The organism is Streptomyces sp. DT190, assembly GCF_049846985.1.
In the GTDB taxonomy this organism is placed as follows: Bacteria; Actinomycetota; Actinomycetes; order Streptomycetales; family Streptomycetaceae; genus Streptomyces.
In genome coordinates, this window is record NZ_JBNCNM010000017.1 from 65588 (window position 1) to 120863 (window position 55276).

General features: G+C 70.1%; 58 protein-coding genes (2 of these 58 cut by a window edge). 23 read left to right on the forward strand and 35 right to left on the reverse strand.

Annotated elements, in window-relative coordinates; genetic code table 11:
- Nucleotides 1-1084, reverse strand: partial view of a BTAD domain-containing putative transcriptional regulator gene (locus ACPXCS_RS26765; protein ID WP_425950017.1) — the 5' portion only. 1916 nt of this gene lie to the left of the window's left edge; only the first 1084 of its 3000 coding nucleotides appear in the window; it begins with the start codon at nt 1082-1084; its stop codon lies beyond the left edge, outside the window.
- A 168-nt stretch (nt 1085-1252) separates the two neighbouring features.
- On the opposite strand from ACPXCS_RS26765, the gene ACPXCS_RS26770 reads away from it, so the two are divergent.
- Nucleotides 1253-1579 (forward strand): hypothetical protein, encoded by a 327-nt coding sequence (locus ACPXCS_RS26770; protein ID WP_425950018.1) that lies wholly within the window; start codon nt 1253-1255, stop codon nt 1577-1579.
- 85 nt (nt 1580-1664) lie between these two features.
- Here the strand turns inward: ACPXCS_RS26770 and ACPXCS_RS26775 are convergent, their stop codons facing one another.
- From ACPXCS_RS26775 to ACPXCS_RS26820, 10 genes are all read right to left on the reverse strand, one after another.
- Nucleotides 1665-1892: a hypothetical protein gene (locus ACPXCS_RS26775; protein WP_425950020.1), complete on the reverse strand. Its 228-nt coding sequence runs from the start codon at nt 1890-1892 to the stop codon at nt 1665-1667.
- Nucleotides 1893-2191: 299 nt separating this feature from the next.
- The gene (locus tag ACPXCS_RS26780; RefSeq protein WP_425950022.1) at nt 2192-2662 is read right to left on the reverse strand and encodes a pilus assembly protein TadG-related protein; all 471 of its coding nucleotides are present in this window, start codon (nt 2660-2662) and stop codon (nt 2192-2194) included.
- Nucleotides 2659-3126 carry a TadE/TadG family type IV pilus assembly protein gene (locus ACPXCS_RS26785; RefSeq protein ID WP_425950023.1) on the reverse strand — a complete coding sequence of 156 codons (468 nt, stop codon included), beginning with the start codon at nt 3124-3126 and terminating at the stop codon, nt 2659-2661. Before ACPXCS_RS26785 ends, ACPXCS_RS26780 begins: the two co-directional genes overlap by 4 nt.
- A complete protein-coding gene (locus tag ACPXCS_RS26790) occupies nt 3126-3587 on the reverse strand; it encodes a TadE family protein (RefSeq protein ID WP_425971033.1) in 462 nt (153 codons plus the stop codon). The genes ACPXCS_RS26785 and ACPXCS_RS26790 overlap by 1 nt, the downstream gene beginning before the upstream one ends.
- A 29-nt stretch (nt 3588-3616) precedes the next feature.
- Nucleotides 3617-3868: a hypothetical protein gene (locus ACPXCS_RS26795; RefSeq protein WP_031107180.1), complete on the reverse strand. Its 252-nt coding sequence runs from the start codon at nt 3866-3868 to the stop codon at nt 3617-3619.
- A 56-nt stretch (nt 3869-3924) separates the two neighbouring features.
- Nucleotides 3925-4848, reverse strand: a complete 924-nt coding sequence (locus ACPXCS_RS26800) for a type II secretion system F family protein (protein WP_425950025.1) — start codon at nt 4846-4848, stop codon at nt 3925-3927.
- Nucleotides 4845-5795, reverse strand: a complete 951-nt coding sequence (locus ACPXCS_RS26805) for a type II secretion system F family protein (protein ID WP_425950207.1) — start codon at nt 5793-5795, stop codon at nt 4845-4847. The genes ACPXCS_RS26800 and ACPXCS_RS26805 overlap by 4 nt, the downstream gene beginning before the upstream one ends.
- A gap of 49 nt (nt 5796-5844) precedes the next feature.
- Nucleotides 5845-7152, reverse strand: coding sequence for a CpaF family protein (locus tag ACPXCS_RS26810; RefSeq protein ID WP_425950027.1), 1308 nt, complete (start codon nt 7150-7152; stop codon nt 5845-5847).
- Entirely contained in the window at nt 7149-8081 is a 933-nt protein-coding gene (locus tag ACPXCS_RS26815) for a hypothetical protein (protein ID WP_425950029.1), read from the reverse strand. The genes ACPXCS_RS26810 and ACPXCS_RS26815 overlap by 4 nt, the downstream gene beginning before the upstream one ends.
- A 17-nt stretch (nt 8082-8098) precedes the next feature.
- Nucleotides 8099-8824 carry a hypothetical protein gene (locus ACPXCS_RS26820; protein WP_425950031.1) on the reverse strand — a complete coding sequence of 242 codons (726 nt, stop codon included), beginning with the start codon at nt 8822-8824 and terminating at the stop codon, nt 8099-8101.
- A 463-nt stretch (nt 8825-9287) separates the two neighbouring features.
- On the opposite strand from ACPXCS_RS26820, the gene ACPXCS_RS26825 reads away from it, so the two are divergent.
- The 12 genes from ACPXCS_RS26825 to ACPXCS_RS26880 all read left to right on the forward strand — a co-directional run bounded on the left by ACPXCS_RS26825 (nt 9288) and on the right by ACPXCS_RS26880 (nt 20889).
- Nucleotides 9288-11342 carry a hypothetical protein gene (locus ACPXCS_RS26825; protein WP_425971036.1) on the forward strand — a complete coding sequence of 685 codons (2055 nt, stop codon included), beginning with the start codon at nt 9288-9290 and terminating at the stop codon, nt 11340-11342.
- Nucleotides 11332-12660: a hypothetical protein gene (locus ACPXCS_RS26830; protein ID WP_425950034.1), complete on the forward strand. Its 1329-nt coding sequence runs from the start codon at nt 11332-11334 to the stop codon at nt 12658-12660. Before ACPXCS_RS26825 ends, ACPXCS_RS26830 begins: the two co-directional genes overlap by 11 nt.
- 533 nt (nt 12661-13193) lie before the next feature.
- Nucleotides 13194-13850: a hypothetical protein gene (locus tag ACPXCS_RS26835; protein WP_425950036.1), complete on the forward strand. Its 657-nt coding sequence runs from the start codon at nt 13194-13196 to the stop codon at nt 13848-13850.
- Nucleotides 13838-14869, forward strand: a complete 1032-nt coding sequence (locus ACPXCS_RS26840; RefSeq protein WP_425950037.1) for a hypothetical protein — start codon at nt 13838-13840, stop codon at nt 14867-14869. Before ACPXCS_RS26835 ends, ACPXCS_RS26840 begins: the two co-directional genes overlap by 13 nt.
- Nucleotides 14870-14909: 40 nt before the next feature.
- Complete coding sequence (locus ACPXCS_RS26845) at nt 14910-15209, forward strand: hypothetical protein (protein WP_425950039.1); 300 nt, start codon at nt 14910-14912, stop codon at nt 15207-15209.
- Nucleotides 15206-16561 (forward strand): hypothetical protein, encoded by a 1356-nt coding sequence (locus ACPXCS_RS26850; protein WP_425950040.1) that lies wholly within the window; start codon nt 15206-15208, stop codon nt 16559-16561. The genes ACPXCS_RS26845 and ACPXCS_RS26850 overlap by 4 nt, the downstream gene beginning before the upstream one ends.
- A gap of 2 nt (nt 16562-16563) precedes the next feature.
- Nucleotides 16564-16983: a hypothetical protein gene (locus ACPXCS_RS26855; protein WP_425950042.1), complete on the forward strand. Its 420-nt coding sequence runs from the start codon at nt 16564-16566 to the stop codon at nt 16981-16983.
- On the forward strand, nt 16970-17602 hold the full coding sequence (locus ACPXCS_RS26860) for a hypothetical protein (RefSeq protein ID WP_425950044.1): 633 nt from the start codon (nt 16970-16972) through the stop codon (nt 17600-17602). The genes ACPXCS_RS26855 and ACPXCS_RS26860 overlap by 14 nt, the downstream gene beginning before the upstream one ends.
- A gap of 43 nt (nt 17603-17645) precedes the next feature.
- Nucleotides 17646-18287: a hypothetical protein gene (locus ACPXCS_RS26865; RefSeq protein ID WP_425950046.1), complete on the forward strand. Its 642-nt coding sequence runs from the start codon at nt 17646-17648 to the stop codon at nt 18285-18287.
- 158 nt (nt 18288-18445) lie between these two features.
- Nucleotides 18446-19117 (forward strand): hypothetical protein, encoded by a 672-nt coding sequence (locus ACPXCS_RS26870; protein WP_425950047.1) that lies wholly within the window; start codon nt 18446-18448, stop codon nt 19115-19117.
- Between the two features lie 255 nt (nt 19118-19372).
- On the forward strand, nt 19373-20224 hold the full coding sequence (locus tag ACPXCS_RS26875) for a hypothetical protein (RefSeq protein WP_425950048.1): 852 nt from the start codon (nt 19373-19375) through the stop codon (nt 20222-20224).
- Nucleotides 20221-20889 (forward strand): hypothetical protein, encoded by a 669-nt coding sequence (locus tag ACPXCS_RS26880; protein WP_425950050.1) that lies wholly within the window; start codon nt 20221-20223, stop codon nt 20887-20889. Before ACPXCS_RS26875 ends, ACPXCS_RS26880 begins: the two co-directional genes overlap by 4 nt.
- Before the next feature lie 19 nt (nt 20890-20908).
- On the opposite strand, the gene ACPXCS_RS26885 is transcribed toward ACPXCS_RS26880, so the two are convergent.
- The 7 genes from ACPXCS_RS26885 to ACPXCS_RS26915 all read right to left on the reverse strand — a co-directional run bounded on the left by ACPXCS_RS26885 (nt 20909) and on the right by ACPXCS_RS26915 (nt 26594).
- Entirely contained in the window at nt 20909-21709 is an 801-nt protein-coding gene (locus tag ACPXCS_RS26885) for a hypothetical protein (RefSeq protein WP_425950052.1), read from the reverse strand.
- Between the two features lie 36 nt (nt 21710-21745).
- Nucleotides 21746-22339, reverse strand: coding sequence for a hypothetical protein (locus ACPXCS_RS26890; RefSeq protein WP_425950054.1), 594 nt, complete (start codon nt 22337-22339; stop codon nt 21746-21748).
- The gene (locus tag ACPXCS_RS26895; protein ID WP_425950055.1) at nt 22332-22976 is read right to left on the reverse strand and encodes a hypothetical protein; all 645 of its coding nucleotides are present in this window, start codon (nt 22974-22976) and stop codon (nt 22332-22334) included. Before ACPXCS_RS26895 ends, ACPXCS_RS26890 begins: the two co-directional genes overlap by 8 nt.
- The gene (locus tag ACPXCS_RS26900; RefSeq protein ID WP_425950056.1) at nt 22973-24004 is read right to left on the reverse strand and encodes a hypothetical protein; all 1032 of its coding nucleotides are present in this window, start codon (nt 24002-24004) and stop codon (nt 22973-22975) included. Before ACPXCS_RS26900 ends, ACPXCS_RS26895 begins: the two co-directional genes overlap by 4 nt.
- A 360-nt stretch (nt 24005-24364) precedes the next feature.
- Complete coding sequence (locus tag ACPXCS_RS26905) at nt 24365-25855, reverse strand: putative T7SS-secreted protein (protein WP_425950058.1); 1491 nt, start codon at nt 25853-25855, stop codon at nt 24365-24367.
- Between the two features lie 26 nt (nt 25856-25881).
- Nucleotides 25882-26205: a hypothetical protein gene (locus ACPXCS_RS26910; RefSeq protein ID WP_425950060.1), complete on the reverse strand. Its 324-nt coding sequence runs from the start codon at nt 26203-26205 to the stop codon at nt 25882-25884.
- An 89-nt stretch (nt 26206-26294) separates the two neighbouring features.
- Complete coding sequence (locus ACPXCS_RS26915; RefSeq protein WP_208637025.1) at nt 26295-26594, reverse strand: WXG100 family type VII secretion target; 300 nt, start codon at nt 26592-26594, stop codon at nt 26295-26297.
- Between the two features lie 361 nt (nt 26595-26955).
- On the opposite strand from ACPXCS_RS26915, the gene ACPXCS_RS26920 reads away from it, so the two are divergent.
- Nucleotides 26956-31590 carry an FtsK/SpoIIIE domain-containing protein gene (locus tag ACPXCS_RS26920; RefSeq protein ID WP_425950061.1) on the forward strand — a complete coding sequence of 1545 codons (4635 nt, stop codon included), beginning with the start codon at nt 26956-26958 and terminating at the stop codon, nt 31588-31590.
- Between the two features lie 88 nt (nt 31591-31678).
- Here the strand turns inward: ACPXCS_RS26920 and ACPXCS_RS26925 are convergent, their stop codons facing one another.
- The gene (locus tag ACPXCS_RS26925; protein WP_425950063.1) at nt 31679-33571 is read right to left on the reverse strand and encodes a serine/threonine-protein kinase; all 1893 of its coding nucleotides are present in this window, start codon (nt 33569-33571) and stop codon (nt 31679-31681) included.
- Between the two features lie 94 nt (nt 33572-33665).
- Nucleotides 33666-34514 (reverse strand): menaquinone biosynthetic enzyme MqnA/MqnD family protein, encoded by an 849-nt coding sequence (locus ACPXCS_RS26930; protein WP_425950064.1) that lies wholly within the window; start codon nt 34512-34514, stop codon nt 33666-33668.
- A gap of 319 nt (nt 34515-34833) precedes the next feature.
- On the opposite strand from ACPXCS_RS26930, the gene ACPXCS_RS26935 reads away from it, so the two are divergent.
- Nucleotides 34834-35037 (forward strand): cold-shock protein, encoded by a 204-nt coding sequence (locus ACPXCS_RS26935; RefSeq protein ID WP_003974443.1) that lies wholly within the window; start codon nt 34834-34836, stop codon nt 35035-35037.
- 277 nt (nt 35038-35314) lie between these two features.
- Nucleotides 35315-35959, forward strand: coding sequence for a class I SAM-dependent methyltransferase (locus ACPXCS_RS26940; protein ID WP_425950065.1), 645 nt, complete (start codon nt 35315-35317; stop codon nt 35957-35959).
- A 69-nt stretch (nt 35960-36028) separates the two neighbouring features.
- Here ACPXCS_RS26940 and ACPXCS_RS26945 read toward each other — a convergent pair whose 3' ends face one another.
- The 3 genes from ACPXCS_RS26945 to ACPXCS_RS26955 all read right to left on the reverse strand — a co-directional run bounded on the left by ACPXCS_RS26945 (nt 36029) and on the right by ACPXCS_RS26955 (nt 40697).
- The gene (locus ACPXCS_RS26945) at nt 36029-37123 is read right to left on the reverse strand and encodes a sugar ABC transporter substrate-binding protein (RefSeq protein ID WP_425950067.1); all 1095 of its coding nucleotides are present in this window, start codon (nt 37121-37123) and stop codon (nt 36029-36031) included.
- Nucleotides 37124-37258: 135 nt separating this feature from the next.
- On the reverse strand, nt 37259-39178 hold the full coding sequence (locus ACPXCS_RS26950) for an AMP-dependent synthetase/ligase (protein ID WP_425950069.1): 1920 nt from the start codon (nt 39176-39178) through the stop codon (nt 37259-37261).
- Nucleotides 39179-39407: 229 nt separating this feature from the next.
- Entirely contained in the window at nt 39408-40697 is a 1290-nt protein-coding gene (locus ACPXCS_RS26955) for an acetyl-CoA C-acetyltransferase (protein ID WP_425950071.1), read from the reverse strand.
- A gap of 103 nt (nt 40698-40800) precedes the next feature.
- Here ACPXCS_RS26955 and ACPXCS_RS26960 point away from each other — a divergent pair, with 103 nt between their 5' ends.
- Nucleotides 40801-42108: a 3-oxoacyl-ACP reductase gene (locus ACPXCS_RS26960; protein WP_425950072.1), complete on the forward strand. Its 1308-nt coding sequence runs from the start codon at nt 40801-40803 to the stop codon at nt 42106-42108.
- Nucleotides 42108-43085 carry a MaoC family dehydratase gene (locus ACPXCS_RS26965; protein ID WP_425971038.1) on the forward strand — a complete coding sequence of 326 codons (978 nt, stop codon included), beginning with the start codon at nt 42108-42110 and terminating at the stop codon, nt 43083-43085. The genes ACPXCS_RS26960 and ACPXCS_RS26965 overlap by 1 nt, the downstream gene beginning before the upstream one ends.
- A gap of 20 nt (nt 43086-43105) precedes the next feature.
- Here the strand turns inward: ACPXCS_RS26965 and ACPXCS_RS26970 are convergent, their stop codons facing one another.
- The 8 genes from ACPXCS_RS26970 to ACPXCS_RS27005 all read right to left on the reverse strand — a co-directional run bounded on the left by ACPXCS_RS26970 (nt 43106) and on the right by ACPXCS_RS27005 (nt 48936).
- Nucleotides 43106-43771 carry a TetR/AcrR family transcriptional regulator gene (locus ACPXCS_RS26970; RefSeq protein WP_425950074.1) on the reverse strand — a complete coding sequence of 222 codons (666 nt, stop codon included), beginning with the start codon at nt 43769-43771 and terminating at the stop codon, nt 43106-43108.
- Nucleotides 43772-43862: 91 nt separating this feature from the next.
- Nucleotides 43863-45173 (reverse strand): dicarboxylate/amino acid:cation symporter, encoded by a 1311-nt coding sequence (locus ACPXCS_RS26975; RefSeq protein WP_425950076.1) that lies wholly within the window; start codon nt 45171-45173, stop codon nt 43863-43865.
- 72 nt (nt 45174-45245) lie between these two features.
- Nucleotides 45246-45347 (reverse strand): putative leader peptide, encoded by a 102-nt coding sequence (locus tag ACPXCS_RS26980; protein ID WP_425950077.1) that lies wholly within the window; start codon nt 45345-45347, stop codon nt 45246-45248.
- Nucleotides 45348-45489: 142 nt separating this feature from the next.
- Nucleotides 45490-45789, reverse strand: a complete 300-nt coding sequence (locus tag ACPXCS_RS26985) for a DUF4229 domain-containing protein (protein ID WP_425950079.1) — start codon at nt 45787-45789, stop codon at nt 45490-45492.
- 91 nt (nt 45790-45880) lie between these two features.
- Entirely contained in the window at nt 45881-46405 is a 525-nt protein-coding gene (locus tag ACPXCS_RS26990; protein WP_425950081.1) for a GNAT family N-acetyltransferase, read from the reverse strand.
- 131 nt (nt 46406-46536) lie between these two features.
- Nucleotides 46537-47700, reverse strand: coding sequence for an aminofutalosine synthase MqnE (mqnE, locus tag ACPXCS_RS26995; RefSeq protein WP_425950082.1), 1164 nt, complete (start codon nt 47698-47700; stop codon nt 46537-46539).
- 38 nt (nt 47701-47738) lie between these two features.
- Nucleotides 47739-48194 carry an Lrp/AsnC family transcriptional regulator gene (locus tag ACPXCS_RS27000; protein ID WP_094056892.1) on the reverse strand — a complete coding sequence of 152 codons (456 nt, stop codon included), beginning with the start codon at nt 48192-48194 and terminating at the stop codon, nt 47739-47741.
- Nucleotides 48195-48249: 55 nt separating this feature from the next.
- Nucleotides 48250-48936, reverse strand: a complete 687-nt coding sequence (locus ACPXCS_RS27005; RefSeq protein WP_425950085.1) for a UbiX family flavin prenyltransferase — start codon at nt 48934-48936, stop codon at nt 48250-48252.
- A gap of 91 nt (nt 48937-49027) precedes the next feature.
- Between ACPXCS_RS27005 and ACPXCS_RS27010 the strand changes: the two genes are divergently transcribed.
- Nucleotides 49028-49645: a rhomboid family intramembrane serine protease gene (locus ACPXCS_RS27010; RefSeq protein WP_425950087.1), complete on the forward strand. Its 618-nt coding sequence runs from the start codon at nt 49028-49030 to the stop codon at nt 49643-49645.
- A 363-nt stretch (nt 49646-50008) separates the two neighbouring features.
- Here ACPXCS_RS27010 and mqnP read toward each other — a convergent pair whose 3' ends face one another.
- Nucleotides 50009-50911 carry a menaquinone biosynthesis prenyltransferase MqnP gene (gene mqnP / locus ACPXCS_RS27015; RefSeq protein ID WP_425950089.1) on the reverse strand — a complete coding sequence of 301 codons (903 nt, stop codon included), beginning with the start codon at nt 50909-50911 and terminating at the stop codon, nt 50009-50011.
- Complete coding sequence (locus ACPXCS_RS27020) at nt 50908-52359, reverse strand: menaquinone biosynthesis decarboxylase (RefSeq protein WP_425950090.1); 1452 nt, start codon at nt 52357-52359, stop codon at nt 50908-50910. The genes mqnP and ACPXCS_RS27020 overlap by 4 nt, the downstream gene beginning before the upstream one ends.
- A gap of 68 nt (nt 52360-52427) precedes the next feature.
- On the opposite strand from ACPXCS_RS27020, the gene ACPXCS_RS27025 reads away from it, so the two are divergent.
- The 3 genes from ACPXCS_RS27025 (at nt 52428) to ACPXCS_RS27035 (ending at nt 53803) form a co-directional block, all read left to right on the forward strand.
- Nucleotides 52428-52751 carry a PLD nuclease N-terminal domain-containing protein gene (locus ACPXCS_RS27025; RefSeq protein WP_425950092.1) on the forward strand — a complete coding sequence of 108 codons (324 nt, stop codon included), beginning with the start codon at nt 52428-52430 and terminating at the stop codon, nt 52749-52751.
- A gap of 105 nt (nt 52752-52856) precedes the next feature.
- A complete protein-coding gene (locus ACPXCS_RS27030; RefSeq protein ID WP_425950094.1) occupies nt 52857-53462 on the forward strand; it encodes a DUF6232 family protein in 606 nt (201 codons plus the stop codon).
- Nucleotides 53459-53803: a hypothetical protein gene (locus ACPXCS_RS27035; RefSeq protein ID WP_425950096.1), complete on the forward strand. Its 345-nt coding sequence runs from the start codon at nt 53459-53461 to the stop codon at nt 53801-53803. Before ACPXCS_RS27030 ends, ACPXCS_RS27035 begins: the two co-directional genes overlap by 4 nt.
- A gap of 1 nt (nt 53804) precedes the next feature.
- Here the strand turns inward: ACPXCS_RS27035 and ACPXCS_RS27040 are convergent, their stop codons facing one another.
- Both ACPXCS_RS27040 and ACPXCS_RS27045 read right to left on the reverse strand, forming a co-directional pair.
- On the reverse strand, nt 53805-53918 hold the full coding sequence (locus tag ACPXCS_RS27040) for a DUF397 domain-containing protein (protein ID WP_311688065.1): 114 nt from the start codon (nt 53916-53918) through the stop codon (nt 53805-53807).
- Nucleotides 53866-54768 carry a helix-turn-helix domain-containing protein gene (locus ACPXCS_RS27045; RefSeq protein WP_425950098.1) on the reverse strand — a complete coding sequence of 301 codons (903 nt, stop codon included), beginning with the start codon at nt 54766-54768 and terminating at the stop codon, nt 53866-53868. Before ACPXCS_RS27045 ends, ACPXCS_RS27040 begins: the two co-directional genes overlap by 53 nt.
- Nucleotides 54769-54921: 153 nt before the next feature.
- On the opposite strand from ACPXCS_RS27045, the gene ACPXCS_RS27050 reads away from it, so the two are divergent.
- Nucleotides 54922-55276, forward strand: partial view of a hypothetical protein gene (locus ACPXCS_RS27050; protein ID WP_425950100.1) — the 5' portion only. 254 nt of this gene lie beyond the right edge of the window; the window shows 355 of its 609 coding nt (coding positions 1-355); the start codon lies at nt 54922-54924; its stop codon lies off the right edge, out of view.

The following is a 55276-nucleotide window of genomic DNA, read 5'->3' on the forward strand; positions in this document are numbered from 1 at the left end:
GCTGCCGGTCGCCGTCGGGGGCGGGCCGCTGCTCGGGCACGGAGACCTGGGCGGCGCCGCCGCCGGGATGCTCGTGCCCGCCGCCCTGGGCGCCGGATGCCCCGCCGTCCCGGGCGCCGGATCCGCCGCCGCCCTGGGCGTGGTCGCCGGTCCGGGCGTAGTCGGCGATCTGCTGCTGCACGTCGGGCGAGACGTTCGGCGCCTCGTCGGGCATCTCGACGAGTTCGCCGCCGCGGGCGTCGCCCGGCATCTCCATGATCCAGCCGGGCCGGATGAGACTGGCCTCGGAGAGTCTGGAGCCGTCCGGCTGCACGCGGTCCTTGTTGAGCTCGAAGATCTCCTTGTAGCGGCGCCCGTCGCCGAGGTGGCGTTCGGCTATCTCCCACAGCGAGTCGTGGTGGCGTCCCTCCGGCGGCTGGATGCGGTAGTACTTCGTGTCGTCCTGCCGGGTGGTGCTGCCGCCGGCCTCGGCGTGGGCGGCGGCGTGCGAGGCCTGCTCGGCGAGGGCGGCCGCGGCGCCGGAGGCCTGTTCCTGCTGCTGGGCGAAGAGGCCCGGCGTGGCCTGGGCGGCGGCCACGGTGGGCTGCTGCGGGGCGTCGTACCCCTGCCCGAGCTGCGACAGCCCCGGCGTGAGGCTGGCGGCGGTGGCGCCGACGAGCAGCAGCGCGGCGACGAGCTGGCGCGCGAGCAGCTGGCTGGGTCCGGCGCCCGGCACCCGTCCCGGGACGCCGACGCCGGACAGCGCGGCCTTCATCTCCACGAGCACGCAGGCGGTGAACTGCGCCCACGCCAGCCACACGATGACGGTGAGGATGTTGAGGAACGTGTGGACGGTGATCTCTTGCTGAAGCCAGTCGAGGCTCGGCACGCCGTTCGGCAGCGGCCATCCGATCTGCGTGGCGAGCGCGAGGGGCACGCCGACGAGGAGCACGGCCAGTGCGACGAACGCGAGGAAGGCCTTGACGAAGTCCCCGACCGTCCGCCGCCGGATGCGCACCGGCTGCGGCGTCCTGTTCCTCGGGGCCGTCGTTCCCGTCGGGTCTCCCGTCGGGCTTGACGAGCTTGAGGTGCGGCGTCGCGGCATGGCGGGTGTCCTGGGGTCGTGAGGGGACGTACGTGGACTGCGTGAGGCCGAGCTGTGGGGTGTGGGTGTGCTGAGCCTACAGAGATCTTATGGACTTGCCGTTGGGGAGCACATCAGGGCCGGGATACGGTGCTGGGACGATCAGAGTGCTGGACGTGGGGGGACCGTATGGGACAGGGCAAGAGTGATCTCGCGCTCCCGCTGACCGAGTTGGAGGGATTCGGTCGGCGACTGCGTTCCCTCAGGACCCGGTTGAACCACACCAAGAAGCTTTTCGAGTCCTACCAGGACGACATCGGCGACGGCAGCGTCAATGACGCGCTCGGGGATTTCGAATCCAACTGGGAGGACGGGCGCGAGGACATCACGCAGCAGCTGGACGCGCTGGCGAGTATGTCCGACGCCGTCGTGCGCGAGTTCAAGAAGCTCGACGACGAACTCACCAAGAAGGTCGACGACGCCATGAGGACCGAGGACAAGCGGAAGAAGAAGTAGCCGCTGTCCGCCCCCGGCCGGGGCATACGGAAAAGGCCCCGGTCGCGGACGACCGGGGCCTTCTTCGTGCGTCGCGCCGCCTGCGTCAGGAAGCGACCGCGGCGTTGAGGTGCAGGTCCGCCGCGATGCCCTGCGGGGAGACGGTGAGGCCCACGCCGCCACCGACGCCGGCGGTGAGGCCGGCGGCCGTGGTCTCGACGTAGAGACCGGCAGCGGCGCCGGCGCCCGCGGCGACACCCGCCTGGCCGCCGGCGATGCCGTCCAGCTCGGCGTCGGACATCGGGGCGGTCTCGATCTGCGGGGTGAAGGCCATGGAAGGCGGTTCCCTTCGTTTCAAAAATTCGAGGTGCTCAAGCGCCACCGATCAAAGCACGCGGGAAGAACGGACGGCCAGCCTGCGGTAATTCGGGTGGGGTGGAACGACGGGTCCGTATTCATGTGTGTGGTCGTTCGGTCACCGGCCGGCCCGTTCTCTTCACATCATCCGCCGCGTCGCCGTACACGCGGGTGACGTACGGCGGGGGAAATGCGCCGGGACCGGTTCGCGCCGGGTGATTCCGCGACCTCGCGGTGAACGGTGTGCAGATCCCTGGAAGGTTCCGGCCCGGGTCGTCAGCCGACCTGGTTCTCCGCCACCGCCTGGCCGTGGACGGTCACGTCGCCGCCGTAGAACATCCCCGTGAAGACCGGGGAGTACGTGAGCTGCACCTCGACCTCGACCGCGTCGGCGTCCGCCGCGACGCAGTGGGTCGCGGCGATGTCCGCGCCCGTCATGTCCATCTCGCGGGCGAAGGCCTTCACACGGGCGTCGCAGTTCTCGAAGTTGATGGGGGCCGGGCCGCCCTCGTTCTCGTAGAGGGCCTCGCGGTCGATGTCCTGCGCGGCGTAGCGGGCGGCCTGTTCGGCGATGTCGGCGGCGCGTTCACGCTTGGAGATGGACAGGCCGCCGTCGATGACGAACGCGGAGAGGGAGAGGAAGACCAGCGCGAAGACGATGACCGCGCCGGCGCCCGAGCCGCGGTCGTCCAGGTGCGTCCGGCGCGCGGCCCACCAGGTGCGCCCGGCCCGCAGAACCTCTCTCACGCCGACCTCCGGAAGGGATCCAGCGGGGAGCTGAAGCTGGCCGTCAGCCGTGTCGGGACGTCCAGGCCGAGCATGGCCAGGCCCCGCACCTGGCAGCTCACCTCGACGGTGAAGATGGTGTCCGGCTCGAAGCCCTGGCTGGTCTGGACGACCGAGACCGGGCCGGAGCAGACGTCCGCCAGGTTGGCCTCGGCGGCCTTCCTCGCCTCGGCCATGGCCAGGGCGTGGTTCTTCTGGATGGAGCCCGCGCGGGCCGCGTCCCGGGCGGCGCCGTCGAGGGCTCCGCGGCCGTCCACGAGCTGGCCGAAGGCCACCAGGACGAGGATGAACAGGATCATCACCGGTGCGAGGATCACGACCTCGACGGTGGACAGACCGCTGTCGTCGCCCCTCCGGCGGCCGCGACGGACCCCACGGCCACCGCGGCCACCGTGGCTTCCCGGAAGGGAAGAAGAGCCGGGCATCAGTTCCCCTCCTCCTGGACGAACCGCTCCACCGGCCCCACCGACTGCGCGTGCACCGTCAGGTCCAGCCCGGGGAAGACCGTGGGGACGCGTGCCTCGATCTCCACGCCCACCGTGTTCTGCTCCGGCTGCAGCATCGTCACGTCCGGCGAGAGGACCAGCTGCGGGCCCAGCTGGCGGATGTAGCTGTCGACCACGTCCCGCGCCTCGCCCCGCCAGCCCCCCGGCTGTTCGTCGGCCGTGGCGCGCGCCTTGCGCGCGCCCGCCTGGGCCGCCGCCTGGGCCACGTGGTCCGCGAAGAAGTACAGGGCGAACTGCACGGTCGCGAAGATCATGAAGAACAGGACCGGGGTGAGCAGCACGAACTCGATCGCGGTCATGCCCGAGTCGCCGCCGGCGGCCGCCCGTCTCCGTGCGGCCTCCACCCTGCGGCGTATCCGTCTGCCCAGCGCTGCCGGCATCCCAGTGAACCCCGTTGTCCCTGAGCAGGTCAGCAGGTCTTGCCCGCGTCCGCGCCCTTGATGCAGTCGCCGACCTTGTTGGCGCCCTCGCTCAGCGCGGCGTTGATGATGGCGGCCACGACGCCGACGATCGCCACGACGACCGCGGAGATGATGACCCACTCGACCGCGGAGGCACCGCGGTCCAGCTCGCCGGAGCGGGCCCGCTCGGTGCGGGCCTGGAGGAAGGTGACGAGGAAGTCCACGGCGGGGATGCCGGTGTGGAAGGTGCGTCCGTTCATGACGTCTTGTCCTTTCGAGATCGGTTCGGGGAGGTTCTTCGGTCGGGAAGGCCGGCTCACTGCACCTGGAACACCCGCATCGCCGCCGGAAAGATCAGAAACACCAGGAACCCGGCGCACAGCAGCAGCTGCGCCACCAGCATCGACTGCGACTTCTCGCCCGCGCTGCCCTCGATCTCGGCGAGTTCGCGGTGCCGCATGGTCTCGGCCCGGGAGGCGAGGGACTCGCGCACCTTCGCGCCGTCGTCCGCCACCAGCGCCAGGGAGGCGGAGAGGTCCTTGAGCTCCTCCACGCCGATCTCCTCGCCGAGCTGGCCGAGCGCCTGCCACTGGCTGACGCCGGTGATGCGGGCGTCGGACAGGGCGTTCCTGATGCGCTGGTTGGCCCAGCCGTCGGAGACCTCGGCCGCCGCCATCAGGGCCTCGGGCAGGCCGCGCCCGCCGGCCAGGCTCATCGACACCAGGTCGAGGTAGGCGCCGATCACCCGCCGCAGGTCGCGCCGTTTCTCGGCGGCGTCGCGCCGTACCTCCAGGTCGGGCAGGAAGAAGAAGACCACCGCGCACAGCAGGGCCAGCCACACCGGGATGATCGGGCTGCTGCCGAACCCGAGGGTCCAGACGACGGCGAAGAGGAACGGGCCGAAGAACAGGCCCGCCACCGCCAGCAGCACCTTCGTCGCCAGGAACTTCTCCCAGCTGCGCTGGAGGACCGCGAGGTCGGCGCGCAGCGAGCGCTGCTCCCAGCCCTGCTGCAGGTAGAACTCGCCGACCCGCAGGCCGACTTCGGCGCGCAGCGCGCCCAGGCGGCCCGTCTCGCGCTCGACGCGCGCCGACTCGTACGCCGCGCCGCGCGCCCGCATCGCGTCGATCCGCGCGACCTGCGAGATCGCGCTGCGCTTGCCGGGCATGAGGGCGCGGACGAGGGCGTAGAGGCCGAGGCCGATGACGGCGCCGACGACGAGCGGCATGGTGAGGTTCACCGGCGTGCCCCCTCTTCCTGCGGCAGCGTCTGCTGCGACTGCTGCGACGGCGTCCTGGGACGGACGAACTGGACGCCCGCCTGGTCGCGGACCAGGAAGCGCTCGGGCGTCTCGATGGTGGACAGCTTGCGCAGCCACCAGAAGCCGAGCGCGAACAGGCCGCAGACGCAGGCGAGGACCAGCTGGCCGACCGCCGTGCCGTACGGCTCCACGAAGTCGCGGTTGAAGATGGACAGGCCGAGGACGAAGGCGATGGAGACGGCGACGACGATCTGCACCGAGCGGCGGGTCGAGGCGCGCTGGGCCATGACGCGCTGGCGCATGTCGACCTCCTCGCGGGCCGACTTGGCCAGCGCGCCCAGCACCTGGCGCAGACCGGGGCCGCGCAGCCGGGCGTTGAGGATCAGGGCCGCGACGATGATGTCGGCGGAGGCGTCGTCGATCTCGTCGGCGAGCTGCTGGAGCGCCTCGGGCAGCGGGGTGCGGGCGCGCAGCCGGTCGACGAGGGCGTCGAGGTGGGGCCGCAGGACGGGGGCCGCGGCGCGGGCGGAGGCCGGGATGGCCTGCTCCAGGCCGACGGCGCCGGCGATGGTGTCGCGCAGGGACTCCGTCCAGGAGGCCAGGGCCTCCACGCGGCGCATGGCGGCCCGCTCCTCGCCGGCGCCGCCGAAGAGGCGGTCCCAGAAGAAGACGAGGACACCGGCCGCGATGCCGGCGACCGCCCAGCGGGTCAGCAGCAGCACGACCAGGCCGACGATCGCGGCGAGGGAGCCGCGCTGCCCGGCGAAGCGGAGCAGTTCGCTCGCCCGCTGGGCGGCCTTCTGCTTCTCGTGGTCGGGTTTGGCGGGCAGCCCGCGTACGGCGACGAGCAGCAGGGCGAGTCCGCCGCCGACGGCGACACCGCTGACGGTCGAGTACAGGATCTGGGTGGAGAACAGGCCGCCCATGGAGCCGAGCGAGCCGAGTGCGGCGAGCGTCGTGGTGTTCACCCCCGGCTCACCCCCAGGTCCCGGTCGGCCGGTAGCCGTGTGCCATCAGTTCCTCCAGGCAGGCAAGGGGGGCGTGCGGCACGACCCGGCCGTCGGGAGCCTGCGCGAACACCTCGCTGGACAGGACGCGCCCGTCGACGCCGTTGACCTCGCGGACGGAGGTGACCATGCGCTGCAGGCGGCCGCCGTTGACGAAGTCGTTGCGCCGCTGGATGAAGACGACGAAGTTCACGGCGCCGGCGATCAGCATCTGGCTGGCCTCGATGGGCAGCCGCTCGGAGGCCTGCAACGCGTACGTGGAGATACGGTTGAACACCTCGCTGGAGCTGTTGGCGTGGATCGTGGACAACGAGCCGTCGTTGCCCTGGGACATCGCGTTGAGCATGGTGACGATCTCGTCGCCGAGGACCTCACCGACGATGACGCGCGAGGGGTTCATACGCAGTGACCGGCGCACCAGCTCCGCCATCGAGATGGCGCCCTGCCCCTCGGAGTTGGGCAGGCGCTCCTCGAAGGCGACGACGTTGGGGTGCAGGTCGGGGAAGGTGTCGAGGCCGAGCTCCAGGGCCCGCTCGACGGTGATGAGGCGCTCGTGCGGCGGGATTTCGTTGGCGAGGGCGCGCAGCAGGGTGGTCTTGCCGGCGTTGGTGGCGCCGGCGATCATGATGTTCTTGCGGGCGCGGACCGCGCAGGCCAGGAAGTGGGCGACCTCGGGGGTCAGTGTGCCGTTGCCGACGAGGTCGGAGATGAACACCTTGCCCATGCGCGCGCGGCGGATGGACAGCGCCGGGCGCCGGGCCACGTCCATGACGGCCGACAGGCGCGACCCGTCGGGCAGCCGCAGGTCCAGCTGCGGGTTGGCCGAGTCGAACGGCCGGGACGACAGGCCCGAGTAGGCGCCGAGCACCTGGATGAGCTCGATGAGCTCCTCGTCGGTCTCGGCGACCGGGTCGCCCTTCACCTCGCGCCCGTCGGCGTATCCGACGAAGACCTGGTCGCAGCCGTTGATGTCGATGTTCTCGACCTCGGGGTCGTCCAGCAGCGGCTGGAGCCGGCCGACGCCGAACAGGGCCGCGTGCACGGCGGCCGCGTACTGCTCCTCGGTCTCGGCGTCCAGCGGCGTACGGCCCGCGTTGATCTCGGCGCGGGCGTACTCCTCCAGGATCTGGGCGATGACGGCGCGGGCGTACTGCCGTTCGTCCTCCGTGGACATCGGAGTGACGTTGTTGAGCTGGTCCTGCCGGCGTTGTTCGGCGATGCGGTCGCCGGCGTCCTGACGGAACCGCTTGACCAACTGGTGGTCGACAGCGGTCATGTGCCGGCCCCCGCGTGGCCCTGCGTCCGGCCGTGGTGCTGGGCGTGCTGAGCCTGCTGGGTGTGCTGAGTCTGCTGGGTGTGCTGAGCCTGCTGGGCGTGGTGGGCCTGGTTCGCCTGGGCGGAGGCGGCCCAGGCGGCGCCGTACTGCTGGTGGATGTCGGCGGCGACCTTGCGGGCCGAGCGGATCAGCAGCGACTTGTCGAGACGGCCGCGCCTGCGGCCGGCCAGCTGCTCGGCGCCGGCCGGGTCGTCGGCGATGGTGCCGAGCACGCGGGCGCCGGTCTGGGCGTGCACCAGCATGTCGTTGACCTGCGAGGCGAGCTTGCCCGCCGTGCCGGTGTCGGCGATCAGGACGACGCCGATGACCGGGTTGGCGAGGCTCGCGGCGCCGCGCGGACCGCCGTGCAGCTTGCCCGCCAGCGCGGCGGCCCGGTCGCGCACCCGCGCCAGGGACTCCGGTTCGGTGCGGGAGAGCAGCAGCACGAGCGAGGCGTGCGGGAACAGCTCGACGGCCGGGGTGTCGCCGCTGATGCGTCCGCAGTCGGCGATGACGTCGGCGGCGGCGTGCGGGGAGTCGGACAGGGACGCGAAGGCGTGCCCGAGGGTGGGCCACAACCCGGCGAGCCCGGCGGCCTGTTCGGCGATGCCGAGCCCGACGAGCACCTCCAGCCCGCCGCTGAGCGGCTGGACGTGGTCCCACAGCTGGTCCGGCACGAGGCCGCGGCGCGCGGTCGCGGCGATGGAGAGCATGCCGGTGTTGGGGTTGAGCGGTCCGCCGTGCGCGGCCGCACTGCGGTAGACGAGGTCACCGCCCGCCGGGTCCGTCTCGGCGAGCAGGACGCGCCGCGGCCAGACCGCCGCGAGGGCGACGGCCGCGGTGGTGACGCCGGGGGAACCCTTGTCGGCGGCGAGAGCGATGAGCGCCATGGGGTGGGTGCCGCCTTCTAGTTGCCGGGGACGTGCACGATGGCGACCTCGCCCGCGGCCGCCGCGGTGGCGAGCGCGGCCGCGTCGGCCTGGTCGACGAGGAGGGTGAGCGAGAGGTTGCCCGTGCTCACGGTGGCGTCGTCGTCCTCGGCGACGGTGTTGACGCGCGCGTCGTCGACGAGGGCGCCGCCGGAGGAAGAGGTGCCGCCCGTACCGGAGTTGCCCTCGGAGTTGTTCGAGCCGGAGCCCCCCGTCGCGCCGACGCGGTAGGCGGAGACGATGTCGCCGGCCTTGATGTCGGCCGGGTAGTGGCCTTCCTTCAGCGCGAGACCGACGGAGGCCTTGCCGGCGGGGAGGGTGGCCGCCTTGGCGAACATCTGGCCCATCACGACCGTGTCCGGGTAGATCGTGGACTTGGCCTTGAGCGTCTTGAGGGTGCCCAGCTGCTCCCACTTGACGTAGTTGATGCTCTCGTCGGCGGCGACCATGACGGAGGTCACGTTGTCGCCGACGGACTCACCGGCCTGGATCTCCTTCGTCACCTTGACGACCTCGATCCGGTCGCCGGCCTGCAGCACGAGCATCGTCGCGCCGAGCGCGCCCACGAGGATCAGCAGGACGGCCAGGGCGGCCAGAGCGGGTTTGCGCTCGCGAGGCGGTGTGGGAAGGCGGTCGCCGACCGAGGGCTGAGCCGGAACGGCGGAACGGCCTGCGCCCGCCCCCGTACGCTCTTGGATCTTCACGCAACCGCTCCCCGTACACCCAAGAAGTTCTCTACAAAATGGGACACTTCGCACTTCTCGGCCCGCTGACGTAGCGCCTGAGCTGGCCGAATAGCCAGCGCCGAAGTGAGTGTCAAGCCAGGGCACCGTATCAGCCGCACATAAGCCCCTCAAGGCGCGTCCGGCCCCACCAGCCCCAGGTTGCGGCCCGTTGTCCCTCTGCAACGCCCACGGCCCCACGACCCGCCCGGCCCCGGCCGGACGGCACTCCGGCGTCTGTGCGCCAGCGAATCCGCCACCTTCCCAACAAGCTGCGACAGACGGCCTGTTGGTTACGCGGCGGCCATGATGCCTGCACGATTCACTCACGAATCCGGGACCTCGTCGTGATGGTTCCCCCTCGCCCACCGTCGATCTGTAGCACTCGCGAAGCCCTTAGTAGAGTGCCGCGCGGACAGCGATCGGACAGCGGGGGAGCTCACCGGTGAGAGCAGTCACGACGAACAGCGCGCACGCTGGGCGTATTCGAGTGGAAGGCAGCGGGCGCGGCGGAGTCCTGCGGCTGCTCCTGGCCCTTTGCACGCTGACGGCCGTCTTCGCAACCGCCACACCGGCCCGGGCCGACTCCCCGGTCGCCCCCACCCAGGCGGCGTATCTCGCCGACCGCCTCCGGGAGAACCCCGTCCACGTCACGGACCAACTCCCCCGGGAGGTGCCCCGGTCGACGGCGCCCGAGTTCGCCAGGCTCGCGAAGAAGACCGGCGTCCCCACCTACGTCCTGGTCCTGCCGACGCAGAGCAGCACGGACGCCGAGCAGTTGCTCGGCGCGGTCCACGACCGGCTCCGGCGCGACGGGCTGTACGTCCTGTACGAGGGGACGGACCTCGCGGAGGCCACGGCCTACGGCGTCCGCGCACCCGCCGACGCCGCCGCCACCGTCGCGCTGTACGAGCTCCCCTACGACGCCGGCCCGTTGCGCAGCTTCGAGCGTTTCGTCGAGGTCGTCGCACAGGGCGAGGAGAAGGCCGCCGCACGCGCCGAGGCCGCTCGCGAGACATACGCGGACGCCGAGCCCGCCGAGCTGTACATCGGCCCGTCCGACCGCTCCGACCAGTCCTTCCTCACGGGGATCCTGCTGACCGGCGTACCGCTGATGATCCTGCTCGGCGCCGGGCTCGTGCGGCGCCGGCGCCGGCGTGCCGGGGCGGAGCGCCGCCTCCCCCGGTGGGTCGTGCCCGGCGCGGCCACCCTCGCCGCCGCGGTGATCGCCCTCACTGCTCCGGCCGTCTTCGACCAGACCAGGTCGAGCGCGGCCGAGCCGCCGACGCCCGCCGACCTGTCCGCCCGCGTGGAACGCGTCGCGGCGGGTCTGCGGCAGAACCCCGTGTACGCCGACCCGGAGAGCCCCCGCGTGCTCGACGACCGCGGGCTGGATCGGCTGCACGACCGCATCCGGGACTTCCGGCGCTCCGCGGGCGGCGGCCCGGTGTACGTCGCGCTCGTGCCGCAGACGCCCGAGAGCGAGGCCGCGGGCGACTCGTGGCTCTTCGCCGCCGCCGTGCACGACCGGACGGGCCGGGACGGGGTGTACGTCGTCGCCGACCCGGACGACGGCTCGATCGACCTCTACAACTACGGCCTGCGCATCGACTCCAGCCGTATCTCCTTCGACCTGCCGGACTCCGTCACCCTCGGCGACAGCAGAGCCGACGAAGCGGACGACCACCTCCTCGGCGAGCGCCTCGACAGGCTCATGACCTTCCTCGACGAGGCCCCCCGCACGGACCGCCCGCAGCTCGAGACGGATCCGGCCCCCGCCCCGAGCGCCGCCGGCGAGAACACCCTGCCGCCCCTGTTCGCCACCGACTTCTGGCCCGGCCTGTTCGTCGGCGCCTGCCTCGCTCTGCTGCTGTTCTGTGTGGCGACCGGACTGATGTGGGCGTTCGACGGTCTGCGCCGGTGGCGCTCCCCCGTCCCCGAGCCGACCCACCACCTGCCCCTCACGGCACCGACCGAGCCGTCGGAGTCCTACCTCCGGCGCACCGCCCGCGCCGAACTGACGGCACTCGTCCAGGAGTTCACCGACCGGGACGAAGCCGGTCAGGCCTGGGACCTCCTCGACGCGGCACTGCTCCTCGTCGACGGCGACCCCGGCCGCCTCGGAGAGCCGGCCGTCGACCCCGCGACCCTGGTCACCGTCATCGTGCTCGCCCGAGCGGGCCGCGCCGCGCTGTCGGGCGACCCGACGGACCTGTGCTGCGGTGTGAACCCCCTCCACGGACCCGGCGTGAGCCGCCACCACGTCCGTGTCTCCCCGCAGGGCCCCGCCCGCCGCCTGCTCCCCGTCTGTGATTTCTGCCGCGACGCTGCCATCGCAGACCCGACCGGCGTCCCGGGCCGTCTGCTGAGGCTGCCCGGCCCGTCCTCGGGCCAGGACCGCCTGCCGTACTACGACGTGACCGACGGCCCGCTGACCGCTCTGCCCCACGGCCTGGCCCGGCTCGTCGCCAAGGTGAGGGAGACCGCCGGTGTCCACTGACGTCAGGCGCCTTGCCGCCGCCGTTCTCACGGCACTGCTGCCGGCGGCGCTCTCCCTGGTCGCGTTCACCACGGCCACCGCCCGGGCCGCCGACGGCGACGCCGACAGCGGTGGCGGCCCGAGCGCGGGACAGCGCATCGCGCAGGCGCTGCGCACCTCCCCGGTCTATGTGGACGACGCCTACGCCGAAGCCGTACCGCCCTCCCGGCAGCGGCAGTTGGCTGAGCAGGTGCGCCGCACCGGACTGCCCATCAAGGTCGTTCTCACGCCGCTCACCAAGGGCGACGCGTTCGACGGCGACTCCGATGTGCTGGCGGGAGTCGTCCGTGACCGGTTCCCGGACCGGCGCGAACTCATCGTCATCACGACGGACAGCGACTTCCCCGATTCCCTGGAGGGCTACGAGTGGCCCGCGGACACTCACCAGGCGCATGACGCCGTGGCCGCCACCGGCCTCCTGGCGGAGACCCGGAACGCGGGCCTGGCGGACCTGACCGCACGAGCCGTGGACCTGGTGGCGGAGGGCAAGGGCCGCCAGCGGTACGAGGAGGCGCTGGAGAAGCTGGACGGCTCGGCGCCCCCCGGTGCGCGGGCCTCGGAGCCACCGGCGTCCGGACCGTCCTCCAACGGCGCCGGGCGCTGGTGGCTCTGGCCGCTCGTCGCCGTCCCGGTGCTGGCCCTCACCGCCTTCGCCGCCCGCGCGCTGGCCCGTGCCCGCAGGACCTCCCCGGCCGTCCCCCAGCTGGTGTTCGCGACGGCCCGGGCCGCCGACGAGTCGCGGCTGCGGAGCCGGGCGGAGGCGGAGGTGCTGGCACTCGGCGAGGCGACCCGGGCCGCCGACGCCTCCACCACCCCCGGCCTGCAGAACGCCCTCGACGCGTACGCCGCCGCGGGGAAGGTCCTCGACGAGGCGCGCGGCCTGCCGGACCTGGCGGGCGTCCTGGCCCTGACCCACGAGGGCCACGCAGCCCTCACCGGCTCCCCCGGCCTCCCCCTCTGCTTCTTCGACCCGCGGCACGGCCGCGCCGCCCTCCGCACCCACTGGCGCCGGCTGGGCCGCCGCGACGGGCTCGACGTGGCGGTGTGCCAGGAGTGCGCGGACACCCTGCGGGACCGCCGCGCCCCGAGCGTCCTCACCGACAGGGACGCGTCGGGCCGCACGGTCCCCTACTTCGAGGTCCCGCCCGGACGGAGTCCGTGGGCGGTGAGCGGGTACGGGTCGCTGCTGCCGGTGACGGCGGGGTTGCGCCGGTGCGCGACCGGAAGTCTCGCGGGGGAGCGACGGCGCACGGTCCTGCGGCGACGTACGAACCGATGAGCGCGAAACGCGCGCGGCGAGCCGAGGCAGCTTGCTTCGCATCAGGCATCACCGCGGCTGCCGTCGCCGTTGCAATTGGCACGAGGCTGCATGTGTTGGTCATGGCGACGGTGGCCTGTTCGGCGTGGCAGCGATCCCGCTCCGCGCGTGCTGATGACCTTGGCGGAGCAGCGCCCCGGCAGGACCGACGAGGCGAAGACTTTCGCCCGCACCACGACGGCCCCGCTCACGCTCTGTCTGTACCTGTCTCAACCGGGCCGGCTGCTGCCTGCTTGGGCAGTGGCCGTGAGCGGCGTGCCGGTGCCCTTCGTCCTGTTCGCAATGTCAGGGTGTTCCGCGCGGCTGAGGGGATCGGTCCGGTACCACCGGATCGAACTAGCGATAGCGTCCCTCTCCTGAGCCGATCCTCCCGGGGGAAGCCCCATACCTACCGGCTTGCCCCGTTCACTAGGAAGTTCGCACTGGTGAAACCGAAATCCACACCGGTACCGTCAGTGCCCGTACTGCACTTCTGTCTTTCACGGGGAGCCACTGTGAAGCGCCGCACATTGCCCGTCGCCGCCGCACTGACAGCGACGGCGGTACTGCTGTTGACGGCCTGCGGGAGCGGGGACGACAACTCGAAGAGCAGCGACGAGATCGCGGGCGCCGATGCAGGCGGCGCGACCACGTCGGCTTCACCGAGTGCCACCACGTCCGGTCCCGCCGACAGGCCTGACATCAGGTTTCCCAAGGGTGTGGAAAACCGGTTCGAGGGCTGGAAATCAGGTGACCAGGCCGAGGACGCAGTGCTGTCCGACGTGGCGCAGACGGTGAACGCGGTGGACGATGCGATTCTCCGCGGTGACACGAACTCGGCGACACTCGCCTACTACCGGCAGGGCAAAGCGCTCGTGAGCGCTCAGAAGTGGGTCCAGGCCTGGCTGGACGAGGACCTCACCTGGACGGGTGTCACGCGCTACTTCAAACCGAACGTCAAGGTCGCGGACAGCGACACGGCCGCCGTCGTCTACTGCGCCGACGAGAGCAAGGCCTACAACAAAAACCGCAAGACCGGGAAGGTGGACAAGACACCCCCCGACGAGAGCCCGTACGTCACGTACAGCGCTCAGCTCAAGAAGAACAGCGACGGGGTCTGGCAGACCACGGAGGTGCTGTCCAAGCGAGGGGACCAGACATGCGCGTCCTGACTCGCGGCATCGCCATGGCCGGCGTTCTCCTCGTGACTTCCGCGTTGACCGCAGGATCCGCACAGGCAAAAGGCCCCGGCGCGTCCGAGGCCGAAGTGGGTGTCAGCGGCAAGAGATCCGGAACCGAGCTCGTCTCCATGATCAGGTACACGAGCAGCACCCCGGGCGCCGGTAAGGGCGGGGGCAACGTCACGCCCACGCGCAACTGGACTCCGCCCGCGTGTTGGTACGAGCCCCGCTCGGCGGAGGAGTTCTCCAAGTACGTCGAGGACATGTACGACGAGACGGTCAACACACCAGGCCAGCACAGCTATGCCAAGGCTTCTGTCGGAATGTTCCGCGACGAGTACAAGGACGGCAAGTACGAGAACTACAACCTCGACAAGAAGGACGAGGGCAGTTGGTGGGTGGCCGTCCGCGACGAAGACCGCTGGACTGAACCCGAGGCCCAGCTCTGCGACAGGCAGCCCTTCTGGGTCGAGAACGGTGACGCCCCGCCCGTGGACAACGCGGTCACCCCGCAAGTCCTCGCCGAACTTGCCTACAACCGCATCCAACTGCCGACCACCGAAGTCACCCTCGCACCCGAGGCGGCGACGAAGGTCAACCTTCCCACCTGGGCCTGGCTGGACAAGGCCAGGTTCAAGGAGGTCTCCGTCACCGCCGCGCTCGATGTGGGCGGCCTCAACATCCAGGCCACCACCACCGCCAAGCCGGTGGCCCTCAAACTGGACCCGGGCACCGAGGACGCCGAGACGTACCCCGCCTCCGGCGAGTGCGTCATCAACGCCGACGGCTCCATCGGCGAGCCCTACGCCAAGGGCAAGGCCGACGAGACCCCGCCCTGCGGCCTCAAGTACCTGCGCTCCTCCGGCAACGGCACGTACAAGCTCCAGGCCACCATCACCTGGGACATCGCCTGGACAGGCACCGGCGGCACGGGCGGCGACCTGCCGGACGGAACGTTCGGCAGCGAACAGGCCGTCACGGTCCAGGAGATCCAGTCCGTCAACCGGTAGCCCGACAGCAGCGCGTACACACACGGGGGGATGGTCATCCATGAGCGATTCGGACCTGACGGTCGACTACGAGTTCCTCGCGGATTGCGAGCGCAAGCTCGGGCAGCTCAAGAAGACCTTCGAGGACATCGAGAACCGTCGCGACGACATGGACAAGCACTGGGGCTCCAGTGAGATAGCCGACGTGATGCAGGACTTCGTCGACAACTGGGACGACTACCGCACCAAGCTCGTGGAGTCGCTCGAATCGGTAGGCAAACTCGTGGCCGGAACCAAGAAGGCCTTCGACGATCTGGACAAGCAGTTGGCCAAGCCGGGCGAGAAGAAGCAGAAGAAGTGACACCGACATCCAAGCGCCGTCCGGTCGACTGGCAGCCGCTCTGCGAATCCGACCCCGTTCCCGGTGACCCGGAGGAGATCCGCGCCGAGGTCAAGCACATGGTCTCGGTCGCCGAAAAACTCCGCGAACAGGCCAAGAACCTTAAGGCGATCAGCGACGAGGACACTCTCAAGGGCAAGTACGTCAAGCGCCTGCGCGAGGAATCCGGCACGCTGGAGAAGCACATGCGGGAGGTGGCCAGCCGGTACGAACGTGTGCACGGCCATCTGACCAAGTGGTCCAACGAACTGGAAGACTTCCAGAGCGACGCCGACAAACTCCTGCGCGAGACCAAGGAGAAGCAGGAGGAGGTCGAGGCCGACAAGGCCAAGAAGGCCGCTTCAGAGGACAAGGGCGTCCCCAGCCCGTCTACGAGCGGCGCCAGTCCCGCCGACGACCCCCTCCAGCCATACCGCGACCGCCTGAATACCCTGACCGGCGACCGGAGCACACGGGCCAATCACTACGCCGACAAGATCCGCGACGAGATCGAAGACGTGATCGAGGACTCGACGTGGGACGACCTCAAGGGCTGGGTCCATGACAACGCCGACCTGATCAAAGCTTTCATCGACGTCCTCGGCTGGATCGCGACGATTGCGGGCTTTGTGGCCCTCGCCATTCCCGGCTTGAACATGCTCGTACTCGGCATTGCAGGCCTCACCATCCTGCTCAGACTGGCGTTGGTGGCATCCGGTGACGCCACCTGGACGGATGTCATCTTCGACGTCGTGGGCGGGCTGCTCGTCGTGGGCGGCCTCGGGGCCGCCGCGAAGCTCGCCAGCGGCGCCAAGGCCACCGTGGGGGCCGCTCAGGCGGCCCGGACCACCGGCCTGAGCAAAGGACTCAGGGGCGTCAAGAGCATCATGGACGACACCGGCCGGTTGATGACCAAAGTGCCGCCGGGACCGGGGCAGCAGGCACTCGGAGCGGCTCGTAACGCGATGCGCAAGTCCATCTCACAGAACGTCGGCCTGGTCGCCAAAAGTCCGCTGAGGGTCAGCCCGCTGTCGACTCTAATGCACCTCGGTGACAAAGAGATGGCCGGCATGGCGAAGATGCTGCAGGCGAACAAGGCTGTCTTCCCGGAAGCCGCTGGGGCCGCCGCGGACAAGGCGTACAAGGCGTACCAAGCAGGCCTCGGCGTCGCCTGGACCGGCATGGGGATGGACGTCATGGACAAGGCGCTGGGGAAGAGCGACCTGACAAGCCTGACCAACGAGAAGTTCGGAAGCGGCGAGAAGCCGTACAACGCGGCGTACTCGGACTGGAAGGACAACACGTTGAAGCCCGCCCCTGATACCCACTGGTAGGGATGGCCATGGACCTGTATTCGGCACAACGCATCGTCGAGGCCGAAGCCGCTCGCACGGGCATCGGCACCGGCCCCAACCGGCGGCTCCGGCTGACGTTGTTCATCGGAATGCCGCTGTTCCTCCCGGTTCTGGGAATCATGATCCTGGTGCCGAAGCCCTTGATGAATGACGTGCTCTACGTCTATGAGGCCGGGATCGTCGGCTGTCTCCTGCACTACGTCTGGGTATTCGCGAAGTACCCCCGCCATGCGAGCCGTCCCCCCTACCTCACCAGGGATCTGGCCATGGGCGGCGGATTTTTCCTGCCTTCTCTGTTCTTTGGTTTCTGGCCGGGCATGATCGCTGCCCCGGCGTGGGCTCTCTTCGTAGGCATCGCCTACGCCGTGGAATTGACGCGGGGGCGCGATGACCACCGTTGAGCACCGCCAGGCTCCGAGCGGCTTCAACCTGGTGCCGCCGCCCGGCTGGGACGTGATTCCGCTGCACTCGGGTACCCGGGAAGCGATGGACCGCATCGTCCGCAAGGCCGTGGCGCAACTGCCCGTCGGCTTTCCCAAGGACGACATTCCGAAGGCCCGGCTGAAGCTCACCCAGGAGCTGAAGAAGGTCGTCCGCCGGGCCAGCGCCAAGGGGGGGATGACCCTCTACCTCCCCACCGAACGTCTCCACGGCATCACACTGCCCGTCTCGATCGTGGCCTCCGAGCCGATCGAGATCCCGCGGGTCAGACCCGAAAGTGGTCCGGAAGCGGTCCTGGCCGCGTTGGCCAGTGAGACACCGGGAGCCGAGATCCGCGAACTCGACGACACCGCGGCCCTGCGATCGGAGCGAGAGGTACCCGCCGACCCGGAACAGGGCGTCGAGGTCGCTCACCGGCGGGTCGAGTACCTCGTGCCGATTCCGGACAGCAAGCCTGACAAGTACCTCACCTTCTCCTACAGCGCGCTGATCGCGCCCGGCTCGGATCCCGCCTTCTACGACACGCTCGTGGAACTGTTCGATGCCGTCATGAGCACGTTCCGCTGGAGCTACTCCTGAGGATCCGCCCTCACTGCCTCCGCCTCGACGAAAGAGACCCCCTATGTCAGACGGCACCCTCTGGAGCGCCGACCTCGGCGCCCCGCTCCACATCGACACAGATGCCGACCCGCGCCTGTGGGGCTATCTCCATCTCCAGATCGACAGACGAACCTTCAAGGAATGGCTGGACCAGCACCTGATCGGCCTGGCCACATTTCACGACGTCGAACTCACCCGAAAGCTCCGCCGCTTCCACAAGAACTTCTACGAGCAGACGATCGTCACCCTGCGGGACAAGCTCCAAGCCGACGAGGCATTCATCTACCACCCCGTTCCTCTCACCTACATGCCTCTGGTGGTGCACGCCACCCGCATTCACTGCGAGACCTCCGACGCGGCCTCCTGTGAAGGGCTCAGCGCGCCGACCGTGCCTCACCAGGACATCCCCGAGTGGCAGCAACGCACCGGCAGCACTCCTTTCGCCTCGCCGCATCTGGGCGAGGACGGCATCCGGGTCACCCGTTCCTATCCGGCGGACAGCACGATCATGATGACCTCGGTCACCTACCACTGGCACACCCCGCCCGGCCTCCCCGACGTGTGCCTCCGCGGACACCACGACGACCCCGAAGTGATGGCTGCGGCAATGGAGGCCCTGGACGACTTCGCGCGGACGCTCCGACTTCCCGCTACGGCCCATTGACCGGCGCCGCCCGCGCGTGTCCCGCTTGCGCGTGTCGCACCTCGGCCGGCTCACGCCCAACGAAGCGGCAGCCCCGTACTCCGCACTGATGCATTCGAAACCTCACCACTACCGTCCGTGCCCTCAATGCACTTTTTGTCTTTCACGGAGCCACTGTTGTGAAGCGCCCCACCTTGCCCGTTCTCGCCGCCCTGTCAGCGACGGCGGCGGTGCTGCTGACGGCTTGCAGCAGCGAGGACCGCAAGTCCAACGACATCGACAGCAGCGCCGTTGCCGAACACGGCGCGACGAAGGCGCGTGAGTCCGCGGGCCCGTCGACGGCACCCGCCGGGGACAAGCCGGACGGTGTGGACGTGTCCCTGCCGAAGAACATTGATCTGGTCTTCGACTGGAAGAAGCCGAAGAAACCGAACGAGGCGGCTGCGATGGAAGACGCAGCGAACTTCTTCCGAGCCCTATACCGGGGCGTGGACAAGCGCACCACCAAGGACGCGGCGGTCACGACGTACGCCACGGGCGACGGGCTGCACTACGCCGACACGCAGATCAACGCTTGGATCGACGGTGGCTGGACCGCACTCGGAACTTTGCGCCACTACGACGTGACCACACGGTCCGCCCCGAACGGCAAGTCGGTGGAGGTGGCGTTCTGCGCGGACTCGGGAAAGTTCTTCGGCCAGGAGGTCAAGTCGAAAAAAATCCTCGAGACCACGCCCAGCATCGAGGACTTCGACTACTTCAGGATCGTCATGGTCAAGTCCCCCTTGGGTGAGGACCTTTGGCAGGCGTCCAAGGTGTTCGTGGAACCCAGGGCGGCGAAGTGCCAGTAGGCGCGGCACCTCAGGAACGCGACGGCAACCACCGAGGACTCCAAAGGTCGTTGCGCGTCCGACTTCGCCCTCACCCGCATTCTCATGGAATCGGAGTTGCGACTCAGGATGATTGAGAAGGAGTTTGAACACCTGCGCCAGTGAGTTCGCGGAGAACTGGAAGGACTATCACCAACCCCTGCGATTTTTCTCAGAATTGGGCGCCAAATGACGAGGGCTGGAATCTCATTGGACTGGCACCCAGATTCTACCGAGATGCAGCTGGCACGCTATCCGGTTGCCTTCGCGACCGGCACCGCCGCGTCCGTGAAGGGTCGCCGCTTGTTTCGTGACCGGCAACGCAACGACATCGAAGCCCTGCTGCCCGGTTGGCCCGAGCGAGGCGCCTTCAAGGTTCGCCGTCTGCCCGGTCGGGTCGGAGTGCGGATCGGGAACACTTTCTCGGGCGCCCTCTCGGTGGTCTGGGGAATTCTTTCCGAACTGCTGAGCGGCGGGGTGACCGACCCCGAGCCGGGGCGGGGCAAGCTGGAGGACAGGGAAAGCGAGGTGGACGACTTTCCTGTCATGTGGGGTGCCGAACAGGACACCGCCCGTGGGCTGCCTTGGCAGCTCGATCCTTCCCGGCGACCGCATGGCTATGTCTCGGAGATCGTCCTGACCACTCGACGTCTTCTGGTACTTGGGTCCGGCACAGCCCTATGGGAGACGCCCCGGGAGAACATCGCCGCCGCTACGGCCAAACGCTTCAGCATCGGCCGCAGGGACTTCCAAATCACCTTCCGCGACGGCTCGTGGGCCAAGCTGACGACCACCGCTTCTGCCAGCACCGTCGAGTTGGTCGGGCTCTTGTCAGGAAGCCACCGCCGTCTGTCCCAAGCCGAGATCTCACCGGCCCAGCGCGAGCGACTCTCCGGCTTCGCGTCGTCACTGCCGGCAGATGTCGCACGCCCCGTCATCACGAGACTGCCGAGTGGCCTGGTGCGGGTGGAGTTCACGCTTCCAGGCCATCAAGAGAACATCGTCTCCGAGTCACGGGGTTTCGTGATGGACGAGGCGGGTCAGGACGCGGCACCCGCTCCCGGAGACATCGAACCGAGCAAGGCATGATGAGCACCGACCGCACGACACTCACCGGCATCCCGACCACTGTCGGGGACCCGGCCATTCCTCCCCTGTGGTTTGTGGCCCCGGAAGGCTTCCACGCCCTGCCCGTGGATGCCGAGCCAGGCACCCGGCTGTCTGCAGCAGACAAGTTCGCCCGTCAACTCTTCCCCGAGGGTGACGTCCACCTTTGGGAGTCGGCAGCACCCTTCTACGCCGGACTCGCCGAGGTCTTCGCCGACGCCGGGCTGGTGTATTCCGCCATGGGGGTGTTCAGTGACGACAACGACGGTGTCGTGCACTTCTCCTTCACCGTGGGGGCGAACGCGTCTCCGTACGCGGCACCAGACGAGGCTGTGAGTGCGATCGAGCATTCCCTCGGCCAGGACCCGGGAAATGACGGTCGCCGCCTCAGGCTGCCCTGCGGGCCCGCAGTCTCGAACGTCTCCGTGCGGGAAGTCACGATCGGTGCGGAACTCACCGCGACGGGCGAGGAGGAGACACTCCTCACCGGCCAGATACAGGTCTTCGTCCCCTTCCCGACCCAACGGGTTCTTAGCGATCTCCACGCTGGACACCGCAGCCATGGCGTACTGGGGAGAAATCTGCGACATGACCGCCGCGGTACTGGAGACGGTGTCCTTCGAGGACCCATCGCAGCGCCCTGGTAACTGACCGCCAGGGCGTGCCCTACGACGGGGTGTCCTCTGCCGCTTGGCATCCCACCGGACTGGGACTGGAAGACGAACTGGCGCGTTGCCGCGTCTCCTTCGCCACGGGAACCGCCGCCGGCGCACTAGGCCAACGGTTCCGTGATCGCCACCGGACCGACACGGTTGATCCGGGCGCCGCGTCGCTCTGCCCGGAACCCGCGGGTACCAGACGCGCCGTGGCCACCAACTGATCGGCCAGGCGCGCCACCTCCTCGGCGTCCTCGGGCCGCCACCACCTCACCGTGACCACGTCCAGGTCCTCGGAGCCAGGAGGGAGCATCGCGTACCTGATGAGGCCAGCCGCACGTTTCCGTCCGACACTGAACCATCCCGTCCGCTTCAGCTCGACTCTGACTCGAACAACCGGGCCTGTGTCGAGACTCAGATGTCGGACCTCCGGCTTTGTGCCCGTCTCCTCTTCCAGGGACTGCAGAAGGAGGGGCACTGCTTCGGCAGGCGACGGCCTCGAACTCCCCTGTTCACCGTACGTGTCGAGTCTGAGGTCCGCGATCACCCGCCCCTCGGGGGTGTAGAGAGCAGCCGCGAGGTTCGAGTGGTCCCTGTTCAGGTCGAGCGCACGGCTCCTGAGGTCCCGGATCAACTTACGGGACGACACCGTGAGGCCGGCAGGATCAAACTGTGGCGAGGCGAGCACGGTGGCCACAGCCCAGACCTCACCCCAGTTGACGCTGTCCAGCGTCAGGTCGAGCCAGTCCGATTGAAAATCGAATCGGTGCACGAGCTCGTCGACCGGCGCGCCACTGTGTTCGTCATTCACGTCATGCCCCGTCGGCGAGCGTCTCCCGCAACAAGCTCACAGATCCACCGTCACGGTCTGCGCGATGCTGTCCACCGCCGCTTCCATCTCCTCCGAGATGCCAGGCACCGTCCACGACCCCAACACCATGACGGCACTGTTGGTTCCGGTCGGCAGGATCCCGTACGTCAACGTCTCCATCAACACCCCGGGGCCCGGAGTCGAGGCCGACGCGGCGTCGAAGTCCTGCCGGATACGCACGGCACGGCCGACCGGAAGATCCTTCTGCGAAATGCGCGGCGGTCCGAAATCGTCGACGCTGAAGGTCTCGGCCAGCCAGTCCAGCGTGATCGTGGGAACCGTCTCATCGGGGTGAATCAGATCGACTTCCAGAATTGCCAGAGCAGTGTCGAAGCCGTCGGGAAAGAAGGCGAACGCGTAGAAGGGCTCCCGGCTGCGGCTGTCATCAGCCCGAGTCAGCAACTCCTTCCGCAGCATGCGCTTGTCCAGCTCGTAACCGGCGGCCTTGCTGCGCTCACGCAGCTCCGCCGCGGTGCTCTTGGCCCAGCTCTTGACGTCGTCCGACGGCTCGACCGGGAGCGGCACCCAATCGGTCGGCACGACGATGCCACAGGCACTGATGTCACTCACGCCCGCCGTCACCTCCCACCCAGACCAACGAAGCGGCCACCGCGTCGAAGAGCTGAATCATCGCATCCGCGATCTGCACCAATGGCGTGGAGAAGGTCAGCAGCAGACTCGCGTCGGATCCTGGCACCGGCAGTTGGTGATCAAGAGTGACCGACGGGAGAGTCTCGTCCGAACTACCCGGCACACCTGGTGGTGCTGGGCGGTCGGGCTGCCCTGTCGACCTCAGGGTGCGCACCGAGGGCCCGGAGGACAGTTCGACGACGCTCACTTCCAGCTCCTCGTCGGCGGAGAGGCGGGCAGCGATGTCCTGCACCGTCGGCTGCCCACCGCCGTGTGGCGGCATGAAGGTGACGAGCAGTGAAGCCGGGATGGTCACGGCACCGGCCTTCTGCAGGCTCAGGTAGAGCTCGATGCCGCCGTCCCGGAACGCTGCGGCCGCTTGCGCCAGGAGGCTGTCGCGCAGCTGACGCTTGAGATGGGGGGCGTTGTCGACTCCCTCGAACTGTCGGTTGATCAGTGCGTCGACCGAGCGTTCACGGAGCTCCGGTTCGATGTCTACACGGAACCACCCCTCCGGCAGAAGCAGCCGATAATCGGTCGGCGGTGTGACACTGCCCGTGCCTCCAGGCGTGTTCATGTGGGCTCCGATCCGGTCAACGGATTCCCTGTGGGGGTCCCTGTGTTCTCGATCGCCTTGTCGTACGAGAGACGGCTGACAAGCGCACTCGTCAGAGCGGGAACTAGAGCCGCCACGATAGTCAGTGCGGACAGCAGACCTGCGAGAAAGGCAGGCGTCTCGTCACTGAAGAGTCCGGCCAGCAGTACAGCGCTGAAGAGCGGAAGCGCGAGGAGCTCGTTCCGGCCGATGACGGCTCGGTGCCAGTCGGTGGCCCTACGGGCTTCCTTTCCGTCCATCGGTGACATCTTGCGGACGTCCGCACCGAGCTGGTGCCCCTGCCACCAGTCCTGAGCGCTCTTGGTGTGGCGAAGCTCCTTGTCCGCTACAGGGACTCCCAGCGCCGATTGCAGCAGGCCCCAGTCAGTGAGTCCCTGGTCCCCCGCAAACCAGTGTTTCCAAGGCAGCAACGCTCGGGCCTCACCTCTCCGGTCCCGGAACTCCACCGCGAGCGGCTCAGCCGTGGCAGGGGCGACAAGCCGCACCAACTCCGATAGACCGTGCGCACCGGTCCGTCCCAGCCAGCGTTCCTCTCCGACCGTATTGGTCAGGACTACGTCGCCGGGAAGCACCCGAACGGAGGCCGTTCGCAGGAACCGCCGCGTCGCCCGGCCAGCCGGCGAGGGCCTGAAGATTGAGGCTTCGGCGAATACGTGTGCCGTCCTGTTCCGCCACCACGCCACACCGCGCACGATGCCATCCGACACGGGAATCAGAAGGAGGGCGCAAGCGGCGACGGGCATGGCCCATGCCAGGTCAGCGGAGAAGGCGATCACGAGAGCAAGGAGCCACCCGAACATGCCAAACCCTCGCACCCAGCTGTGCCAGCGAGGCAGGTCGGTATGGACGGCAGAGTCCGCTCCGCTCTCGTTCCAGCGATTTCCGGCGCTACCCGGAGGGGCCGATTCGTCCTGCATCGGAATCCCGAGAGTCGCGACGACGTCCCTGAGCCCAGTGCGGTCGAGGCACTTCGAGGGCTCCAGGTCCATGGCCCCGACCGCCCCTGCCTCGGGCAACCATGCGGCGAGCGGTACCCGCAGAAGGTCTCGTCCTCCCTCGCCCTGGAAACTCAGGACGCCCCAGCGTTCCACAGGACGCTTCCGCACGGTCTCCCAGAGGTCACCGGGCGGATGGAAAACCGCACGGTGAATACCGTCGGCGCCGACCGCGTATCGACGTTCCCGGAGTCGAGCGTCCCGCACCACCAGGGCGGGCCCCTCGGTGTAGAGCCGGGCTCGGCGCACGACGTGGGTGTGGTGCGGCAGCGCACCGGCGGGACGCGCAACCGGCTCGGCCGGTTGCGGGAGCGACGCGCTCAGTTCAGGCTCCTCAGCCATTGCTCGCCTTGATCATCCGTTACTCGTTGTAGTGGCGTCCTTGATCCCGGTCGCCGACCAGATCCCGTCGTCCCATCCTTGCACTCCCACGAGATCACCGATCTCCCCAGTGATCTTGCCCTTGTCCAGCAAGTCGGTGGTGGACGCCACCGCTGTGGAGCCGGCCCAGATCCGCGTCTGCGTCTCGAACACGTCGCTTGCGGCTTTGACCGCGGCGTCGGAACGCAGACCGTCGGACATCTGGTCGAGGCTTCTTTGCAGGCTCGTGATTCCAGGGTCGTTCAGCCCCGGCCGGATTCCGGACCAGGTCTCGCCCTGTCGGAGCTGCCGGACGTTGCTCCAACGCAGGTCTTTGACTGATTTGAGGCTGTCCAACGATTCCCTGTAGATCAGCTTCGGGTTGAAGGCGTCAGCCATCCGCTGCGCACCAGGAAACCAGCCCTTCGGCGCCTTGGCGATCGCCTCCACGCCGGCCTTGCCGCGCAAAGCTCCGCCGCTTTCCCGATTGGCCCGTTTCCAGGCGTCGTTGACCGCCTTCTTGTAAGCGGTGGAGCCGGGTTTCGCCTTGATTCCCTCCCTGAGAGCCCTCGCTCGCGCGGATCGCCCCAGGGTCTTGGCCGCCGCTGACGCCCCCTTGGCACCGGCGAGCGCACCTCGGCCGATACCCAATGTGGCGATGCCCACGACGTCGAGGGCGACGTCGAACCAACTTCCCTTGCCACCCAGCGCCAGAAGCGTGTGTCCCACGAGCGAAACGAGGGTGGCAGCAAGCGCGATGGTGCCGAGAACTCCAGCTAGGACCTGCCCGACGATCGGAATCCAGCCGACCATGAGTGCCAGTGTGCCGCAGATGGTGGACACCCAGCCAGAGATCTCAAGGACGGTCTCCATCCAACCGGAATTATCGTTGACCCAGTCCTTGAACTTGTCCCACGCACCGTCTTTCAGGCCGTCGTGATCAATGGCATGCCGGATGGAGTCTCGTGCTCTCTTCGCGGCAGCGTCACGTACGTCCTTGGCTGCCTCCAGGTCCTTCTTGGCCTTCTCCAAGGCCGCACCCGCCGCGTCCTGGCGCTTCTCAAGCTTCTTACGGTCCGGATCGTCGTCACCGGAGTCCTTGGGGAGCTTACCGAGTGCGGTGTTACTCGCGTTCTGCTCATCATGTGCGTCCCGGGCATCGCGGAGCGCCTTGTCGGCCATGGTCTGCGCGCGGTGAAGTTCCGAAGCGTACTGCGTGGAACAACCGCCCTCGATCACCTTCTCCCCGAGGGCGTCGGCAGCCGCGTCGTAACGCTTGAACGCCTTCCGCAGCTTTCCTTCGGCTTCTTCCGCATCCTTGCGGAATTCCTCAGCCGTTTTACTCTTCCACTCGTCGACAGACGCAAGCGCTTTGATCTCATCCGCTTGCTTCCTGATCGTCTGGGCGGTTTTCCTGAGCTCTCGACCCAGTTTGGCGATCTCTTCCGGGTCCCCGGGGATCGGATCAGCAGCCTCGCCGATCACCGCCCACTCCTCGGAGCGCGGCCGCGTCACTTGGCACCTCCCCCCGATTCAGGCTTCTTCTTACCCGCGTTGCGGAGTGCCTCGGCGAGTTGGTGATCGATGTCCTCGTACGTCTTCGCCGCCGTGGAGAGCAACTTGGAAAGATTCTCCAGCTCCTCCGTGAGGCGCTCACGGTGGATCTTCCAGTTGTCACCGAAATCATCGAATACATCGACAAGCCCTTGGTCGCCGAGCGTGGTCACTCCCATCCCCTCGGCCGGGTTGGCGTTCTTATCGAACTCCCGGTGAATCTTCGACAGAGACTTGGCGCTCTCCTTGATGCGTTCGATGTCCGCAGTCTGGTCCGACATAGATTCCCCCGCTGCGAGGCTTACTGGTGAGGCCCAAGCGGGGCGGATCACAGAACCCGCCCCACCGGCATGGAACTTCTAGCAGAAGGTCACTTGCGCGCCTGCTTAGCCAGCTCCTCGTCGATCTGCTCGAACTTGTCCGCCGCCATCGTCAGGTAGTCACCCATACCGTCGAGGCCGTCCAGCGTCGTCTTCGTGCCCTGTACGAACTCGTCGAAGTTCTCGTCGAACGCCTTCGACGAGCTCTTCGTGACATAGCCCGACTGCACGAGGTTGTTGATGTACTTGCGGAGGCCCTCGAGCCTCTCCTGGAGCTTTTCCTTCTCCTTCACGACATGCTTGGCCGCTTCCCGCATGTCCTGATATGTGATGTCAAGGTCCTTGGCCATGAAGCCGCTCCCTCTCGCAACGCCGCAGGGCCAACCCCCGTGGCTCCCTGTGTGCGGACTCACCGGCGCCCGGCCCGAGTTGCCGATCGCATGTGGCAACCGGTGTGATCGTCCGCTCTTGCGCATGCAGCTTACGGGTGTGGCCTGGGGTGCCACATCCCCGGCTTGTGAACGAGCGGTCGTGAAAAGGTGCACGACATTGCCATCGGGAACACCGCCGCACCTCCCCATTGCCCCGCCACCGCACCGAACGGATATCGTCCTTACGGCTGTGACCCCAGTGACGGGAAGTGACTGGAGCGGACGCAGCGAAGGACACCACCGCGGCCACACCGGCCCAGTGGCACGGGGAGGACAAGTCGTGCGCCTGACTCTGACCGTCGTCGACCCGTACGGCGGTGCCGCCGCCGACGTCGTGCTCGATGCCGATCCTGAGTCCACCGTGGGGGACATCGCCCAGGAGCTCGCCAAGCAGGTCGGGCACAGCGGGGCGCAGGTCATCCCGCTCGGGCAGCCACGGCACGCGCCGGCCGGCAACGCACCCCTCGTGTACGTGGACGGATACGCCGTCGATCCCGCCGCCACCGTGGTCGGGTCGCCCCTGCGCGAGGGCGCCGTCGTCAGCCTGCAGGATCCGTCCGGGTGTCTGCCGGGTGAGCCCACCGGCCTTGTCGAGTTGCGGGTCGTCGGCGGGCCGGCCGCCGGGTTCGTGCACCGGCTCGGCGTCGGGCGGTACGACATCGGCAGCGGGGCGGCGGCGTACGTCCGTATCGACGATCCCGAGGTCGACGCCCGGGCCCTCACCCTTTCCGTCGCCACCGACGGCACCTGCCGGGTCGCCGTACACATGGACCGGGAGCACGTCACCCTCGACGGCAAGTTCCTCGCCGAGAGCGAGGAGGACCAAGGGGCGAAGAAGAAGGGCGACAAGAAGAAGGACCAGGAGAGGAAGAAAGAGGAGAAGAAGGACGGGCCCGCCGAGTGGCCCCTCGGGGCGCAGATCGGGATCGGCAACACCCTGCTGGAGCTGGCCCGTTACACGCCCCCGAACGCCGCCCTCAAGTGGTCCGACGACGGCATCGGGCTGGACTACAACCGGCCCCCGCGGCTGCGTCCGCCCGAGCGGCAGACCACCTTCCGGCTGCCCTCGGCGCCCCGCGAGTACGAGGCCCGGCCGCTGCCGTGGCTGATGGCGCTGACCCCGCTGGTCGGCGCCGTCGTGTCGGTCATGATCTTCCAGCGCTGGTACTACCTGATCATGGCCGCGCTGAGCCCCGTCCTGCTCTTCGCGAACTACTACAACGACAAGAAGCACGGGCGTAAGTCGCACGCCAAGCAGGTCCAGGAGTACGAGGAGCAGAAGGAGCGGATCGAGAAGGACGCGCAGGACGCCCTCGTCGCCGAGCGGAGCGACCGGCGGCACGCCCTACCCGACCCGGCGACCGTGCTCGCCCTCGGGACCGGGCCCCGCACCCGGTTGTGGGAGCGGCGGCGTACCGACCGGGACCATCTGCTGCTGCGGTTCGGGACCGGGCAGCTGCCCTCCGAGGTCGTGCTCGACGACCCCGAGCAGGACGACCACCGCCGCCAGGTGACCTGGAAGATCGAGGACGCCCCGGTCGCGCTGCACCTGCGCACTCTCGGTGTCATCGGCATGGCCGGTCCGGGTGACTCCGCGCGGGCGCTGGGGCGTTGGGCCGTCGCACAGGCCGCGGCGCTGCACAGCCCGATGGACGTGCAGTTCTACGTGCTGAGCGACAACTCCGCGCGGGAGTCCTGGGACTGGGTGCGCTGGCTGCCGCACGCCCGGCCGTCCGGCGGTCAGGACGTGAACGCGCTGATCGGGACCGACGCCGAGACGGTCGGTGCGCGGATCGGCGAGCTGACGCAGATCCTCGACGCCCGCAAGAAGGCCGCCGAGCAGAACCGGTCGCAGGGTTCGACCTTCAGCGACCCGGACATCGTGGTGGTGTGGGACGGCTCGCGGCGGCTCAGGTCGCTGCCCGGCGTCGTACGGCTGCTGCGCGAAGGGCCGTCCGTGTCCATGTTCGCCCTCTGTCTCGACGCCGAGGAGCGGTTCCTGCCCGGCGAGTGCCAGGCGTACGTGGTCGCCGAGCCGAAGGCGGAGGAGGCCGAGCCGGACCGGCAGGTGCAGCAGCAGACGCAGCAGGTCGCCGGCGGCTTCCCCTCCTTCCAGGCCTGGCACGCCACCGCGCCGCAGCCCGAACAGACCGGGCGGGTCGAGAAGTTGCGGCTGCGCGTGGAGGAGGCCGGTGCCGAGCGGCGGAAGGACGTACGGCCCGACTTCGTCTCCCCGGCCTGGTGTCTGCGGCTGGCCCGGTCGTTGTCGCCGCTGCGGGACATCAGCGGCGAGACCGAGGACTCGGCGCTGCCCGCCTCCAGCCGGTTGCTGGACGTGCTGCAGCTGGAGCCGCCGACGAGCGAGGCGATCGTGGCCCGGTGGCGGATGGGCGGGCAGTCGACGCTCGCCGTGATCGGCGAGTCGTACGACGGGCCGTTCGGGATCGACATCCGCAAGGACGGTCCGCACGGGCTCATCGCCGGTACGACCGGTTCGGGCAAGTCGGAGCTGCTGCAGACGATCGTGGCGGCGCTGGCGGTGGCGAACACGCCCGAGAACATGACGTTCGTGCTGGTCGACTACAAGGGTGGCGCGGCCTTCAAGGACTGTGTGCATCTGCCGCACACGGTCGGCATGGTGACCGACCTCGACGCCCATCTCGTGGAGCGCGCGCTGGAGTCGCTCGGCGCCGAGCTGCACCGGCGCGAGCACATCCTGGCCGCCGCGGACGCCAAGGACATCGAGGACTACCAGGACCTGGTGCGCCGGGACCCGTCCCATCGGCCGGTGCCCCGGCTGCTCATCGTGATCGACGAGTTCGCCTCGATGGTGCGTGACCTGCCCGACTTCGTGACGGGGCTGGTGAACATCGCCCAGCGAGGGCGTTCCCTCGGCATCCACCTGCTGCTGGCGACGCAGCGGCCGTCCGGTGTGGTCTCCCCGGAGATCCGCGCCAACACCAACCTGCGGATCGCGCTGCGCGTGACGGACGGCGGCGAGTCGACGGACGTCATCGACTCGCCCGAGGCCGGGCACATCTCCAAGAGCACCCCGGGCCGCGCGTACGCCCGGCTCGGGCACGCCTCCCTGGTTCCCTTCCAGTCGGGACGCGTCGGCGGACGGCGGCCCGGTGCGGCCGACCCCGCCCTGCTGATGCCCTGGGTGTCCCCGCTGACCTGGGAGGACCTCGGCCGGGCCGCGCTGGCCAAGCCGAAGGCCGAGGCGCGGGAGGACGAGGAGATCACCGACCTGAAGGTCCTCGTCGACACGATCCGGGACGCCAACCGCTCCCTCGGCATCCCGCCGCAGCACAGCCCGTGGCTGCCGGCGCTGGACGAGACGCTGCTGCTGGACGAGATCGAACTGCCCACGTTCGCCGGCGGCCCCGGCAGGCTGGCCCCGGCCCCGTACGGCATCGAGGACCTGCCGGCCAGCCAGTCGCGCCGCCCGGTCGTGGTGGACTTCTCGACCTTCGGGCACCTGATGATCGGCGGTGCTCCGCGCAGCGGCCGCTCGCAGGTGCTGCGTACCCTGGCGGGCTCGATCGCGCGCACCCACTCCGTCGCCGACGTGCACCTGTACGGCATCGACTGCGGCAACGGCGCGCTCAACGCCCTGACGCGGCTGCCGCACTGCGGGGCGGTCGTCGGGCGCAACCAGACCGAGCGGGTCGTGCGGCTGGTCAACCGGCTCAAGGGTGAGATGAGCCGCCGTCAGGACGTGTTGTCCGAGAAGGGCTTCGCGGACATCGGCGAGCAGCGGGCGTCGGTCGCCGAGGACGAGCGGCTGCCGCACATCGTGGTGCTGCTGGACCGCTGGGAGGGCTGGGTGCCCACCCTCGGCGAGATCGACCACGGCTCGCTCACGGACGAGCTCCAGACGATGATGCGCGAGGGCGCGAGCGTCGGCATCCACCTGGTCCTGACCGGCGACCGCACCCTCCTGGTCGGCCGGATCGCGACCCTCACCGAGGACAAGTACGGTCTGCGCCTGGCGGACCGCAGCGACTTCTCGGCGCTCGGGATCCCGGTGCGCAAGGTGCCGGAGGAGATCCCGCCGGGCCGCGCCTTCCGCAACGAGTTCGGCACGGAGACCCAGTTCGCACTGCTCGCCGAGGACACCAGCGGTCAGGGCCAGGCGGCGGCGCTGGCGGCGATCGGTGAGGCGGCGACCGCGCGCGACGCGGACGTGCCGCGTGCGCGCCGCCCGTTCCGCGTGGACAGCCTGCCCAGCCGGATCTCCTTCCCGGAGGCGTGGGAGCTGCGCGACCCGGACGCCTCCCGTTCGCGGCTGTACGGTCTGGCCGGCATCGGCGGCGACGAGATCGTCGGCTTCGGGCCCGATCTCGCCCAGGGCGTACCGGCGTTCGTCATCGCGGGTCCGGCCAAGTCGGGCCGCTCCACGGTGCTGCTGAACTTCGCGCACTCGTTCCTCGCCCAGGGCACGCGCCTGGTGATCGCGGCGCCGCGCCAGTCGCCGCTGCGCGGGCTCGACGGCACGGACGGCGTGCTGAAGGTCTTCACCGGTGACGACATCGACGAGGACGACTTCGAGGAGCTGGTCGACCAGGCGTCCCCGGAGGAGCCGATCGCCGTGCTCGTCGACGACGGCGAGATCCTGGAGGACTGCGACGCCGAGAGCCAGCTGAAGAAGCTGGTCTCGCGCGGCGCCGAGCGCGGGCTCGCCCTGGTCATCGCCGGTGACGAGGAGGACGTGTGCAGCGGCTTCTCGGGCTGGCAGGTCGACGCGAAGAAGGCCCGGCGCGGCATCCTGCTCTCCCCGCAGGAGTCCTCCAGCGGCGACCTCATCGGCGTCCGCCTCTCCCGGAGCATGGTCGGCGGCCAGGTCGCCCCGGGCAAGGGCATGCTGCACCTCGGCGACGGGGAGCTGCGCACGGTCGTCGTCCCGGGGTGAGGGCTGTGGGCCGTCGGCCCGGCCGCCACCCTCGCGGTGATCGCGCTCCTCGTCGGCCTGTTCACCCGGCGGGTGCGCGGGTCGTCCGCTACCCCACCTTCGACAGCCGGGCCTCGGGCCGGCCCGACTCCTGGCTCTCCGAGCGGTACCGGAGGTCGTCGCCCGCCGGTGTGAGGCGGACGGTGGTGGGGGCCGGGTTGCAGCCGCTGTGGTTGGTCTTCGCGCCGACCGACGTGGCGACGAGCTCCTTCTTCGTCACCTGCTTCAGGGTGAGCACGTCCACGCAGACGCCCCCCAGCTGGTCGGTCTGCCGGACGCGGCCCACCTCCCCTCCGACCGCGGCCCGTTGCACGGTGACCCGGAACGTGCCGAGCGGCAGCCTGCCGTCGAGGGCGGTGCCCTGGCCCTCCCAGGTGCCGAGGTAGGCGGCGGGCACGGCACCGGAGGGGGCGGAGCTGGCGTTCGCCCCGGGCGGGGAGTAGGCGTCGGTGCTGCCCGAACCCCCGTCGTCCCCGCCGCCCCCGCCCGGCAGCAGGTCGAAGACGAGGACCGACCCGATCGTCACGGCGGCCATCGCCCCGGCGACGGCCAGCGCGACGGTGCAGCTCAGCCTCCGCACCCGCCCCTCGCCCTCGGGCATGGAGGTCGCGGCGACGGAGAGGGACACCGTGCCGGGCCGCCGGCCCTCGGAAGGGACGACGGTGTCCTCGCGGTGCCCGTCGCGGGGTTCGGGTACGGCGGTGGGGGCCGGTGCGGCTGACGCCGTCGCGGGCGCCGAGCCCGTCGACCCGTCCGTCATCGGCGGAGCACCGCCCGGCACCTGCGGCAGCCCTTCCGACACCGAGGGCGGACCGCCCATCACAGGCGGCGGCCCGAACACCCCCGCGACACCCCCACCACCCGTCGGCCCCACAGCACCTGCGGTCCCCGCGACACCCGCTCCACCCGTCGGCCCCACAGCACCTGCGGTCCCCGCGACACCCGCGGCACCGGCGGCACCGGCGGCCCCCGCGGTTCCTCCCGCCTCCGTCCCGCCCACCGACGGACTGCTGAACCCCACCGGCCCCGAGGGCGTGCCCGCCGCGGTCGCCTCCAGGTTCAGCAGGCGTACGGCACTGCGGCTGACCTGTTCCACCAGCGTTCCCGGCAGCCAGCCGCCCGCCACCAGCCGGGCCGCCCCCTCGGGCTCGAGGAGCCGGGCCACCTCCGCGGGGGCCGGCCGCGCGTCCGGGTCCTTGTCCAGGCAGGCCGCCGTCACCGCACGCAACCGGCCGTCCAGCAGCCCGAGTTCCGGCTCCTCGTGCACCACCTTGTAGAGCAGGGCCGCCGAGGAGCCACCGGGGAAGGGCGGCTCGCCGGTCGCCGCGTACGCGAGGACCGCGCCCAGGGAGAAGACGTCCGCCGCGCCCGTGACGCCCTTGCCCAGGATCTGCTCGGGCGACATGTATCCGGGCGAGCCGACCGAGACGCCGGTGGACGTCAGGGACGCCGTGCCGTCGGTGGCCCGGGCGATGCCGAAGTCGATCAGCAGCGGGCCGTCCAGGGTGAGCAGCACGTTCGACGGCTTCACGTCGCGGTGGACCAGGCCCAGCTCGTGCACAGCGGCGAGCGCCTCGGCCAGGCCCGCGCCCAGGGCTCGTACGGTGTGGGCCGGCAGGGGCCCGCCGTCGGCGACCGCGGCGGACAGCGACGGGCCGGCGGCGTACGCCGTCGCCACCCACGGCACCCGGGCGTCCGGGTCCGCGTCCAGGACGGACGCCGTCCAGGCGCCGCCCACCCGGCGTGCGGACTCGACCTCGCGCCGGAAGCGCGCGCGGAACTCCTCGTCCAGCGCGAAGTGCGGGTGGACGATCTTCACCGCGACCGTGCGGCCACCGGCGCTGCGGCCCAGGTAGACCCGGCCCATGCCGCCGGAGCCCAGCCGGCCGAGCAGCCGGTAGGGACCCACCACCGTGGGTTCGTCGACGTCGAGCGGCCGCATGGCGTCACTCCTCCCCCGTAGGCGCGCGGGGGGCGCTCCCCGGCCCCGGCACGCCTGCACCTGTCAGCAGGGTAGTGCCGGAGCGCCGCCGGGCTCACGGCTGGAGCAGGTCCACCTTCACGTCGGCCGGGAACCCGGTGGTCGGGCCGACCCGCCGGGCGAACTCGGCGACCGCCTCCAGCTGCGGGCCGCCGAAGCGGAAGTCGAGGGTGGTGAAGTACCGGGCCAGGGTCTCCTCGTCGAAGGCCTCCCAGCGGGCGGCCTGCTCGGCGACCTTGCCGACCTCTTCGAGGGAGAGGTTGCGGGAGTCCAGGAACGCCGCGTGGACCTTGCGCGTGATGACCGGCTCGCGCTCGGCGTACTCGCGGCGCGCCGCCCAGACGGCGAAGACGAACGGCAGGCCCGTCCACTCCTTCCACAGCGCGCCGAGGTCGTGCACCTCCAGGCCGAAGCGGGGCCCGTCGACCATGTTGGCCCGCAGCGCCGCGTCGCCGATGAGGACGGCGGCCTCGGCCTCCCGCATCATCAGGCTGAGGTCGGGCGGGCAGGTGTAGTAGTCCGGCTGGACGCCGTAGCGCTCGGCGAGGAGCAGCTGGGCCAGGCGGACGGAGGTGCGGGAGGTCGAGCCGAGGGCGACCCGGGCGCCGTCCAGCCGGTCCAGGGGGACCTGCGAGACGATCACGCAGGACATGACCGGGCCGTCGCAGCCGACGGCGATGTCGGGGAAGGCGACCAGGTCGTCGGCGTGCTTGAGGAACTCGACCAGGGTGACCGGACCGATGTCGAGATCGCCCTGCACCAGCTTCTCGCTGAGCTTCTCCGGGGTGTCCTTGGTGAGCTCGAAGTCGAGGAGCGTGCCCGTTCTGGCGAGCCCCCAGTACAGGGGCAGGCAGTTCAGGAACTGGATGTGGCCGACGCGCGGCCGGGTGCGAGGATTGTCCACATCGTGAGGCTAGCCCGCACGGCCCGGGGACCCGCGTCCGGCCCCGCCGTGGGCGCGCGGACCGCCGAGGGGCCCGTACCGCCAGTCGGCCGGAGGACGTTCAAACATTCGGGTGACGTGATCTTGACCCCTATTGCATTCCGGGGTCTGCGTGCTAGGCTCGTCGCAAGTTGCAGTTTGGTTTCCCTTGCAGTACAGAGCCTGCGGAGCATGTGACCGCGGGCTCTCGTCATTCTCAGACATATGCAGTTGTGCAGAATTCATCTTCACACTTGCTGGTTCTGGAGCAGGGCAACCCTTTTGAGCCCAAGGAGGGCTTATGGCTACCGGAACCGTGAAGTGGTTCAACGCCGAAAAGGGCTTTGGTTTCATCGCCCAGGAGGGCGGCGGCCCCGACGTCTTCGTCCACTACTCCGCGATCAATGCGCAGGGATTCCGGTCCCTGGAGGAGAACCAGCAGGTGTCTTTCGACGTCACGCAGGGTCCGAAGGGCCCGCAGGCTGAGAACGTCACGCCGGTCTGATCAGTAGTACCCAAGGAGCCCCGCGCCGACAGGCGACGGGGCTCCTGCCCTTTTCGGGCCCTTTCGCCGGATGAACTCCGGACGAATTCGGCTTGTGGGACGGCGGACGGCCGGGGAAACACCGGAAGAACAACGGGCCGACCGGGGAAAGCTGCGGGCCGACCGGGGAGAGCTGCGGGCCGACCGGGGACGGCTGCGGGCCGGCCCGGGACGCCGGTGGCCCGGGACGCCGGTGGCCCGGCCGCGCTGTCGGTGAGCCGCAGTAGGGTCACGGCCCATGACCGACGCCGACTTCCTGACCGAGACCCGTGCCTTCTACGACACCGTGGCCGAGGAGTACGCCGAGACCTTCCGGGACGCCACCACACCGCTGGACCTGGGCCTGCTGTACGGGTTCGCGGAGCTCGTGGGCGAGGGCGCCGAGGTCGCCGACCTCGGATGCGGGCCCGGGCGGGTGACGGCGTACCTGGCGTCCCGGGGGCTGTCGGTCTTCGGGCTCGACGTGTCGGAGCCGATGCTGGCGATCGCCCGGCGCGAGCACCCCGGAGTGCGGTTCGAGCAGGGCTCGATGCTGGACCTGGACCTGCCGGACGCCTCGCTGGACGGCGTCGTGGCCTGGTACTCGACGATCCACACGCCCCTGGAGCACCTGCCCGCCCTCTTCTCCGGCTTCCACCGCGTGCTGCGCCCGGGCGGGCACCTGCTCCTCGGCTTCCAGTACGGCGAGGAGCCCCGGCGCTACGAGGAGGCCTTCGGCCACCGGGTCTCCCTGAGCTTCCACCGCCGCCGGCCGGAGCGGATGGCCGCGTTGCTGGAAGGGGCCGGCTTCACCGTGCGGGCACGGACGGTTCGGGAGGCCGACGAGGAGCGCGGGGAGCCCGTCCCCCAGGCGGCCCTGGTGGCCCGCAGGCCGAACGCCTAGGACACGGCCTGCCCCCTCCCCGGCCGCGCCGGCACCGGCCGTCCCCGCACGCGGCGGCGGTGGACCGGCCTATTCGAGGCCGATGGCCGCGCAGTCCGCCCGGTACTTCGCGGTGCAGATGTCCTTCACCGAGTACACGCCGTCGGTGATGACGGTCTCCTCGATGTTGTCCTTCGTGAGGGCGACCACCGGCACCAGCATCGCCGGGATGTTCTTGCGCGTGGGGCTGTCGACGGTCTCCCGGGTCAGCGCGGCGAACTCGATCGAGCGGCCCTGGACCTTGGCCACGGCGATCTTCGCGGCGTTGGTCGCCTCCAGCAGGAAGGACTTGTACACGGTCATGTACTGCTCTCCCGACACCACGCGCTGCACCGCGTCCAGGTTCGCGTCCTGCCCGGTCACCGGCGGCATCCTGGTGGCGCCCGCCTCCTTGAGGGCCTCGATGACGGCGCCGGCCATGCCGTCGTTGGCCGAGTAGACGGCGGCGATGTCGTTCAGCCCGACCGCCTTGATCGCCTTCTGCATGTTGGCCTTGGCGATCGCGGGCTTCCACTCCTTGGTGTCGTACTGCTGCACGATGTCGACCTGGCCCTGGAGCTCGCCCAGCGCGCCGGTCTTGAAGCGGGCCGTGTTGGGGTCGGCGGGGTCGCCGTTCATCATGACGACCTTGCTGTTCTGGGCCTTCTCCCCGAGTTCGCCGATGATCGCGCGGCCCTGCACCTGGCCGACGAGTTCGTTGTCGTGCGAGACGTAGGCGTCGATGGGGCCCTCGGCGAGCCGGTCGTAGGCGATGACCGGGATGCCGGCGTCCTTGGCCTTCTGCACGTCCGTGGCTATGGCCTTGGAGTTCAGGGCGTCGACGAGGATGACGTCCACCTTGTCGGCGATCATCTGCTGGAACTGCTCGCTCTGCCGGTCCACGCTGGCCTCGGCGTTGGCGTAGCGGACCTTGCCCTTGTTCTCGGTGAGGGAGGCGACCTCCTGCTTGATGAGCGGGTAGTCGAACCTCTCGAAGCGTGCGGTGTCCCGGTCGGGCAGCAGCAGCCCCACCGTGATGTCGTTGCCCTTCTTCCCCTCGGCCGAGTCGGCGCTCGCCCCGTCCCCGCACCCGGCGAGGGACAGGGCCGACAGGGAGACCGCCAGGCCTGTGGCGAGGTGACGCACGGTGGCCCGACGGGTGTGACGCGCTTTCACTGATGTGCCTTCCGCTTCGGGAGCATCGCGATGAGGTGGCAGAAAGCCAACGGGGAGACACCGTGCGTCGTCAAGGACCAGGTGTGAAGACTCCGCAAAGGTGCCTCACCGCGTGTAGAGGCCCTCCACCTCCGTCGCGAACGCGCGCAGGACCGCCTCGCGGCGGAGCTTCATCGACGGGGTGAGGTGGCCCGCCTCCTCCGTGAAGTCCTCGGGCAGGACGGTGAAGCGGCGTATGGACTCGGGGCGGGAGACCAGCTTGTTGGCCTCGTCGACGGCGCGTTGCAGGACCGCGCGGAGTTCCTCGTCGTCGACGAGGAGGGCCGGTGGGACGGGGTGCTTGCCGCGCATGCGGCGCCAGTGGGTGAGGCCGGCCTCGTCCAGGGTGATCAGCGCGGTGACGTAGGGGCGGCCGTCGCCCAGGACCATGCACTGGGAGATCAGGGGGTGCGCGCGCAGCCAGTTCTCCAGGGGGGCCGGGGCGACGGACTTGCCGCCCGCGGTGATCAGCAGTTCCTTCTTGCGGCCGGTGATCGTGAGGTAGCCCTCGTCGTCCAGCGCGCCGAGGTCGCCGGTGGCGAGCCAGCCGTCGGGCGCGGCCGGTACGACACCGCCGGCCTGGGGGTCCCAGTAGCCGCGCAGCACGTGGTCGCCTGCGACGAGGATCTCCCCGTCGGCGGCGATCCGGACGCGGGTGCCGGGCAACGGCCAGCCGACCGTGCCCAGCCGGGGCTTGAGGGGCGGTGTGACGGTCGTCGCGCCGGTGGTCTCCGTCAGGCCGTAGCCCTCGAAGATCTCGATGCCGGCGCCCGCGTAGAACGCGGCGAGGCGGCGGCCGAGCGGGGAGCCGCCGCAGATGGCGTAGCGGACCCGGCCGCCCATGGCGTTGCGGATGCGGCGGTAGACCAGCGGGTCGTAGAAGGCGCGGGCGGTCCTCAGGGCGCGGGAGGGGCCGGGGCCCGTGCCCGTCTGGCGGGCCTCCACCGCCTCTCCGTAGCGCTGCGCCACCGCCACCGCGCGGTCGAAGGAGGTCGCCCGGCCGCTCGCCTCGGCCTTGGCGCGGGCGGAGTTGAAGACCTTCTCCAGCATGTACGGGATGGCCAGCAGGCAGGTCGGCCGGAAGCCGGCCAGGTCGGGCAGGAGGTCGTCGGCCTTGATGCTCGGCGCGTGCCCGAGCCGGACGCGGGCCCGGACGCAGGCGATCGCGACCATGCGTCCGAAGACGTGCGACATGGGCAGGAACAGCAGGACCGAGGCCTCCTCGCTGGTCCGGTCCTTGAAGACGGGGTAGAGCAGCTCGATGGCGTTGTCGACCTCGGCGAAGAAGTTGCCGTGGGTGAGCGCGCAGCCCTTGGGGCGGCCGGTGGTGCCGGAGGTGTAGATGAGGGTGGCGAGGGTGTCGGGGCCGAGCATGCCGCGCCGCACCTCGACCTCCTGGCCGGCCAGGTGCGCCCCGGCCTCCGCGAGCCGGTCCACGTGGCCCTTCTCCACGACCCACACGTGCTTGAGGTCGGGCAGCCGTTCGCGCTCGGGGCCGAGGGCGGCGGCCTGCGCGGTCGTCTCGGTGATCAGCGCGACGGCGCCGGAGTCCTGCAGGATCCAGCGGGCCTGGAAGACGGAGGAGGTCGGGTAGACGGGGACGGTGACCAGTCCGGCCGCCCAGGCCGCGAAGTCCAGGACGGTCCACTCGTAGATCGTGCGGGCCAGCACGGCCACCCGGTCGCCGGGCATCAGCCCCTCGGCGATCAGTCCCTTGGCCACGGCCGTCACCTGCTCGGCGAACTGAGCGGCGGTGACGTCGCTCCAGCGCCCGTCGGCGTCCTTGCGGCTGAGCGCCACGGCGTCGGGGGCCGCGCTCGCGTTGTCGAACGGCAGGTCGGCGAGCGACCCGTGGGTCCACGGCGGGGCCAGCGGCGGCACGGACACCTCCCGTACCGCCCCGTCGAGCCGCTTCACCTCGGGCTCGACCAGGACCGGTCCGCCGTAGACGTCGCCGTAGGCGGAGGAGGGATACGCAGTGGACACGGGCGGCTCCTGGGGCGTGCAGCGAAGGACTGCTTGCTGCATGACGTACGTGCCTCGCACGCCGAGGCGCTCAACCGGCTGAACCGCCAGAAAGGGGTTACTGCCGGTAGGAACGGGATCGTACGGCGCTGACGTGGTGGCCATGTGCGGGTTCGGGGATGGTCCGGAGCCAGGCCTGTGCAATCTCGGAGGTTACGTGAGGGTCTCTCAGCTTCCCTGGTCCGCCGCCTCAGGGGCGCTCCAGGATCGCCGTCACGCCCTGCCCGCCCGCCGCGCACACGGAGATCAACCCCCGGGCGGGCGCGTCCCGTTCGGTGAGCAGCTTGGCCAGCGTGGCCACGATCCGGGCGCCGGTGGCGGCGAAGGGGTGGCCGGTGGCCAGGGAGGAACCCGCGACGTTCAGCCGGGCCCGGTCGACCGTGCCGAGGCCCTGCTTCTCCCAGGCCGCGAGCGTGGCGAGCACTTGGGAGGCGAATGCCTCGTGGATCTCGACCAGTTCGAAGTCGTCCAGGCCCAGACCGGCCCGTTCCAGCATGCGCGGGACCGCGTACGCCGGTGCCATCAGCAGGCCGTCCTCGCCGCCCGCGACGTCCCCTCCGACGAAGTCGACGGCCGCCGTCTCGTACGCGGTGAGGTACGCCAGCGGCTCCAGGCCGCGCTCGCGGGCCCACTCCTCGCTCGCCAGCAGCACGGTCGCCGCGCCGTCCGTGAGCGGCGTCGAGTTGCCCGCCGTCATGGTGGGTTCGGGGTGGTCCAGGCCGAACACCGGCTTGAGAGTGGCGAGTTTCTCCACCGTCGAGCCGGGGCGCAGGTTCTGGTCGCGGGCCAGTCCCCGGAAGGGCACCACCAGGTCCTGGAAGAAGCCGCGTTCGTAGGCCGCCGCCAGCCGCTGGTGGCTGGTCGCGGCGAGTTCGTCCTGCGCCCGGCGGCCGATGCCCCAGGCCCGGGCGGTGACGGCGGCGTGTTCGCCCATGGACAGATGGGTGCGCGGCTCGGCGTTGCGCGGGATGTCGGGGACGAGGTGGCCGGGGCGCACCTTCGCCAGCGCCTTCAGCCGGGCGCCCGGCGACTTCGCCCGGCGGGCCTCCAGCAGGATCCGGCGCAGGGAGTCGTTGACGCCGAGGGGCGCGTCGCTCGCGGTGTCGGCGCCGCCCGCGATCGCCGAGTCGGTCTGGCCGAGGGCGATCTTGTTGGCGGCGGCGATGACGGCCTGGAGGCCGGTGCCGCAGGCCTGCTGGATGTCGTAGGCGGGGGTGCGCGGGTGGAGCCGGGAGCCGAGGACGGTCTCGCGGGCCAGGTTGAAGTCGCGGCTGTGCTTGAGGACCGCGCCGGCGACGAACTCGCCGACGGCGCCGGGCCCGTCCAGGCCGTACCGCTCGACGAGGCCGTCCAGGGCGGCGGTGAGCATCTGCTGGTTGGAGGCGGTGGCGTAGGGGCCGTCGGAGCGGGCGAAGGGGATGCGGGTTCCGCCGACGATCGCCACGCGCCGCACCGACGACGACAGCTGCTGGGGGCTCATCTCGACCTGCTCCTCGTCCGTGACATAGCCTTACCTCCGGTAACCTTACTCCAGAGTAAGCACGATTGCCCCCGCACAGCCTGCATCGGAACTGGGAGTTGGCATGGCCGATCGCTATCTACGCTTCACGGGTACCGCTCCCGGCCGTCTCCTCACCCGCCGGCTCGGGCTGCCGCAGCCCGCGGCGCTGGCCCGCTGGTCCCCCGAGCACCCGGCCCTGGAGGGCGGTCTGCGCCACCTGACCGCCGGGACGTCCGGCCTGGACCTGGCGCCGGTGCTGGCGCGTACGGGGCTCGGCCCGGCCGGAGCGGACCGGGCGGCCGCCGTCGTCCTGGACGCGACCGGGGTACGGGACGTCGAGGGCCTGGCCGGGGTGCACTCGGCGCTGCACCCCGTCCTGCGGTCGGTCGTCGCCGGCGGCCGGGTGGTCGTGCTCGGCGCGCCGCTCGACCCGGCCGACCACCACCAGGCCGCGGCCCAGCAGGCCCTGGAGGGCTTCACGCGCTCGCTCGGCAAGGAGATCGGCCGGGGCACCACGGTGAACCTGGTCCGGCTGACGGACGCGGCCGCCGCCGAGTCCACGCTCCGTTTCCTGCTGTCGCCGAAGTCGGCCTATGTGAGCGGCCAGGTCGTCGAGGTGGGCCCGCCGCGGGAGGCCCCCGCCGTCCCGGACCGGGACCGCCCCCTGGCCGGCCGCACCGCCCTGGTCACCGGCGGCGCCCGGGGCATCGGCGAGGCGGTCGCCGCGACGCTCGCGCGGGACGGGGCCCGGGTCGTGGTCCTCGACGTGCCGCAGGCCGAGCAGGACGCCCGGCGCGTCGCCGACCGGATCGGCGGCACGGCCCTGCCGCTCGACATCACCACCGCCGACGCGGGCGCGCGGATCACCGAGGCCCTCCCGGACGGACTGGACCTGCTCGTCCACAACGCGGGCATCACCCGTGACCGGCGGCTGGTGAACATGCCGGCCGAGCAGTGGATCTCCGTGCTGGAAGTGAACCTGGCGAGCGTGCTGCGCACCACGGACGCCCTGCTGAAGGCCGGGACGCTGAAGCGCGGTGGCTCCGTCGTCGCGACGGCCTCGATCGCCGGACTCGCCGGCAACGCGGGCCAGACCAACTACGGGGCGAGCAAGGCGGGCGTGGTCGGTCTGGTCCGCTCCCTCGCCCCGCGCGCGCTCGACGAGCACGGTGTGACGGTCAACGCGGTGGCGCCCGGCTTCATCGAGACGAGGATGACGGCCGCGATCCCGCTGTTCATCCGCGAGGCGGGCCGCCGGATGAACTCCCTCGCGCAGGGCGGTCTGCCGGTCGACGTCGCCGAGACGACCGCCTGGCTGGCCCAGCCCGCCTCGGGCGCGGTCAACGGCCAGGTCGTCCGCGTCTGCGGCCAGAGCCTGCTGGGGGCCTGATGACCGGCGCCGCCCTCGTCCTCACCGGCTCGCCCGCCCTCGCCCCGCTCCTGGCCCGCGGTGCCGTGCTGTCCCCGTTCAAACGGCCCTCCCCCGGCGCCGGTTTCCCGCGCACCCGGCTGGTCCTGCCCGGCCTGCGGGTCGACCTCGCGCGGCTCGCGGCGTACGAGCGGGTGTGCGGCTTCGCCACCGGGGAGGACGCGCTGCCGGTGACCTATCCGCACGTGCTGGGGTTCCCGCTGGCCATGCGGCTGATGAGCGGGCGGGAGTTCCCGCTGCCGCTGCTGGGCCTCGTCCACACGTCGATCACGATCACGCGGCACGCCGCGATGCCCGCCACGCGCGCGTACGCCCTGGCCGTCCACGTCGACGGGCTGGCCGCGCACCGGCGGGGCACGCAGGCCACGGTCGTCACCGAGGTGCGCGGCGACGGCGGGGACGTCGTGTGGGAGTCCAGGAGCACCTATCTGGCGCGGCACGGCACCGGGCGTCCCACCGAGGGCGGCGAGGCCGGGGGCGACGCGGCCCAGGGCGACGCGGCCCAGGGCGACGCGGCCCAGGGCGACGCGGCCCAGGGCGACGCGGCCCAGGGCGACGCGGCCCAGGGCGACGCGATCCAGGGCGACGCGGCCCGGGACGACAAGAGGTCCGAGCCGCTGCCCGCCGTCGCCGAGTGGCGGCTGGCCGGGGACGTCGGACGGCGCTACGGGGCCGCGTCCGGGGACCGCAACCCCATCCATCTCCACCCGCTCACGGCGCGGCTGTTCGGTTTTCCCCGGGCCATCGCGCACGGCATGTGGACGGCCGCCCGCTGCCTCGCCGCGCACGGCACACCGGACGCCTGCCGGGTCCGGGCGGACTTCAGGGCGCCGGTGCTGCTGCCGGGGACGGTGACCTACTCGGCGCACGGCACCCGGTTCGCGCTGCGGGGCCCGGACGGCCGGACGCACCTGACCGGGGAGGTCCTCCCCGGCTGAGGCGAGCACCGGCCGGGTGCCTACCCGGTCCGGCCGTCCGGTTCCCCGCCGGGCGGGGTCCACGGCCGTCCCTCCATGAGGTCGCCCAGGCCGGCCCAGGCGAAGTTCATCAGGGTCGCGGCGGCCTGGCGGGCCGTGACGCCCGGGGTGACGTTGGCCCAGGCGGCGAGGGACTCGGCGGCACCGACCAGGGCCTCGGCCAGCCCGGCGACCTCTCGCTCGGGCAGGTCGGGGTCGCGGTGGGCCTCGCGGGCGCCGGCGAGGATCAGCTGCGTCACGAACACGACGATCTCCTCGCGCATCGCGGCGACTTCGGCGGCGAAGGGCTCACCGTGCGTACGGGCCTGGAGGTGCAGGATCGACCAGGCGTCGGGGTTCTCGGCGGTGTGCGCGAAGAACGCGCCGAGGCCCTCCCACAGTTGCCGGTCGGCGGGCAGGTCCCGCCGGACTCCGGCGCGCACCGCCTCAACGAGGGCCTTGGCCTCCCGGCGGATGCAGGCGGTGAAGAGGTCTTCCTTGGAGTTCAGGTACAGGTAGACCAACGGCTTGGACACGCCCGCCAGTTCGGCGATCTCGTCCATCGAGGCGGCCATGTAGCCGCGTTGGCCGAAGATGCGCACGGCGGCGTCCAGCATCTGCTGTTCACGGACCGCACGCGGCATCCGCTTCGTCTTCACGGCACCCATACCGCTTAGCGTACGGGCCCCCGGCCGCCCCTCCGCCGGAAGAACCGGAGGAGGGGCGGCCGGGGGCCCGTCACGTCAGGGCGTCCGGCGCTCAGGCGGCGGCGGGCACCCGCTCGGGTCGCGCGTCACGCGGCTCGTCGTCCAGGGCGAGGTCCGAACCGTCGGCCGTGGCGTAGGCGTCACGGTCGAGCAGGTTCTCCCGGGCCGAGACCAGGACCGGGATCAGCGCCTGTCCGGCGACGTTGGTCGCGGTGCGGATCATGTCCAGGATCGGGTCGATCGCGAGCAGCAGGCCCACGCCCTCCATCGGCAGGCCGAGGGTGGACAGGGTCAGGGTCAGCATGACCGTCGCGCCGGTGAGGCCGGCCGTGGCGGCGGAGCCGACCACCGAGACGAAGGCGATCAGCAGGTAGTCGCCGACGCCCAGCTGGATGTCGAAGATCTGGGCGACGAAGATCGCGGCGATGGCCGGGTAGATCGCGGCGCAGCCGTCCATCTTGGTGGTGGCGCCGAACGGCACGGCGAAGGACGCGTACTCCTTCGGCACGCCGAGCCGCTCGGTGACCTTCTGCGTCAGCGGCATGGTGCCCACCGACGAGCGGGAGACGAAGGCCAGCTGGATCGCGGGCCAGGCGCCCTTGAAGAACTGGACCGGGTTGACCTTGGCGACCGTCGCGAGCAGCGTCGGGTAGACGCCGAACATCACGAGGAGGCAGCCGACGTAGATGTCGGCGGTGAACGTCGCGTACTTGCCGATCAGGTCCCAGCCGTAGGTGGCGATGGCGTAGCCGATCAGGCCGATGGTGCCGAGCGGGGCGAGCCGGATGACCCACCACAGCGCCTTCTGGAGCAGGCTGAGGACGGACTCGCTCAGGGCGAGGATCGACTGGGCCTTCTCGCCGAGCTGGAGGGCGGCGATACCGGCGACGGCGGCCATGAAGACGATCTGCAGGACGTTCAGCTCGGTGAACGGCGTGATGACGTCGGTCGGCACGATGCCGGTCAGGAAGTCGATCCAGGAACCGGTGGTCTCGGGCTTCGCGCCGTCCTTGGGCGTGAGGCCGGTGCCGGAGCCGGGGTTGGTGACCAGGCCGATGACGAGGCCGATGCTCACCGCGATCAGCGAGGTGATCATGAACCACATGAGGGTCCGCGAGGCCAGGCGGGCCGCGTTGTTGACCTTCCGCAGGTTGGTGATCGACACCAGGATCGCGAAGAAGACGAGCGGGGCGACGGCCAGCTTCAGCAGGCCGATGAAGGTGTCGCCGACCTTCTCCAGGGTCGTGACCAGCCAGGACAGGTCCTGGCTGCGGGCGAGCCAGCCGAGCAGCACACCCAGGACGAGACCGGCGAGTATCTGGGCCCAGAAGGGCACCTTGAAGGACTTCGTGTGTGAGGACACGCGACTGACTCCGTTGGGGGGACGCGTAACGGCGGGGGAACTGACGTGGGAGACGACGGGGGTTGCGTTACGTCAGGGACGACAGAAAGCGGACGCGCACCGACAGAGATCCACGTGCAGCCGCGCCACGAGCGGAGCGCCCAGAGGCGAATGAGGCACGACTGCTGACTTCATACACAGACCTTAACACCTGAACTTTGAGGACCCCAAAGCCTGGCTTTGACAGGTGACGGGTCACACACACCCATACAAAGGCAAAGCGCCCCGTGTCCGCGCATGTGCGGAAACGGGGCGCTGTTCGTCTGCGGAGAGGACCTTACGAGGTCTGCCCCTGGGCCCGGGCGGCGTCGTCGGCGACGTCCTCCTGGTTGCGGTTGGCGTCCAGGTTGGCCTTCATCCGGTCCACCCGCTGGGCGACCTGGATGGACGCGCGGTCGCGCTCCTTGCGCAGCACGACGAAGCTGATCGGCGCGGAGATCAGCAGGGCGAGCAGGACGACCCACAGGCCGTTGCTGTCGCCGAGGCCGCGCGGGGCGAGGCCCGAGTAGACGGCGCCCCAGACGACCACGAGGCAGCCCACGAAGACACCGAGGCGCATCAGCGTGTAGCGGAGCATCTCAATCCACTCTTCCGTTTCGAACGGCCGGAACACACCCAAAGGGGCACCGTCCAGTGAAGCACGCCGGACGGCCGATCTTGCACGGGGGTCAGTGCAGCGGGAGCAGCATGATCACGTCGTCGCGGTCGTCTCCCGGCGCGACGCGGATGGCGCCCGGGATCCGTCCGACCTCCTTGTAGCCGCACGAGGCGTAGAACCGCTCCAGGCCGAGTCCGCCGCGGCAGGTCAGCCGGATCGCCTCGATCCCGTCGATCCCGCGGGCGGCGTCGGCGGCCGCGGCCAGCAGGTCGCGGCCGTATCCCTTGCCCTGGTGACGCGGGTGCACCATCACCGTGTACAGCCACAGCCAGTGCTTCATCAGGCGGTGCGTGTTGAGGGTGAGGAACGCGGTCGCGGCGACCCGCCCGTCCTCGTCGTGCCCGACGAGCAGCCGGACCTGCCCCTCGGCCATGGCCGCGAAGTGCTTGAGCAGCTGCGGCCTGATGTCCTCCCGCGTGACCGGCGGCACGAAGCCGACGGCGCCGCCGGCGTTGGAGACGTCGGTCCACAGGTCGAGGATGCCGTCGCGGAGCTCGGGCGTGACGGCGGGATCGAGCGTGCAGGTAAGGGGCATGCCGGGATTGTAGCTATTACGACAGGGCCCGCGCCGCCAGTCCGGATCCCCCGCCGGCGGCGGCCCGGGCGCCCTCGTCTCAGGGGCGCGGGGAACTGCGCGAACAACCCCCACGCGCCCGCAGAGGACGATCAAACCCTCATGGGTTGCGGCGCTTCACGACGCTCCGGGTCAGGCCCCGCGTACTCCCGGATGATCTCGTACCGCGTGTTGCGCTCCACGGGCCGGAACCCGGCGTCGCGGATGAGGTCCAGCAGATCCTCACGCGTCAGCTTGTTCGGCGTGCCGTAGTTGTCCGCGTCGTGCGTGATCTTGTACTCGACGACCGACCCGTCCATGTCGTCGGCGCCGTGCTGCAGGGCCAGCTGCGCGGTCTGCACCCCGTGCATCACCCAGAAGACCTTCACGTGCGGCACGTTGTCGAACAGCAGCCGCGACACGGCGAAGGTCTTCAGCGCCTCCGCGCCCGTCGCCATCTGCGTCCGGGCCTGGAGCCGGTTGCGGACCTTGCCGTCCTTCATGTCGACGAAGTCGTGCTGGTAGCGCAGCGGGATGAACACCTGGAAGCCGCCGGTCTCGTCCTGCAGCTCGCGCAGCCGCAGCACGTGGTCCACCCGGTGCCGCGGCTCCTCGATGTGGCCGTAGAGCATGGTGCACGGGGTCTTCAGGCCCTTCTCGTGCGCCAGCCGGTGGATGCGGGACCAGTCCTCCCAGTGGGTGCGGTGGTCGACGATGTGCTGCCGGACCTCCCAGTCGAAGATCTCCGCGCCGCCGCCGGTCAGCGACTCCAGGCCCGCGTCGATCAGCTCGTCGAGGATCTCCGAGGCCGACATCCCCGAGATGGTCTCGAAGTGGTGGATCTCGGTGGCCGTGAAGGCCTTCAGCGACACGTGCGGCAGGGCCGCCTTCAGCTCCCGCAGCGACCGCGGGTAGTACCGCCACGGCAGGTTCGGGTGCAACCCGTTGACGATGTGCAGCTCGGTGAGGTTCTCCGACTCCATCGCCTTGGCGAGCTTGACGGCCTCCTCGATGCGCATCGTGTACGCGTCCTTCTCCCCCGGCTTGCGCTGGAAGGAGCAGTACGCGCAGGAGGCCGTGCACACGTTCGTCATGTTGAGGTGACGGTTGACGTTGAAGTGCACCACGTCGCCGTTCTTGCGCGTGCGCACCTCGTGCGCGAGGCCGCCGAGCCAGGCCAGGTCGTCCGACTCGTACAGCGCGATGCCGTCCTCACGGGTCAGGCGCTCACCGGCCCTGACCTTCTCCTCCAGCTCGCGCTTGAGCCCGAGATCCATGCCCACACCTTTCTACGGAGACGTCCCCCACCGTACGACTAGACCTCTTCGGGCAGTTCCCCGACCCGGTTCTCCCACTTGGTGGAGAGCACGATGGTGGTGCGGGTCCGGGAGACGCCCTTGGTGCCGCTGAGCCGCCGGATGATCTTCTCCAGGCCGTCCACGTCCGCCGCCCGCACCTTGAGCATGTACGAGTCGTCGCCCGCGATGAACCAGCAGTCCTCGATCTCCGACAGGTCCCGCAGCCGCTGCGCCACGTCCTCGTGGTCGGTGGCGTCGGACAGGGAGATGCCGATGAGGGCGGTGACGCCGAGGCCGAGGGAGGCCGCGTCCACGGTGGCCCGGTAGCCGGTGATGACACCGGCCGCCTCCAGCCGGTTGATGCGGTCGGTGACGCTGGGTCCCGACAGGCCGACGAGGCGTCCCAGCTCCGCGTAGGAGGCCCGGCCGTTCTCCCTCAGGGCCTGGATGAGCTGCCTGTCCACCGCGTCCATTGCGATCGAAGCCTTCCGCTGAAGTTGTCTGTGGTCCGAGTGAGTTCCGGTGTGCTCAGCCGGCGCGGTGTGCTCCGCCGCCGAGCTCACCCTGCCAACGGCGGTAGAGCGTGTGCGGCACGCCCGCCGCGTCGAGTACGCGTCCGGCGACGAAGTCCACCAGGTCCTGGATGTGCGTCGCGCCCGCGTAGAAGGCGGGTGAGGCGGGCACGACCGCCGCGCCCGCGTCGTCGAGGGTGACCAGGTGCCGCAGGGTCTGGCCGTTCAGCGGGGTCTCCCGTACGGCCACGACCAGCCTGCGGCCCTCCTTGAGGGTCACGCTCGCCGCCCGCTGCAACAGGTCCTTCGACAGGCCGAGCGCGACCCCGGCCACGCTCGCCGTCGAGGCGGGCACGATGAGCATGCCCCGGGTGGGGTACGACCCCGAGGAGGGTCCGGCGGCCAGGTCGCCGGCGCTCCAGTGCCGTACGGCGTCCAGGTCGACGGAGAAGGTGTCCGGCTTGCCGTCGGCACCCCGGGACAGCCATGCGCGCAGGTCGTCGCGCCAGTGGGCGTCCCGGAACGAGATCCCGGTCTCGTCGAGGAGGGTGAGCCGGGAGGCCCGGGACACCACGAGATCGACGCTTTCGCCGGCGTCGAGCAGGCCCCGCAGCACGGCAGCGGCATACGGGGTGCCGGAGGCGCCGGACACCCCTACGATCCAAGGCGTACGCGGCGTCTCGCCTGGCTTGACTGGGTTCACGACCCCGAGCCTATCCGGCGCCGCGGGGTGGGAACCGGCCAAGGGGTACGGGGCGTTGCTCAAAGGGGACGAGCGAGCACTGGGGGTCGCCATGCCGGGTCCGCGTGAAGGCCGGTCGGCGAGCGACCGCGCGCTGGCCGCGGGCAAGCTGATGGTGGCCTGGATCGCCCTGCTGTGGCTGCTGGAAGCGGTCGACGCGGCGTCGGGTCACGCGCTGGACCGCTTCGGCATCGTCCCGCGCGAGCCGTCCGAGCTGGCCGACGTCGTCCCGTCGGCCTTCGTGCACTTCGGCTTCGCCCACCTGATGTCGAACACGCTGCCCCTGCTGGTCCTCGGCTTCCTGGCGGCGCTGGCGGGGCTGCGCCGCTTCCTCCTCGTCTGCGCGCTGATCGTCCTGGTCGACGGCCTGGGCGTCTGGCTCGTCTCCCCGGCGCACACGAACACGGCGGGCGCGTCGGGCCTGATCTTCGGCCTCTTCGGCTTCCTCCTGGTCACCGGCTTCGTGGAGCGCCGCCCCTGGGGCATCCTGGCGGGCGTCCTGATCGCCGCGGTCTGGGGAGGCTCGATCCTGTCGGGCCTGGCCCCCACCCAGACGGGCATCAGCTGGCAGGGCCACCTGCTGGGGTTGCTGGCGGGGGTGGGGGCGGCGTTCGCCTTCCGCCGCCGGGTGCCTCCGGGCTCAGCGGAAGGCAGCTGGTCCCCACGGTGAGGCGCCCGATCCGGGCCTCGACGGTGACCTCGTCCCCATACGGAAGCACGTTCCGCCCGCGGTAGCCGTCCGGTCCGGGGTCCCGAAGGGTGACGACGTGTCCCTGCCGCGGATCGAAGACCAGGTAGTCCGGGATGCCCCGCGACGCGTACTGCCGGTCCTTGACCGCATAGTCGCCGCGCGCGCTCTCGGGCGACACGCTGGGGTTCGAGGATCGCCCAGAGCCGCCGAACGGTACGGCCGTCGCACGGCCGCACCGGCCGCGCGACGACACTGCCTTCGACGATCTCGGTGCGGAACCCCGGAAACGCGTCTTCGAGGCGGGCGAGTTGCGCGCGGAGGCGATGCATGGCCGCACCGTAATCACACGGTCAGACCTCGCACGAGCAGATCCAGCAGCGCGCACACGAACAGGGCGATGCCGATGAAGCCGTTGACGCTGAAGAACGCCCTGTTCACGCGGGAGAGGTCGTGGGGGCGGACGATGGAGTGCTCGTAGAGGAACGCCGCCGCGACGATCAGCAGGCCCAGCCAGAAGAAGGCGCCCGCGCCGGTGGCCAGGGCGTACCAGACGAACAGGGCCGTCGTCACCGCGTGGCAGACACGGGCGCCCCAGATCGCGGCCGGGATGCCGAAGCGCGCCGGGACGGACATGACGCCGATCTCGCGGTCGGTCTTCACGTCCTGGCAGGCGTAGATCAGGTCGAAGCCGCCGATCCAGACGCCCACGGCGAGACCCAGTATCACCGCGTCCCACGACCAGGAGCCGGTGATCGCCAGCCAGCCGCCGATCGGGCCCATCGCCTGGGCGAGTCCGAGGATGGCCTGCGGGAAGTTCGTGAACCGCTTGCCGTAGGGGTAGACCACCATCGGGATCACGGCGATGGGGGCCAGGGCCAGGCAGAGCGGGTTGAGCAGGGCCGCCGCGCCGAGGAACACGGCCAGGGCGATCAGCGCGCCCGTCCAGGCGTGCTTCACCGACATCGCGCCGGTCACCAGCTCGCGCTGCGCCGTGCGCGGGTTCCGCGCGTCGATCTCCCGGTCGATGATCCGGTTGACCGCCATGGCGAACGTGCGCAGGCCGACCATGCAGACGGTGACCAGCAGCAGCTTGCCCCAGTGGATGTTCTTGTCCCACTGGAACATCGCGGTCAGCGCGGCGATGTACGCGAAGGGCAGCGCGAAGACCGAGTGCTCGATCATCACCAGCCGCAGGAACGCCTTGGTGCGTCCCGGCTGCGGGATCGCGGCGGAAGCGGAGGTCACAGGCCGTACTCCTTCCAGCGGCGGTCCACCTTCGCCGCCGTCTCCGGGTCGGACTCGACCATGTCGGGCCAGCCGCCGTCGCGCGTGTAGCCCTCCTCGGGCCACTTCTTCGTCGCGTCGATCCCGGCCTTGCCGCCCCAGAACTGCTGGTAGGAGGCGTGGTCCAGATGGTCGACGGGGCCCTCGACGATGCTCAGGTCCCGGGCGTAGTCCGTGTTGCCCAGCGCCCGCCAGGCCACCTCGTGCAGGTCGTGCACGTCGCAGTCGGAGTCGACGACCACGATCAGCTTGGTCAGCGACATCATGTGCGCGCCCCAGATGGCGTGCATGACCTTCTGCGCGTGCTTGGGGTACTTCTTGTCGATCGAGACGATCGCGCAGTTGTGGAAGCCGCCCGCCTCCGGCAGGTGGTAGTCCACGATGTCCGGCACGATGATCTTCAGCAGCGGCAGGAAGAAGCGTTCCGTCGCCCGGCCCAGCGGCCCGTCCTCCGTCGGCGGGCGGCCCACGACGATCGACTGGAGCAGCGGCCGCTTCCGCATCGTGATGCAGTCGATCTTCAGTGCAGGGAAGGGCTCCTGCGGCGTGTAGAAGCCGGTGTGGTCGCCGAACGGGCCCTCGGGCAGCATCTCGCCCGGCTCCAGCCAGCCCTCGATGACGACCTCCGCCTGCGCGGGCACCTGGAGCGGAACGGTCTTGCAGTCGACCATCTCGATCCGCTTGCCCGCGAGGAACCCGGCGAACAGGTACTCGTCGATGTCCCCGGGCAGCGGGGCGGTCGAGGCGTACGTCACGGCGGGCGGGCAGCCGAAGGCGATCGCGACGGGCAGCCGCTCGCCCCGGCGCGCGGCCACCTGGTAGTGGTTCCGGCTGTCCTTGTGGATCTGCCAGTGCATGCCGATGGTGCGCTTGTCGTGCCGCTGGAGCCGGTAGAGGCCCAGGTTGCGCACGCCGCTCTCGGGGTCCTTGGTGTGCGTGAGCCCCAGGTTGAAGAACGACCCGCCGTCCTTCGGCCAGGTGAACAAAGCCGGCAGCTGCTCCAGGTCCACGTCGTCCCCGGTCAGCACGACCTCCTGCACGGGGCCGTCCTTGACCTTCTTCGGCGGCACGTGCGTCATCGCGCCGAGCTTGCCGAAGGCCTCCCGCACGCCGACGAACCCGTGCGGCAGCTCGGGCTTCAGCAGCCCGCCGATCCGCTCCGAGATCTCCGCGTACGACTTCAGGCCCAGCGCCTTCAGCAGCCGCCGGTCCGTGCCGAACACGTTCATCGCGAGCGGCATGCGCGACCCGCGCACGTTCTCGAAGAGCAGCGCCGGACCGCCGGACTTCTGCACCCGGTCGACGATCTCCCCGACCTCCAGGTACGGGTCCACCTCGGCCTTGATGCGCTTGAGGTCGCCCTCGCGCTCCAGCGCCCTGAGCAGGGAGCGAAGATCGTCGTAAGCCATGGGGTCCAGTATCCCCGAGCGGCTACGCTGGCCTGGAACCACCCACCGCTTTCGCTGAGAGGCCGCGCATGCTCCGGGTACTGATGTTCCTCGTGCCGCTGGCGCTGAGCGTGTACGCGTTCATCGACTGCATCAGCACCAAGGACGACGACATCCGCCACATGCCCAAGCCGCTGTGGGCGATCCTCGTGCTGCTGTTCCCGCTCGTCGGCTCGATCTCCTGGCTGATCGCCGGCAAGAAGCGCAGCCCGGCCGCCGACGGCTGGTCCGGCGTCCGCGGGGGCGGGCGCTCCCGGCAGCAGTGGGTGGCGCCGGACGACAACCCCGACTTCCTGAAGTCCCTCGACGACGACAAGAACAAGGACGACGACCCCCGGCGCGAGGAGTCCTGACCCGGACTGCGGGAAACGGGTTGCTCCCGTGGCACGCATGGTCGTCAATGGTGTTCCCACAGTGACCGCGGTCACTTCGCGCTCACCGGCCTTCAGGGGGACACCATGGAAACGAGACAGCCACCGGGGCAGTGGGACGTACCGCCCCCGCCCGCCACTCCGCCCCGGACCCTGACCGACGTCGAACTCCGCGTCCACAAGCGCCTGTTATGGGTCGGCGCAGCGGCCTACCCGCTGCGCAACATCGCCCGGGTCTACACCTTCACCCTCCACCCCAAGCGCAAGGAGGCCGTCTTCCGCTTCCTGACCCGCGCCGGGATCACCCTCGCCGTGGCGATCGGCCTGTCGATCATCGGCGGCCTGACCTACCTCGCCGACGAGTCGGCCGCCGGCGGACTGCTGACCTTCGTGTGGATCTGCTCGATCGCGGCCCTGATCTACTTCCTCGTCGAGATGCTCTCCGTCGTCACGGCCCAGTCGCACTACGTCCTCGCGGTCGAGACGGCCGGGCCGTCCACCGCGATGGTCACCAGCCGGGACCCGCAGCACCTCGACCGGCTGGTCGGTTACGTGGCGGGCGCGCTGGAGAACCCCGACACCGAGTTCCAGGTGACGGTGGAGCGCCTCACGATCAACTCACCGTCGAACTACCACTTCGGCGACAACGTCAACATGTACGGCGGCAGCGGCAACGTGGGGATCGCGGCATGAGCGGCAACAGCTACCACTACGGCGACAGCGTCACGATGCACGGCGGCAGCGGCAACACGGGCATCGTCAAGAACGGCACGACCGGGGACGTGGATCCCGCGCTGCGGCTGGCCCTGGCGGAACTGCTCCAGGGCGTGCGCGAGTTGCGCGAGCAGCTGCCCCAGCCCAGTGTGCAGCTCATCGACGAGTCCCTGCCGGTGCTGGCCGCGGACGCGGCGCCGCCGCAGGAGCGGCACCGGGCGCTGATGGCCGTCGCGGCGATCGCCGCGGCCGTGGGGGCCGTGGGGCAACCGGTCGCGGAGGCCGCGAACCGGGTCCTGCAGATGCTGGGCGGACAGTAGGTCAGCGCACGGCGGACAGGAACGCGGACCAGGCGGACCGGCCGACGACCAGGACCGGTCCGTCAGGGTTCTTGCTGTCGCGGACGGGAACGGTTTCGTCGTAGCCGGGGGCTATTTCGATGCAGTTGCCCCCGTTGGCGTCGCTGTAGCTGCTCTTGACCCAGGTGAGCTCGTTCCGGTCCATGATGCTCGTACCTCTCCATCGTCTCGTGGATCAGAGCGGCGGACTCGGGAGCCGACAGGGCGTCCGCCCTGAGCACATCATAGGTGTGGCTGTGTCTCGCGAAGAGGGCTGGATCGTCGTTGAAGTGGCCACGGTCCAGCGATTCCGAGTAGACCCAATCGTGCCCGTCGGGCAGCTTGATGAGGGACATGGACCCACTCGGGCGGAACAGGCCGAGGCGGCCGGCCGGTGCGACCTGGATGCGGATGTTGGGCCGCTTCCCGACGCTCAGCAAATGGGCGCACTGGTCCCTCATCACAGCGGAGCTGCCGATCATGTTGCGCAGGCAGCTCTCGTCGAGGACGACGATGTAGAGCGGGCCTCCATCCGTCAAGAAGCGCTGCTGACGGCTCAGTCGGGCCCGTACCCGCTCCTCCACTTCCTCCCCGCTGACGAGCAAGGAGAACAACGCCCGGGCGTAGTCCGCCGTCTGCAACAAGCCCGGCATGACGCGCTCCTGGTACTCCCGAAGGGCGACAGCCTCCTCATCCATCTCGGCCCGTCGCCGGAACCAGTCGGGATGCTCCACCTGCGGATACCAGTCGATCTTCGCCCACAGCCGCGCCAAAACCCCACCCGTGGAAAGAAGTTCGTCGCACGCCTTGGCGAAGGACTCCTGCGGCACCCTCGTACCGGCCTCCACGCGGGCCACGTGCGAGCGGTCGCACGGGATCTGCCGTGCCAGACCCTCCTGCGTGAGCAGCGCCGCCTCCCTGAAGTGCCGCAGCACCTCGCCGAACACGGCCGCCGTACTCGCCCCCGACTCCGCCCCGCCGTTCCGTCGGCTCACGGCATCCCCCTCCGTGACAGTGCACCGGTGTCACACACAAAGCGTTGAAGCGGGTCGTTCCCGTACGCAACGCTCGGTACACACACAGTTACGGAGGTGCGCGAAATGGAACCGGGAACGCTCGTCTACGACCCGCAGACGAACAGGGTCGGCGAGTATCGGGACAGAACCGGCCCGTACGCGATGCTGCGCCCGGTCGGCGGCGGCCGGGAGTGGCAGGCGGACGCGACGCGGATCCGGGAGGCGACCCCGGACGAACGGCTCAGCGCGGGCGTGCGCGCGGTCAACGACCGTTCCCGGGAAGGGTTGTCGGCCGATCCGAACCGGCCTCCGCTGCCGGTGCGGGGGTGCGCGGCGTGCGAGGAGCTGTCGGTCCGGCGGGACAGGGCCCGCGCGGCGTTCGACGCGAGTGCCGTGACGGACGCGAACGTCCTGCTCCGCCAGCATCAACGCGCCGAGC

What these genes read in the sequence shown, in the direction of transcription:
- ACPXCS_RS27010 (WP_425950087.1), top strand. Translation starts at nt 49,028, where the DNA reads ATGCCGGGTCCGCGTGAAGGCCGGTCGGCGAGCGACCGCGCGCTGGCC.
- ACPXCS_RS26795 (WP_031107180.1), bottom strand. Translation starts at nt 3,868, where the DNA reads ATGAACGGACGCACCTTCCACACCGGCATCCCCGCCGTGGACTTCCTC.
- ACPXCS_RS26985 (WP_425950079.1), bottom strand. Translation starts at nt 45,789, where the DNA reads ATGCTCCGCTACACGCTGATGCGCCTCGGTGTCTTCGTGGGCTGCCTC.
- ACPXCS_RS26990 (WP_425950081.1), bottom strand. Translation starts at nt 46,405, where the DNA reads ATGCCCCTTACCTGCACGCTCGATCCCGCCGTCACGCCCGAGCTCCGC.
- ACPXCS_RS26785 (WP_425950023.1), bottom strand. Translation starts at nt 3,126, where the DNA reads ATGCCCGGCTCTTCTTCCCTTCCGGGAAGCCACGGTGGCCGCGGTGGC.
- ACPXCS_RS26845 (WP_425950039.1), top strand. Translation starts at nt 14,910, where the DNA reads ATGAGCGATTCGGACCTGACGGTCGACTACGAGTTCCTCGCGGATTGC.
- ACPXCS_RS26900 (WP_425950056.1), bottom strand. Translation starts at nt 24,004, where the DNA reads ATGGACCTGGAGCCCTCGAAGTGCCTCGACCGCACTGGGCTCAGGGAC.
- ACPXCS_RS26925 (WP_425950063.1), bottom strand. Translation starts at nt 33,571, where the DNA reads ATGCGGCCGCTCGACGTCGACGAACCCACGGTGGTGGGTCCCTACCGG.
- ACPXCS_RS26960 (WP_425950072.1), top strand. Translation starts at nt 40,801, where the DNA reads ATGGCCGATCGCTATCTACGCTTCACGGGTACCGCTCCCGGCCGTCTC.
- ACPXCS_RS26955 (WP_425950071.1), bottom strand. Translation starts at nt 40,697, where the DNA reads ATGAGCCCCCAGCAGCTGTCGTCGTCGGTGCGGCGCGTGGCGATCGTC.
- ACPXCS_RS26915 (WP_208637025.1), bottom strand. Translation starts at nt 26,594, where the DNA reads ATGGCCAAGGACCTTGACATCACATATCAGGACATGCGGGAAGCGGCC.
- ACPXCS_RS26965 (WP_425971038.1), top strand. Translation starts at nt 42,108, where the DNA reads ATGACCGGCGCCGCCCTCGTCCTCACCGGCTCGCCCGCCCTCGCCCCG.
- ACPXCS_RS26805 (WP_425950207.1), bottom strand. Translation starts at nt 5,795, where the DNA reads ATGGGCGGCCTGTTCTCCACCCAGATCCTGTACTCGACCGTCAGCGGT.
- ACPXCS_RS26935 (WP_003974443.1), top strand. Translation starts at nt 34,834, where the DNA reads ATGGCTACCGGAACCGTGAAGTGGTTCAACGCCGAAAAGGGCTTTGGT.
- ACPXCS_RS27025 (WP_425950092.1), top strand. Translation starts at nt 52,428, where the DNA reads ATGCTCCGGGTACTGATGTTCCTCGTGCCGCTGGCGCTGAGCGTGTAC.
- ACPXCS_RS26855 (WP_425950042.1), top strand. Translation starts at nt 16,564, where the DNA reads ATGGCCATGGACCTGTATTCGGCACAACGCATCGTCGAGGCCGAAGCC.
- ACPXCS_RS26880 (WP_425950050.1), top strand. Translation starts at nt 20,221, where the DNA reads ATGATGAGCACCGACCGCACGACACTCACCGGCATCCCGACCACTGTC.
- ACPXCS_RS27030 (WP_425950094.1), top strand. Translation starts at nt 52,857, where the DNA reads ATGGAAACGAGACAGCCACCGGGGCAGTGGGACGTACCGCCCCCGCCC.
- ACPXCS_RS26815 (WP_425950029.1), bottom strand. Translation starts at nt 8,081, where the DNA reads ATGGCGCTCATCGCTCTCGCCGCCGACAAGGGTTCCCCCGGCGTCACC.
- ACPXCS_RS26865 (WP_425950046.1), top strand. Translation starts at nt 17,646, where the DNA reads ATGTCAGACGGCACCCTCTGGAGCGCCGACCTCGGCGCCCCGCTCCAC.
- ACPXCS_RS26860 (WP_425950044.1), top strand. Translation starts at nt 16,970, where the DNA reads ATGACCACCGTTGAGCACCGCCAGGCTCCGAGCGGCTTCAACCTGGTG.
- ACPXCS_RS26980 (WP_425950077.1), bottom strand. Translation starts at nt 45,347, where the DNA reads ATGAAGTCAGCAGTCGTGCCTCATTCGCCTCTGGGCGCTCCGCTCGTG.
- ACPXCS_RS26770 (WP_425950018.1), top strand. Translation starts at nt 1,253, where the DNA reads ATGGGACAGGGCAAGAGTGATCTCGCGCTCCCGCTGACCGAGTTGGAG.
- ACPXCS_RS26895 (WP_425950055.1), bottom strand. Translation starts at nt 22,976, where the DNA reads ATGAACACGCCTGGAGGCACGGGCAGTGTCACACCGCCGACCGATTAT.
- ACPXCS_RS26910 (WP_425950060.1), bottom strand. Translation starts at nt 26,205, where the DNA reads ATGTCGGACCAGACTGCGGACATCGAACGCATCAAGGAGAGCGCCAAG.
- mqnE (WP_425950082.1), bottom strand. Translation starts at nt 47,700, where the DNA reads ATGGATCTCGGGCTCAAGCGCGAGCTGGAGGAGAAGGTCAGGGCCGGT.
- ACPXCS_RS26875 (WP_425950048.1), top strand. Translation starts at nt 19,373, where the DNA reads ATGCAGCTGGCACGCTATCCGGTTGCCTTCGCGACCGGCACCGCCGCG.
- ACPXCS_RS26840 (WP_425950037.1), top strand. Translation starts at nt 13,838, where the DNA reads ATGCGCGTCCTGACTCGCGGCATCGCCATGGCCGGCGTTCTCCTCGTG.
- ACPXCS_RS27035 (WP_425950096.1), top strand. Translation starts at nt 53,459, where the DNA reads ATGAGCGGCAACAGCTACCACTACGGCGACAGCGTCACGATGCACGGC.
- ACPXCS_RS26810 (WP_425950027.1), bottom strand. Translation starts at nt 7,152, where the DNA reads ATGACCGCTGTCGACCACCAGTTGGTCAAGCGGTTCCGTCAGGACGCC.
- ACPXCS_RS27020 (WP_425950090.1), bottom strand. Translation starts at nt 52,359, where the DNA reads ATGGCTTACGACGATCTTCGCTCCCTGCTCAGGGCGCTGGAGCGCGAG.
- ACPXCS_RS26790 (WP_425971033.1), bottom strand. Translation starts at nt 3,587, where the DNA reads ATGCCGGCAGCGCTGGGCAGACGGATACGCCGCAGGGTGGAGGCCGCA.
- ACPXCS_RS26775 (WP_425950020.1), bottom strand. Translation starts at nt 1,892, where the DNA reads ATGGCCTTCACCCCGCAGATCGAGACCGCCCCGATGTCCGACGCCGAG.
- ACPXCS_RS27000 (WP_094056892.1), bottom strand. Translation starts at nt 48,194, where the DNA reads ATGGACGCGGTGGACAGGCAGCTCATCCAGGCCCTGAGGGAGAACGGC.
- ACPXCS_RS26940 (WP_425950065.1), top strand. Translation starts at nt 35,315, where the DNA reads ATGACCGACGCCGACTTCCTGACCGAGACCCGTGCCTTCTACGACACC.
- ACPXCS_RS26970 (WP_425950074.1), bottom strand. Translation starts at nt 43,771, where the DNA reads ATGGGTGCCGTGAAGACGAAGCGGATGCCGCGTGCGGTCCGTGAACAG.